The 46,917-nt window shown below is 55.1% G+C and carries 44 protein-coding genes; 12 read left to right on the top strand and 32 right to left on the bottom strand.

The features are described 5' to 3' along the window. Together tgt and queA are read right to left on the bottom strand one after the other, a co-directional pair. Positions 1-673 (bottom strand): tRNA guanosine(34) transglycosylase Tgt (gene tgt, locus ABDW13_RS16545; RefSeq protein ID WP_343553646.1); only part of this gene is annotated, 673 nt, incomplete at its 3' end. Between the two features lie 34 nt (positions 674-707). After that, complete coding sequence (queA, locus tag ABDW13_RS16540) at positions 708-1,778, bottom strand: tRNA preQ1(34) S-adenosylmethionine ribosyltransferase-isomerase QueA (protein ID WP_343553645.1); 1,071 nt, start codon at positions 1,776-1,778, stop codon at positions 708-710. A 105-nt stretch (positions 1,779-1,883) separates the two neighbouring features. Between queA and ABDW13_RS16535 the strand changes: the two genes are divergently transcribed. The 3 genes from ABDW13_RS16535 to ABDW13_RS16525 all read left to right on the top strand — a co-directional run bounded on the left by ABDW13_RS16535 (position 1,884) and on the right by ABDW13_RS16525 (position 4,803). Beyond that, positions 1,884-2,465, top strand: coding sequence for an ACP phosphodiesterase (locus tag ABDW13_RS16535; RefSeq protein ID WP_343553644.1), 582 nt, complete (start codon positions 1,884-1,886; stop codon positions 2,463-2,465). A gap of 86 nt (positions 2,466-2,551) precedes the next feature. Beyond that, positions 2,552-3,790, top strand: a complete 1,239-nt coding sequence (locus ABDW13_RS16530) for a mechanosensitive ion channel family protein (RefSeq protein WP_343553643.1) — start codon at positions 2,552-2,554, stop codon at positions 3,788-3,790. 203 nt (positions 3,791-3,993) lie between these two features. Beyond that, on the top strand, positions 3,994-4,803 hold the full coding sequence (locus ABDW13_RS16525) for an inositol monophosphatase family protein (protein WP_343553642.1): 810 nt from the start codon (positions 3,994-3,996) through the stop codon (positions 4,801-4,803). 362 nt (positions 4,804-5,165) lie between these two features. Here the strand turns inward: ABDW13_RS16525 and proY are convergent, their stop codons facing one another. The 6 genes from proY to phoB all read right to left on the bottom strand — a co-directional run bounded on the left by proY (position 5,166) and on the right by phoB (position 12,544). Next, positions 5,166-6,521, bottom strand: coding sequence for a proline-specific permease ProY (proY, locus tag ABDW13_RS16520; protein ID WP_343553641.1), 1,356 nt, complete (start codon positions 6,519-6,521; stop codon positions 5,166-5,168). A gap of 67 nt (positions 6,522-6,588) precedes the next feature. Next, positions 6,589-7,908 carry a branched-chain amino acid transporter carrier protein BrnQ gene (brnQ, locus tag ABDW13_RS16515; RefSeq protein WP_343553640.1) on the bottom strand — a complete coding sequence of 440 codons (1,320 nt, stop codon included), beginning with the start codon at positions 7,906-7,908 and terminating at the stop codon, positions 6,589-6,591. A gap of 399 nt (positions 7,909-8,307) precedes the next feature. Beyond that, positions 8,308-9,414: a cobalamin-independent methionine synthase II family protein gene (locus ABDW13_RS16510; protein ID WP_343553639.1), complete on the bottom strand. Its 1,107-nt coding sequence runs from the start codon at positions 9,412-9,414 to the stop codon at positions 8,308-8,310. Between the two features lie 167 nt (positions 9,415-9,581). After that, positions 9,582-10,508, bottom strand: a complete 927-nt coding sequence (locus tag ABDW13_RS16505; protein WP_343553638.1) for a PstS family phosphate ABC transporter substrate-binding protein — start codon at positions 10,506-10,508, stop codon at positions 9,582-9,584. Positions 10,509-10,526: 18 nt separating this feature from the next. Further along, positions 10,527-11,840 carry a phosphate regulon sensor histidine kinase PhoR gene (gene phoR / locus ABDW13_RS16500; RefSeq protein WP_343553637.1) on the bottom strand — a complete coding sequence of 438 codons (1,314 nt, stop codon included), beginning with the start codon at positions 11,838-11,840 and terminating at the stop codon, positions 10,527-10,529. A 14-nt stretch (positions 11,841-11,854) separates the two neighbouring features. Then, a complete protein-coding gene (phoB, locus tag ABDW13_RS16495; RefSeq protein ID WP_343553636.1) occupies positions 11,855-12,544 on the bottom strand; it encodes a phosphate response regulator transcription factor PhoB in 690 nt (229 codons plus the stop codon). A gap of 197 nt (positions 12,545-12,741) precedes the next feature. Here phoB and sbcD point away from each other — a divergent pair, with 197 nt between their 5' ends. Then, a complete protein-coding gene (gene sbcD, locus ABDW13_RS16490; protein WP_343553635.1) occupies positions 12,742-13,947 on the top strand; it encodes an exonuclease subunit SbcD in 1,206 nt (401 codons plus the stop codon). After that, the gene (locus tag ABDW13_RS16485; RefSeq protein WP_343553634.1) at positions 13,944-17,621 is read left to right on the top strand and encodes an SbcC/MukB-like Walker B domain-containing protein; all 3,678 of its coding nucleotides are present in this window, start codon (positions 13,944-13,946) and stop codon (positions 17,619-17,621) included. The genes sbcD and ABDW13_RS16485 overlap by 4 nt, the downstream gene beginning before the upstream one ends. Positions 17,622-17,671: 50 nt before the next feature. Here ABDW13_RS16485 and ABDW13_RS16480 read toward each other — a convergent pair whose 3' ends face one another. From ABDW13_RS16480 to ABDW13_RS16470, 3 genes are read right to left on the bottom strand one after another with little or no spacing between them, the layout of a single operon-like run. Continuing rightward, positions 17,672-18,325: a DUF799 domain-containing protein gene (locus ABDW13_RS16480; RefSeq protein WP_343553633.1), complete on the bottom strand. Its 654-nt coding sequence runs from the start codon at positions 18,323-18,325 to the stop codon at positions 17,672-17,674. Next, positions 18,322-18,681: a DUF4810 domain-containing protein gene (locus ABDW13_RS16475; protein ID WP_343553632.1), complete on the bottom strand. Its 360-nt coding sequence runs from the start codon at positions 18,679-18,681 to the stop codon at positions 18,322-18,324. The genes ABDW13_RS16480 and ABDW13_RS16475 overlap by 4 nt, the downstream gene beginning before the upstream one ends. Before the next feature lie 11 nt (positions 18,682-18,692). Beyond that, complete coding sequence (locus ABDW13_RS16470; RefSeq protein ID WP_343553631.1) at positions 18,693-19,370, bottom strand: CsgG/HfaB family protein; 678 nt, start codon at positions 19,368-19,370, stop codon at positions 18,693-18,695. A 154-nt stretch (positions 19,371-19,524) separates the two neighbouring features. Between ABDW13_RS16470 and ABDW13_RS16465 the strand changes: the two genes are divergently transcribed. Then, on the top strand, positions 19,525-19,944 hold the full coding sequence (locus ABDW13_RS16465) for a cell envelope integrity TolA C-terminal domain-containing protein (RefSeq protein ID WP_343553630.1): 420 nt from the start codon (positions 19,525-19,527) through the stop codon (positions 19,942-19,944). Here ABDW13_RS16465 and ABDW13_RS16460 read toward each other — a convergent pair. After that, complete coding sequence (locus ABDW13_RS16460) at positions 19,904-20,953, bottom strand: AraC family transcriptional regulator (RefSeq protein WP_343553629.1); 1,050 nt, start codon at positions 20,951-20,953, stop codon at positions 19,904-19,906. The genes ABDW13_RS16465 and ABDW13_RS16460 overlap by 41 nt on opposite strands. A 163-nt stretch (positions 20,954-21,116) precedes the next feature. Continuing rightward, positions 21,117-22,121 (bottom strand): phosphotransferase, encoded by a 1,005-nt coding sequence (locus tag ABDW13_RS16455; protein WP_343553628.1) that lies wholly within the window; start codon positions 22,119-22,121, stop codon positions 21,117-21,119. A gap of 259 nt (positions 22,122-22,380) precedes the next feature. Here ABDW13_RS16455 and eat point away from each other — a divergent pair, with 259 nt between their 5' ends. Then, entirely contained in the window at positions 22,381-23,745 is a 1,365-nt protein-coding gene (gene eat / locus ABDW13_RS16450; protein ID WP_343553627.1) for an ethanolamine permease, read from the top strand. Positions 23,746-23,899: 154 nt separating this feature from the next. On the opposite strand, the gene mak is transcribed toward eat, so the two are convergent. Continuing rightward, entirely contained in the window at positions 23,900-24,811 is a 912-nt protein-coding gene (gene mak / locus ABDW13_RS16445; RefSeq protein ID WP_343553626.1) for a fructokinase, read from the bottom strand. Between the two features lie 145 nt (positions 24,812-24,956). On the opposite strand from mak, the gene rdgC reads away from it, so the two are divergent. After that, on the top strand, positions 24,957-25,868 hold the full coding sequence (gene rdgC / locus ABDW13_RS16440) for a recombination-associated protein RdgC (protein WP_343553625.1): 912 nt from the start codon (positions 24,957-24,959) through the stop codon (positions 25,866-25,868). Positions 25,869-26,022: 154 nt separating this feature from the next. On the opposite strand, the gene ppnP is transcribed toward rdgC, so the two are convergent. The 7 genes from ppnP to aroL form a co-directional block, all read right to left on the bottom strand. Beyond that, a complete protein-coding gene (ppnP, locus tag ABDW13_RS16435; RefSeq protein WP_343553624.1) occupies positions 26,023-26,307 on the bottom strand; it encodes a pyrimidine/purine nucleoside phosphorylase in 285 nt (94 codons plus the stop codon). A gap of 104 nt (positions 26,308-26,411) precedes the next feature. After that, the gene (locus ABDW13_RS16430) at positions 26,412-27,089 is read right to left on the bottom strand and encodes an AroM family protein (RefSeq protein ID WP_343553623.1); all 678 of its coding nucleotides are present in this window, start codon (positions 27,087-27,089) and stop codon (positions 26,412-26,414) included. A gap of 2 nt (positions 27,090-27,091) precedes the next feature. Continuing rightward, a complete protein-coding gene (locus ABDW13_RS16425) occupies positions 27,092-28,024 on the bottom strand; it encodes a DUF1177 domain-containing protein (protein ID WP_343553622.1) in 933 nt (310 codons plus the stop codon). A gap of 15 nt (positions 28,025-28,039) precedes the next feature. Next, positions 28,040-29,599: an OPT/YSL family transporter gene (locus ABDW13_RS16420; RefSeq protein ID WP_343553621.1), complete on the bottom strand. Its 1,560-nt coding sequence runs from the start codon at positions 29,597-29,599 to the stop codon at positions 28,040-28,042. A 169-nt stretch (positions 29,600-29,768) separates the two neighbouring features. After that, entirely contained in the window at positions 29,769-30,521 is a 753-nt protein-coding gene (locus ABDW13_RS16415) for an IclR family transcriptional regulator (RefSeq protein WP_343553620.1), read from the bottom strand. A 288-nt stretch (positions 30,522-30,809) separates the two neighbouring features. Beyond that, complete coding sequence (locus ABDW13_RS16410; protein WP_343553619.1) at positions 30,810-31,001, bottom strand: YaiA family protein; 192 nt, start codon at positions 30,999-31,001, stop codon at positions 30,810-30,812. A 107-nt stretch (positions 31,002-31,108) separates the two neighbouring features. Beyond that, positions 31,109-31,633: a shikimate kinase AroL gene (gene aroL / locus ABDW13_RS16405; protein ID WP_343553618.1), complete on the bottom strand. Its 525-nt coding sequence runs from the start codon at positions 31,631-31,633 to the stop codon at positions 31,109-31,111. Between the two features lie 284 nt (positions 31,634-31,917). Between aroL and ABDW13_RS16400 the strand changes: the two genes are divergently transcribed. Then, positions 31,918-32,613 carry a DUF2076 domain-containing protein gene (locus ABDW13_RS16400; protein ID WP_343553617.1) on the top strand — a complete coding sequence of 232 codons (696 nt, stop codon included), beginning with the start codon at positions 31,918-31,920 and terminating at the stop codon, positions 32,611-32,613. On the opposite strand, the gene ABDW13_RS16395 is transcribed toward ABDW13_RS16400, so the two are convergent. After that, a complete protein-coding gene (locus ABDW13_RS16395) occupies positions 32,614-33,057 on the bottom strand; it encodes a YaiI/YqxD family protein (protein ID WP_343553616.1) in 444 nt (147 codons plus the stop codon). It abuts the gene before it with no gap. 149 nt (positions 33,058-33,206) lie between these two features. On the opposite strand from ABDW13_RS16395, the gene proC reads away from it, so the two are divergent. Further along, positions 33,207-34,019, top strand: a complete 813-nt coding sequence (gene proC, locus ABDW13_RS16390; RefSeq protein WP_343553615.1) for a pyrroline-5-carboxylate reductase — start codon at positions 33,207-33,209, stop codon at positions 34,017-34,019. Between the two features lie 156 nt (positions 34,020-34,175). Here proC and ABDW13_RS16385 read toward each other — a convergent pair whose 3' ends face one another. From ABDW13_RS16385 to ABDW13_RS16355, 7 genes are all read right to left on the bottom strand, one after another. After that, entirely contained in the window at positions 34,176-35,702 is a 1,527-nt protein-coding gene (locus tag ABDW13_RS16385) for an FAD-dependent oxidoreductase (RefSeq protein WP_343553614.1), read from the bottom strand. 139 nt (positions 35,703-35,841) lie between these two features. Continuing rightward, entirely contained in the window at positions 35,842-36,990 is a 1,149-nt protein-coding gene (locus tag ABDW13_RS16380) for an amidohydrolase family protein (RefSeq protein ID WP_343553613.1), read from the bottom strand. Further along, positions 36,983-37,756, bottom strand: coding sequence for a glucosamine-6-phosphate deaminase (locus tag ABDW13_RS16375; protein ID WP_343553612.1), 774 nt, complete (start codon positions 37,754-37,756; stop codon positions 36,983-36,985). Before ABDW13_RS16375 ends, ABDW13_RS16380 begins: the two co-directional genes overlap by 8 nt. Position 37,757: 1 nt before the next feature. Continuing rightward, entirely contained in the window at positions 37,758-39,281 is a 1,524-nt protein-coding gene (locus tag ABDW13_RS16370; protein ID WP_343553611.1) for a sodium:solute symporter family protein, read from the bottom strand. A 322-nt stretch (positions 39,282-39,603) separates the two neighbouring features. Next, positions 39,604-39,906 carry a PsiF family protein gene (locus ABDW13_RS16365; RefSeq protein WP_343553610.1) on the bottom strand — a complete coding sequence of 101 codons (303 nt, stop codon included), beginning with the start codon at positions 39,904-39,906 and terminating at the stop codon, positions 39,604-39,606. A 103-nt stretch (positions 39,907-40,009) separates the two neighbouring features. Then, on the bottom strand, positions 40,010-40,264 hold the full coding sequence (iraP, locus tag ABDW13_RS16360) for an anti-adapter protein IraP (protein ID WP_343553609.1): 255 nt from the start codon (positions 40,262-40,264) through the stop codon (positions 40,010-40,012). Positions 40,265-40,479: 215 nt separating this feature from the next. Continuing rightward, on the bottom strand, positions 40,480-40,611 hold the full coding sequence (locus ABDW13_RS16355) for a hypothetical protein (protein WP_343553647.1): 132 nt from the start codon (positions 40,609-40,611) through the stop codon (positions 40,480-40,482). Between the two features lie 265 nt (positions 40,612-40,876). On the opposite strand from ABDW13_RS16355, the gene ABDW13_RS16350 reads away from it, so the two are divergent. Then, positions 40,877-43,957, top strand: a complete 3,081-nt coding sequence (locus tag ABDW13_RS16350; RefSeq protein ID WP_343553608.1) for a beta-galactosidase — start codon at positions 40,877-40,879, stop codon at positions 43,955-43,957. Here the strand turns inward: ABDW13_RS16350 and ABDW13_RS16345 are convergent. Then, a complete protein-coding gene (locus ABDW13_RS16345) occupies positions 43,896-45,200 on the bottom strand; it encodes a multidrug efflux MFS transporter (RefSeq protein ID WP_343553607.1) in 1,305 nt (434 codons plus the stop codon). The genes ABDW13_RS16350 and ABDW13_RS16345 overlap by 62 nt on opposite strands. A 392-nt stretch (positions 45,201-45,592) precedes the next feature. On the opposite strand from ABDW13_RS16345, the gene ABDW13_RS16340 reads away from it, so the two are divergent. Then, on the top strand, positions 45,593-45,844 hold the full coding sequence (locus ABDW13_RS16340) for a biofilm development regulator YmgB/AriR family protein (protein WP_343553606.1): 252 nt from the start codon (positions 45,593-45,595) through the stop codon (positions 45,842-45,844). 12 nt (positions 45,845-45,856) lie between these two features. Here ABDW13_RS16340 and ABDW13_RS16335 read toward each other — a convergent pair whose 3' ends face one another. Together ABDW13_RS16335 and ABDW13_RS16330 are read right to left on the bottom strand one after the other, a co-directional pair. Beyond that, on the bottom strand, positions 45,857-46,174 hold the full coding sequence (locus ABDW13_RS16335) for a hypothetical protein (RefSeq protein ID WP_343553605.1): 318 nt from the start codon (positions 46,172-46,174) through the stop codon (positions 45,857-45,859). A gap of 171 nt (positions 46,175-46,345) precedes the next feature. After that, complete coding sequence (locus tag ABDW13_RS16330) at positions 46,346-46,645, bottom strand: I78 family peptidase inhibitor (protein WP_343553604.1); 300 nt, start codon at positions 46,643-46,645, stop codon at positions 46,346-46,348. Between the last annotated feature and the right edge of the window lie 272 nt (positions 46,646-46,917).

Here is a 46,917-nt window from a genome sequence, read left to right as displayed (position 1 = left end):
GCATGTCCTCTTTAGGTTCACCCACCGCCAGGCCGCCCACAGCGTACCCATCAAAGCCAATCTCTACCAGACCTTTAACCGAGACATCTCGTAAATCTTCGTAAACACCGCCCTGAATAATGCCGAACAACGCATTTTTATTGCCAAGCGAATCAAAGCGATCGCGGCTACGTTGCGCCCAGCGCAGCGACATCTCCATCGAACGCTTGGCGTAATCCCAATCGGCTGGGTACGGGGTGCATTCATCGAAAATCATTACTACGTCAGAACCGAGATCGAACTGAATCTCCATCGATTTTTCTGGATCGAGGAAGATGGGATCGCCATTGATCGGGTTACGGAAATGCACGCCCGCTTCGGTGATCTTACGGATATCGCCAAGGCTGAAGACCTGGAAGCCGCCGGAATCGGTGAGGATCGGGCCTTGCCAGTTCATGAAATCATGCAAATCGCCATGCAACTTCATGATCTCCTGGCCTGGGCGCAGCCACAGATGGAAGGTGTTGCCGAGCAGGATCTGTGCGCCGGTTTCTTTTACTTCTTCCGGCGTCATGCCTTTCACCGTGCCGTAGGTGCCAACCGGCATAAACGCCGGGGTTTCCACTACGCCACGATCAAAGACCAGACGGCCACGGCGCGCGCGCCCGTCGGTAGTATCTAATTCAAATTTCACATTAACCTCTAATCAGAGAAACAGTCTGATTCAATTACGCACCGACGGTTTCGTCTGGTGCTTGTGGATTACGGGTGATGTACATCGCATCCCCGTAGCTAAAGAAACGGTACTGCTCAGCCACCGCGCTGTGATAAGCCGCCATGGTGTGTTGATAACCGGCAAACGCCGACACCAACATAATCAGGGTCGATTCCGGCAAGTGGAAGTTGGTGATCAGCGCATCGATCACCTGATAGTGATAGCCGGGATAGATGAAGATTTGCGTGTCATCGAAGAACGGCGCAATCAGCGCATCCTGGCTGGCCTTAGCTGCGCTCTCCAGCGAACGCACCGAAGTGGTGCCGACCGCCACCACTTTGTTGCCGCGTGCTTTACACGCCAGCACCGCATCGACGACCTCTTGCGGCACTTCGGCATATTCGGCATGCATGATGTGATCTTCGATGGTTTCCACGCGTACCGGCTGGAAGGTGCCTGCGCCGACGTGCAGCGTAACAAACGCCATCTCCACGCCTTTTTCTTTCAGCGCCGCCAGTAACGGTTCGTCGAAGTGCAAACCGGCGGTAGGTGCCGCAACCGCACCCGGACGCACGCCGTAGACGGTTTGATACAACTCGCGATCGGCATCTTCGTCAGGACGATCGATATACGGCGGCAGCGGCATATGGCCAACGCTGTTGAGGATATCCAGCACCGCGCGGTCGTCTTCGAAGGCAATTTCAAACAGCGTGTCATGGCGCGCCACCATCGTGGCTTTGACGCTTTCATCATCGCCAAGCAGTAATTCCGCGCCCGGCTTTGGCGCTTTCGAGGCGCGCACATGTGCCAGCACACGTTTGTCGTCCAGCATGCGCTCAACCAGCATCTCGATTTTCCCGCCGCTGGCTTTACGGCCAAAGACACGTGCCGGAATCACGCGGGTGTTGTTGAACACCAGCAAATCGCCCGGATTGAGCTTATCCATGACGTCAGTAAACACGCCGTGGCTCAGCGCCCCGCTTGGGCCATCCAGCGACAGCAAGCGGCAACCGCTACGCTGCGCCTGTGGATAGTGGGCGATTAAGGATTCTGGCAACTCAAAGGTAAAATCGGCTACGCGCATGCATCACTTCTTCAGGACTTAAAATCAGGCGGCATAGTTTAGCGGAAAAGCGGCAAATTCTGAACAACTGGCTGAGTTTCTGTGATTCTGTCTATAATGCGTGCCATGAACTTTCTCGCACACCTCCATTTAGCAGATCTGGCAAACAGCTCGCTGCTGGGCAATCTCATGGCCGACTTCGTGCGCGGCAACGTGCAATCGCAATGGCCCGCGCCGGTGGTGGACGGCATTGCGATGCATCGTCGCATCGACGTATTGACCGATAATCTGCCGGAAGTGCGTGAAGCGCGTCAGCTATTTCGCGCAGAAACGCGCCGCGTAGCGCCGATCACACTGGACGTGATTTGGGATCACTTCCTTGCACTGCATTGGGATCAATTCACGCCAAGCCAATCGCTGGCCGCGTTTACCGCCGAGGCGGAAAACAACATTGTGCCGCAACTGGCTGGCACGCCAGAGGGGTTCATTGAGTTGAATTCGGTGATGTGGCGTGAACGCTGGTTCGAGCATTACGCCGAACCTGCGCGGTTGCAGCGTGTGCTAAGCGGCATGGCGCACCGCCGCCCACGTCTGGCGGCGCTGCGTGATTCTTACCAGGATTTTGTTGATCACTACGATCGGCTTGAACCGCTGTTCTTCCAGTTTTATCCCCGCTTGATGGCCGACGCCCGCGCACAACAGTTGTAACTTCAAGACCTGTCTGTTGGACTGGAAAAGGCTGGCCCCCTACCCTGCGTGACCGAAATACTCGCTCACGCTCAGGGAATTCTTACATGCAACATTACATTGCCAACTGGCTCGCAGAAGCCGGTATTCATTACCCCAACATATTGGCGTTGGGGATCGTTATTACCATTATCTTCGCCATTTCACTGTTCACGCACGGCATCCTGCACCGCGCCATTTTGCCGCTGCTGCGTCGCCGCGCCGAGAAAAGTCAGCGCCAATGGCCGAAAACGCTGATCAACAGCCGCTTGTTCAGCCGCTGCGTGTGGTTGATGCAAGGCGTGTTATTTAAGCTGCAAACTGAAGCTTTCCTGCATGACAGCACGCAACTCTATGCCGCGCTGCTGATTTTTGCGCAATTGTGGATGATGGTGTTTGCCCTGCTATTACTGTTTTCGCTGCTGGATTTGCTGCAACAGCTCAGCACCAACAGCGTGCTGGCACAGCAATTACCGCTGCGCGGGATTATTCAAAGCGTAAAATTGATTGCCGCGATTTTAATGGTGATCATGATCATCTCACTGTTATTGGGCAAATCACCGGGCGTATTGATCACCGGTCTGGGTGCCATGACGGCGGTGCTGATGCTGGTATTTAAAGATCCGATTCTCGGTCTGGTCGCTGGTATTCAGTTAGCTGCCAATAATATGCTCAAGATGAATGACTGGCTGGAAATGCCAAAATATGGCGCGGATGGTTCCGTGATTGATATTTCGCTGACCACGGTAAAAGTGCGCAACTGGGATAACACCATCGTCACGATTCCCGCCTACGCCTTAATTTCTGACTCATTCAAAAACTGGCGCGGCATGTCTGAATCTGGCGGGCGTCGAATTAAACGCAGCGTGCATATAGATACCACCAGCATCAAATTCCTCGATGAGGAATTAATGAATCAATTGAAAAATGCCCACTTGTTAACGCCGTATTTGCACAGCAAGAATGAAGAAGTGGCAGCATGGAATGCGCAACTTGAATGTGATTTAAATTCGCCGCTGAATGGGCGTCGTCTGACCAATGTCGGTACCTTCCGCGTCTGGCTGCAAAGCTGGCTGGAACAACATCCGCGTATCCACAAAGAGATGACCTTGATGGTGCGTCAATTGGCGCCAGGTGAAAACGGCTTGCCGCTCGAAGTGTATGTTTTCACCAGCACCACGGTGTGGAAAGAGTACGAGAATATTCAATCGGATATTTTTGACCATATTTATGCCGTATTACCGACCTTTGGTTTGCGCGTGCATCAATCACCCACCGGAAATGACATGCGCCAAATCGGCAAATAAACCCAGCTTTAATCCGCCTTCTCACCTCGCCGGTCAGCGTAATTAAAATTTTCGCTGACTGGCTTCTTTCTCCTCTTGTCAGTCGCAGCCATCTACGGCTTAATGAAACCTTTCTTAACTTTTGTTAAGTCTGTCACACAGCTAACGTGCCAATTTTGGCGCTTGTAGTTGCTTCGTCAGTCAGAAAATCATAAGAGGGAAAGATGTCATCAGCCACGCTTACCGAATTGGATGCACGCTATCATTTCGCCCGCGATGTAGCGAAAGCCGCCGCCAGCCGCGCGTTATCCTGGTATCAGCAACGTCATCAATTAGTGATTGAACACAAGAAGGATTTGCAGGATGTGGTCAGCGAAGCGGATCGCAACGTTGAGCAACTGGTCAAGCATCTGATTCACGAACGTTTTCCTGATGACGCAGTACTCGGTGAAGAGAGCGGCGGTGAAACTAGCGGCGCGCGGTTTATCTGGGTGATCGATCCGATTGACGGCACCAGCAGCTTCCTTAACGGTTTGCACAATTGGTGCGTTTCGTTAGCCATTGTCTGTGAAGACGAGCCGGTGATTGGCGTGGTCTGCGATCCCAATCATCATGAAATGTTTCATGCCTGCCGTGGTAAAGGCGCGTGGGTCAATGACAAACGCATTCAGGCGCATAGCGCACAACAACTCGATCAGGGCCTGCTGGGTCTCAGCAGCTCTAACAGCCAACCGATTGCACCGCTCACCGCCTTTATTGGCGCGTTATTGACGCAAGGCGGCATGTTTATCCGCAACGGTTCAGGAGCGTTGATGAGCGCGTGGGCAGCAGCAGGACGCTTGATTGGTTACTACGGAGCGCATATGAATCCGTGGGATGGTTTACCTGGCATTGTGTTAATGCGCGAAGCGGGCGGCATCAGCAACGATTATCTTATTAATCACGGTTTGCAGAATGGCAATCCGGTATTACTGGCGAATGCGGTGATATATCCACAATTGAAAGCACTGCTGCCGGATCATCCGTCGCTATAATAATTTCACTGCACGCCGGACTTCAGAATTTATCCGCATTACGTTAAGTCGATTTATTTACGTCGGCTTAACTTTTCCCCTCGCATTAGGTTAGCCAGATAAACGTTATTGAATCGGCGATCTGCGAATATTCTATATTTTTCTCTTCATGCTGATTAGCGCAGGAAAACGCGTATTCTGGCAGCGTCAATCATCCCTTAGATATATGTTTACTTTTCTCCTTTGTAACTTTTTCGGCGACAGGATGCGCCGAATTATTTTTTGGAAAAATATGTAGATTAAAAATTGCGGGTCGCCATCGTAGGGTCGCCATTTATGGTGACCAGGTGCGCAAGAATGCGCACCCAACCATTAGATATGCATTATCCCTTACGCTTTTTCACCAATGGCCACGCCAGCAGCAACAGCGCAATCCACGCGAAGCCGACATACAGCGACACGCGCGTATCCGGGAAGTAACCAATCAAGCCAATAATAAAGGCCAGGAACAGTACGCCGAACCATGCGGTGGCGCTACCGCCCGGCATGGCAAACTGCAATTTACCGGCCTCTTCTTTGCCAATTTTGCGGCGGAAAGCAATCTGCGACAGCAAAATCATGATCCACACCCACACGGTGGCAAAAGTCGCCAATGAGGCAATCACCAGGAACACTTTTTCCGGCATCAGATAGTTGAGATACACCGCAACCAACATCGCCAGCATCATCACTAATACCGTGACCCACGGAATGCCGCGATTAGAGACTTTCTGGAATACCTTCGGTGCGTGGCCTTGCTGCGCCATGCCGTGCAGCATACGTCCGACGCCGAATACATCGCTGTTAATCGCCGACAGTGACGCCGTCAATACCACAAAGTTAAGAATCGATGCGGCGGCGGCAATGCCTAAATGCTGGAAGGTCAGCACAAACGGGCTGCCGGAAGTGCCAACCTGATTCCACGGATAAATCGACATAATCACGAACAGCGTGCCGACATAAAACACCAGAATACGCATCGGTACTGAGTTAATGGCGCGTGGAATCGACTTCTTCGGATCTTCCGCTTCGCCCGCGGTGATGCCGATAATCTCAATGCCGCCGTAAGCAAACATCACCATCTGCAATGACAGCAGCATGCCGACGATGCCGTGGGCAAAGAAACCGCCGTTGGTCCACAGATTGTGGATGCCGGTGGGTTGACCACCGTTGCCGATGCCCCAGAAAATCATGCCGAAACCGGCAACGATCATGATGATAATGGTGGCGACTTTGAAGAAGGAGAACCAAAACTCCACTTCGCCAAACACCTTCACGCTCATCAGGTTAATCGCGCCGATGATCAGCACCACGCTCAGCACCCAGATCCAGTGCGGCACCTCGGGGAACCACACGCCCATGTAAATACCAAAAGCCGTTACGTCGGCAATCGCCACAATCAGGATTTCAAAACAGTAGGTCCAGCCGGTGATGTAACCCGCCAATGGGCCAAGGTAATCCTGCGCATAGCGCGAGAACGAACTGGCCTGCGGGTTGTTTACCGACATCTCACCCAGCGCGCGCATGATGATGTACGCCACCGCACCGCCGATGATGTACGCCAGCAGCACGCTGGGTCCCGCCATTTTGATGGCATCAGCCGAGCCGTAAAACAGCCCAGTACCAATTGCCGATCCCAGCGCCATAAAGCGAATGTGACGCGTGCTCAGTCCACGTTTGAGCTTGTTGGTTTCTTGCATAACTCTCAGTACCTTGAAAATGAAAAACCACGGGCGAGCCCGTGGTCGGAATTAACAGCAATGTCGCTTACTGATGGACGGCGACCTGCTCACGTCCTTTGGCACGATCCACCACCGCAGCAATCACCAGCATCGTCAGCGACGGCGGTAACCAGGAAAGTCCCTGATCGGCCAGCGGCAGATGCTGACTAAACAGCGGCAGCACATCTTTAAAGCTGGTGGTTTTTATCGCATCAACGATACCAAACAGCAGGCTCACCAGCATGGTTGGCGCGATGATACGCGAACTTTTGTTCCAGAACTTCAGCGTGAAGCTCAGCACTACCAGCACGATGCACGGCGGATAAATCGCGGTCAGCACCGGAATCGAGATCTGAATCAAGTGGCTCAGGCCGAGATTCGACACCACCATCGAGAACAGACCCAGAATAAACACCAGCGCTTTATACGACAGTGGCAGGTATTGCGCAAAGAATTCTGCACAGGCACAAGTCAGGCCAACTGCCGTCACCATGCACGCCACGAAGATCAGTGCCGCAAGGAAGAAGCTGCCCATGCCGCCAAAGGTCTGCTGCACATAGGCATGCAGAATTTCAGCGCCGTTGGCGCTTTGTGCCACCAGCGCACCGCTGTCGTTGCCCAGCTTGAACAGCGTCAGGTAAATCAGCGTCAGACCGATACCGGCGATAATCCCGGCCAGCATGGTGTAGCGCGTCAGCAACTTGGCATCTTCTACGCCGCGTGAACGCGCCGCATTAACGATCACGATACCGAACACCAGCGCACCCAAGGTATCCATGGTCAGATAACCGTTGACGAAACCGCTGGAGAAGGCGGCACGCTGATACTCTTCGGTCGCCGGAGAAACGCCGCCAGCAGGCCAAATCAATACCGCGACGCCAAGCACGATCAGCGCCAGAATTTTCAGCGGTGCAAGGAAGTGACCAACGGTATCCAGCAGTTTGCCCGGATAGAGCGAAATGCCGATCACCAGCGCGAAGTACACCAGGCTGTAGATAAACAGCGGCAGCGTGCCATCGCCGGTCAGTGGCGCAATGCCGACGGCAAATGAAACGGTGGCAGTACGTGGCGTGGCAAACAGCGGACCTACGGCCAGATAGCACACGGTCGCCAGCAGCAAACCGGCAGCTTTGCCAATCGGTGAGCTCAGGGCATCAATGCCGCCGCCGACGCGCGCCAGCGCGATCACCGTGATTACCGGCAAACCAACCGCAGTAATCAGGAAGCCAAAAGCAGCAATCCAAACGTGCTCGCCAGATTGAATCCCCACCATCGGTGGGAAGATGATATTTCCTGCGCCAACGAACAGGGCAAACGTCATGAAGCCCAGCGCCAGGATATCCTTGGAGGTTAAACGATGTGTCATAAACTTCTGTACTGCCTGTAGCTGATGTTGCGGTGGAAGTTGAGTTCGTGTTGTCCTCTGGATGCGCTAAAACCGGGGCTTATTCGGCCAGACCAGCGTGTTATGCGGGACGAATCGTTAAAGCGCAGGTGATTTAAACTACTTTTCTTGTGTTCGCAGAGGGATAAATCGACAACGGCGCAAATTAGAACGTTTATAGCGAAGAAAGGCAATACGGGATCGGAAAACCAGAAGGATATAACAAGATAGTGGAATAAAGCAGTGAATCACGATGGAATTGTAGGAAAACACCTCAGATGATTTGCTAAAAGTTTCCGCAACGCGGGAGATCTCTTTGCATAAATTGCCCTTTGCATGCACAAAAGGCGCGATTTACGCGCCTGTTTGCTCTGCTTTACATCATTTCCAGACTGTTCTCGCTATATCGACCACCAGACGAATCTTCTGCCACTGCTGCTCTTCGCTCAGGCTGTTGCCCTCTTCGGTTGAGGCAAAGCCGCATTGCGGGCTGAGGCAGATTTGATCAAGGCTGACGAACTGCGCGGCTTCGCGTAAACGCGCTTCGACCTGCGCCGCATCTTCCAGTTCGCCCGTTTTGGTGGTGATCAAACCCAGCACCACTTGCTGATGACCTGGCTTGATGAAGCGCAGCGGCTCGAAGCCACCGGAACGTTGGTTATCGTATTCGAGGTAAAACGCGTCGATGTTCACACCACCGAACAGCACTTCGGCGACCGGCTCGTAACCGCCTTCGGAAATCCACGTGGAGCGGAAGTTGCCGCGACACACATGCAAGCCAACGGTTAAATCCGCCGGTTTGCCTTCCAGCGCTTTATTCAGTACTTCAGCGTAAATGCGCGCCAGTTCTTGTGGATCTTCGCCACGTTCGCGGATCTGTTGCTGCTGCTCGGTTGAGCACAGATAAGCCCAAACGGTGTCATCCAGTTGCAGGTAACGGCAACCGGCGGCGTAAAACGCGTTGATCGCATCTTTATAGGTTTGTGCTAGATCGGCGAAATACTCTTTCAGATCGGGATAAACCGTGGCATCGATCACCTTACGTCCGCCACGGAAATGCAACACGCTAGGACTTGGAATGGTCATCTTCGCCAGCGCATCGCCCGCCACGCTTTGCAGGAAACGGAAGTGATCGAGCATTGGGTGATTTGGATTGAACGCCACTTTGCCGGTGACTTTCACGCCGTGCGCTTTGGTTTGCACGCCATTGAATTGAATCCCCTGCTCCGCTTCAAACAACTCCACACCGAGCAAATCGCCAAAGAAATCGAAATGCCACCATGCGCGACGGAATTCGCCGTCGGTAACAATTTGCAGGCCGTTGGCACGCTGTTGTTCAACCACATGGCGGATTTCACGGTCTTCCACCTGACGCAGTTGCTCGGCGTTGATTTCGCCTTTGGTAAACTGTTCACGCGCTTTTTTAATGGCGGCGGGGCGCAGAAAACTGCCGACGGTATCGGCACGGAAAGGGGGTTGAGCTGGCATCGTCACTCCTCATCCTGGGTGTAATTACCACAGGGTATAATTTCGCTTGGTTATTTTTAGCCATCTGGATGGCTATATGTCCAAGGAGAGTGCCATGCTGGTGTCTTTTCAGCAATGGAAGAAAATTCAGCTTACATGAAAGAAATTCATGATCGGATGCGCGTGGTTTAATTTGCCTCAATCGCCGCGCGTGCTTGCGCCATCTGAGTTTCAGACAACGGCAAATAACCGGCTTCACTCACTCGGCGCTGACCTTGCGCTGACAGCACCTGCTGTAGAAACGCATCCACCAACGGCGGCAAGGGTTTGTCGGGCGCTTTATTGACGTAGATATAGAGCGGACGCGACCATGGATAGCGACCGCTGCGGATTGATTCGGCATCGGGCATCACGCTGTCGCCTGCCGCCGTCACCACCGGCAGCATTTTCACACCACTAAGATGGAAACCAAAACTGGCGTAACCGATGCTATTCGGCGTCGCCGCCACCGCTTGCACCACGGCAGCGGAACCAGGAAATTCGGCTACATCAGCACGAAAATCGCCTTTACACAGCGCCTGTTGCTTGAAGAAACCCCAGGTTCCCGACGCGGAATTGCGGCCAAAACGCTGAATGCTGCGCGTAGCCCAGTGGCTATCGCTTAAGCCGAGATCGCCCCAGCGTTGCGGCACCTGTTGCGCGCCACACAAACGGGTGATTGAGAACAGAGCATCGAGTTGTTGCGGAGCGATGCGCGGCAGCGGATTGTCTTGATTGACCACCACCACCAGCGCATCCATCGCCACCGGCACCGCCAGCGGCGGATAGCCGTAACGCGCGATAAACAGTTGGCGTTCATCAATTTGCATTGGACGGCTCATCGCGCCCAACTGCGCAGCACCGGCGGCCAGCGCAGTCGGCGCAGTGGAAGAACCCGCCGCCTGCACCTGCACGTTAACGCCCGGCGACTGGCGGCTGAAATCCTCGCCCCACAAGGTCATCAGATAACCCAGGGTATCCGATCCCACGCTGCTTAAATTGCCGGTCAGCATGGTTTGTTGGCTCCATGCAGGTACGGCGAGCAGCAACGAGGTCAACAGCAACAGCGATTTCATCAGCGAGTCCAGTGGCGATCAGTGCGCCACATTCTCACGTATCCCGTTAGCCACAATCAACCGTGGCGGCAGAAGAAAACTGAAACAGGTTTCCTGATGCGGCACGCTGGTGATTTCCAGCCGCGCGTTGTGATGGCTCAACGCATGCTTGACGATCGCCAATCCCAGGCCGCTGCCGCCGGTGGCGCGCGAACGGGCTTTGTCCACGCGATAAAAGCGTTCAGTGAGGCGCGGAATATGCTCCTCGCTGATGCCCGGCCCGTTATCGCACACCTTGAATTCCGCGCCCTGCTTAGTACGCAGCCAGCTGATATCCAGCCGCGTGCCTTCTGGCGTGTGGTTCACCGCGTTGTACACCAGATTGGAAATCGCACTGTGTAGCTGTTCATCATTGCCGAACACTTTGAGGTGCGGATCGGTGTGGAAATGGATCGAATGGCGTCCCTGACTGAGCGTTTCTGCTTCACGCTGCAACAGCAGCAGCATGGTCGGCACATCGACGGTTTCTTTCAGATCGATGGCCGGCGCGGCTTCGATGCGCGACAAGGTGAGCAACTGTTTCACCAGACTGTCCATGCGCCGCGTTTGCTCTTGCATGGTGTGCAACGCCTTGGCCCGCGTGCGCTCATTCATCACCGAATCGTCCATCATTTCCAGATAGCCTTGCAGCACGGTTAACGGCGTGCGCAGCTCATGACTGACGTTGGCGAAGAAGTTGCGACGTGCGCCTTCCAGCTGGTGCATCTGGGTGACATCACGCGCCACCATCAACCATTGCCCTTCGCTGTACGGCATCACGCGGAATTCCATATGATGCTGATTATTGAGGATCTGCGTCAGCGGCTTGTCGAAATCGCGCTGGCGGATATAGCGGGAAAATTCGGGATAGCGCAGCAAATTGAGGATGTTCTGGCCGTTATCTTCCGGCCAGCGTAAACCCAGATGCTGCTGTGCCAAACCGTTACACCAAAAGATGGTGCCCTCTTCGGTGGTCAGCACCACCGCATCGGGCAAAGATTCAGCGCCGCTGCGGAAACGTTTGATCAGATTGCCCAACTCGCGACGACGACGACGGTTGCGCAACTGCATTTGATACAAGCCGTAAAACAGCGGTTCCCAGCTGCCGCGTCCGGCGGGCGGCGTCATCGAGCGATCGACCCACAGCCAGTGCGACAGACGCATCAGGTTTTTGAAGTGCCAAAACATCACGCCGGATACTGCAATCAGCAGCAGCCAGGGTAGATAACCGAACAACAGACCAAGCACCAGCGCAGGCAAACACACCAGCGCCAGCTCGATCAACAATCTCTTCCAGGAGAGTCGTTCCAGCACGGTAAAAACTCCGTTTAGTAGCGGGCAGAGAAACGATACCCTGTTCCGCGCACGGTTTGTACCATACGATCGTGGCCGGTGAGTTCCAGCGCTTTGCGCAAACGACGAATATGCACATCTACGGTGCGATCTTCGACATACACATTGGTGCCCCAAACGTGGTTCAGCAACTGCTCGCGGCTATACACACGTTCTGGATGCGTCATAAAGAAGTGCAGCAATTTATATTCGGTCGGCCCCATTTCCAGCGGCGTGCTTTCCGACATCACGCGGTGCGAGGAAGGATCCAGACTCAAGCCCTGCATTTCAATTACCTCTTCCACCGCCATCGGTGAAATACGGCGCATCACCGCTTTGATACGTGCCATCAACTCTTTTGGTGAGAATGGCTTGGTGATGTAATCATCCGCGCCCACTTCCAGACCGCGTACGCGATCTTCTTCTTCACCACGCGCCGTCAGCATCATCACCGGGATTTCACGCGTCATGGCTTCACGTTTCAAATGTTTAATGAATTGAATACCGCTGCCGCCGGGTAACATCCAGTCCAGCAGAATCAAATCAGGCCAAGGTTCGATCAGCTTACCAATCGCGCTGTCATAATCTTCCGCCTCAATAGGCTGGTAATCATTCTGTTCCAGCACGAAACATAACATTTCACGGATGGGAGCTTCGTCTTCCACAACCAAAATGCGCTTAGCCATTGTAACTCCTGCTAGTGTGACCATCTGTCACTGGGATTTGCGGCGCCATTATGCGTCAGTTTTATGACACTTTTATGAAAACACCGCCCCTAGATAAATAGATAAGAAATTGAAATGTGACAACATAAATCTGCTTTATTTCTTATTGATCTGAAGCGGTTATAATTCGCCCTCGCTTAAGCTTGCACGGAGCATTCATGCGCATTATTCACACTGCGGACTGGCATCTCGGACAGTTCTTTTACAGCAAAAGTCGCGCGCCAGAACATCAAGCGTTTCTTGACTGGCTACTGGACCAGATTGTGCAGCATCAGGTGGATGCGCTGATCATCGCCGGCGATCTGTTTGATACCGGCTCGCCGCCGAGTTACGCACGCGAAATGTTTAACCGTTTTGTGGTGGCGTTGCAGCCCAGCGGCTGCCAATTGGTGGTGCTGGCGGGCAATCACGATTCGGTTGCCACGCTGAATGAATCACGCGAACTGCTGGCGTGCCTGAATACTCAAGTGATCACCAGCGCGACGCCGCACGGTGAACATCAGGTATTAACGTTGAAGCAACGCGATGGCACGCCGGGTGCGCTGCTGTGCGCCATTCCTTATTTGCGCCCGCGCGATATCCTGCGCAGCCAGGCCGGGCAATCGGGGCGCGAAAAGCAAATTTCGCTGCTGGAAGCCATCGAGCAGCATTATCAACAATGCTTCGCCGCAGCGCAGGCACAAAACAGTGCGCTGCCGATCATCGCCACCGGGCATCTCACCACGGTCGGCGTGACCAAAAGTGATTCGGTGCGCGACATCTATATCGGCACGCTGGATGCCTTCCCGGCTCAGGCGTTTCCGCCGGCCGATTACATCGCGCTCGGCCATATTCACCGCGCGCAACGCATCGCCAACAGCGATCATATTCGTTACAGCGGTTCACCAATTCCACTCAGTTTTGATGAGCTGGGACGCGACAAAAGCGTGTTCCTTCTGGAATTCAGTGCGCAATTGGATGAAGTGACGCCATTAATCATTCCGCAGTTTCAGCCGATGCAGATGCTGAAAGGTTCGATGGCCGAAATCGAGCATCAGCTGGCGCAGTTCACCAGCGATGAAAGCGCGCCGTTGACCTGGCTGGATATTGAGATCACCACGCAGGAATATCTCAGTGATTTGCAGCGTCGTATCGAAGCGTTAACCGAGCATTTGCCGGTTGAAGTGCTACTGGTGCGCCGCAGTCGCGAACAGCGCAGCCGCAACCTCGAACGGCTGGATAATGAAACGCTGAGCGAATTGAAAGTTGAAGAGGTGTTTGCCCGCCGCCTGGCGCAAGAAGAACAGCTGGATGCCGAACAAGCGGAACAATTGACACAGCTGTTCCGCACGCAGCTTGCCGCGCTGGAGAATCCATCTGCATGAAAATTTTGACCTTACGCTTTAAAAACCTCAACGCGCTGCGCGGCGAATGGTTTATCGACTTCCGCCGCGAACCTTTTGCCAGCAACGGCCTGTTTGCCATTACCGGCGCAACGGGCGCAGGGAAAACCACCTTACTGGATGCGATTTGTCTGGCGCTGTATCACCAAACGCCGCGCCTTGGCGTGCTGTCGCAAACCCAGAATGAGTTGATCACCCGCGATACCGCCGAATGCTTAGCTGAAGTGGAGTTTGAAGTGAAAGGCGAAGCGTGGCGCGCCTTCTGGAGCCAGAACCGCGCACGTGGACAAGCCGACGGCAAATTGCAGGCACCGCGTGTTGAATTGGCGCGCGTGGCGGATAATCAAATCGTTGCCGATAAAGTCGGCGATAAGCTGAAAGCCATCGAAACCTTGTCTGGACTGGATTTCGCCCGTTTCACCCGCTCGATGATGCTGTCGCAAGGCCAGTTTGCCGCCTTCCTCAACGCCAAGCCCGGCGAACGCGCCGAGCTGCTGGAAGAGCTGACCGGCACCGAAATCTATGGACAAATCTCGGTGCAGATTTACGAGCGCTGGCGCACCGCGCGGAGTGAATTGGATACGCTGCGCGCGCGGGCGGGCGGCATGTCGTTGCTGGATGAAGCGCGCCGTGCCGAGTTAACGCAACAGCTGGTGGAACTCAGCGCGCAGGAGAAAATCCTGAGCGAGCAATTAACCGAGGCGCAGGCACAGCAACACTGGCTGACTCAATCGCAGCAGTTGGCGCAGGAACAACAGCAGGCGCAGCAAACGCTGGAACATGCTCAGCAGGCGTGGCAACAAGCCGAGAGCGATCGTCAACGTTTGGCGCGCGCCGAACCGGCAGAAAAACTGCGCGAGAAGTTACAGCAGCGCGAGCAATTGCAGCAGGATCGGCAAGCGTTGGAGCAGCAGTCGCAGCAGTTAATCAGCCAGCAGCAGCAAGCTCAAGCCGCGTTGCAACAGGGCGAAAGCCACTATCAAGCGGCGCAACAGGCGCGTGAGCAAGCATTGCAGCAACAACAGCAACTGGAAACCTTGCTGACCGAACAGGTGATTCCGCTCGATCAACGCATCAACAGCAGCGCACAGCAATTAGGCGAGCAGCAACGACTGCACACGCAGCAGCAAGCGGCGCTGCAAACTCAGCAAACCGCGCTCAGCAAGCAACAGCAGGTAAGTGAACGTTTACAGCAGCAAGTGGCGCAGCAACAAACCCTGCGCCGTGAAGAAGCCGCCGTTGCCGATTGGGGTGGCGAATTAAGCCGTTGGCAGGCCGACATCGCCCGGCTGGATGAGCGTGAACAAACGTTGACGCAGTTGCAGCAACAGCAGCAGCAACAGCGCAGCCAGCTGGAGCAGCATCAACAGGCGTATGCTCAGCGTGAACAAGCGGCACAACCGTTGCAAAAGGCTGAAGCGCAAGCTGCACAGCAACGCTTACAAGCGGAGCAAGCACTGACTTCGCTCGAAGCCGAAAGCAGCAGCGAGCAGTTGCGCGCCGCCCTGGCGCAACACCAAACTCAACGCGCTGCGCGTCAACAACTCACTTTGTTAGCCGCGCAATGGCGTAACTTGCAGCCGCAGAAATTGCAGCGCCAGCAGAAGCTGGTGCAGTTGCAGCAACAGCATCAGGTTGAAGAATTGGCGCTTCAGGCGCTGCGTGATGAGTACAAGCGTGAACATCAGGCGCTGCTCGACGTGCGTAAAATTTGCGAGCTGGAGCGCACTATCGCCCAGTTGGCTGACGAGCGCGCCAAATTGCAACCCGATCAGCCGTGTCCGCTGTGTGGTTCCTGCCAACATCCGGCGATCACGCAATATCAGCAGCTTGCACCGGGCGCCAACCAGCAACGTTTAACCGAACTGGAAACGCGTGTCGCGCAACTAAAAGAGTCGGGTACCGCCAAAGGCGAACAGCAGAAATTATCGCTGCAACAACAGCAAAGTTTGCAGCAGGAAATCAGCGATTACGATCAGCAGATCGCCACCACCAATTCGCAATGGCAAACGCTGAGCGGTGAGCTGGCACTTACCTGCACGCTGGAGCAGCAAGACGAATTTGCGCAGTGGCAGCAACACCTGGATGCTGAAGAACACGCACAGCAGCAACAACTGCAAGCGCGTGACAATGCAGCCCGTCTGGTACAGCAAACCCGCGATGCGCATTTGCAACAGCAGCAGCAATGGCAGCAACAGCAAACTCAGCAACAACTGGCGCAGCAGCAAATCGCCAGCAGCCAGCACGCGTTGGATCAACTCAGCCAACGCGAAACCAGCGAACGCAACGCTCAGCAGCAGCAGGCGCAGCAGTTGCAACAGCAGTTGGCGCAGCATCAGCTTGATCTACCGGCAGCGGAGGCGCGCGAAAGCTGGCTCAACCACTTGCAGCAGCGCTGGCGCAAATGGCAGGAGAGTGAACGGTTACTCGCCGAGTTGCAGCCGCAATTGGCGAAAGCCGAAAGCGAGCGCAACAGCCTGCAACAGCAGCAGCTGCGTGAACAGCAGCGGCTGGACGAGTTGCAGCAGGCGCTCGGCACCTTGCAACAGCAGCATCAACAGCAGGTGCAGCAGCGTCAGCAACTGTTTGGCGATCGACAGGTGGCGGAAGCGCGTCAGCAGCAACAAGCCGCCTTGCAGCAGTGCGAACAGGCGCTGGCGCAGCAGTTACAACAGTGGCAGCAGGCGCAGAGCGCGCTGCACAGCCTGAACGGCCAATGTGAGCAAATCAATGCGCAGCAAAAGACCTTAAGTGAACGAGTGCAGGCCGCAGAAACCGCCTTGCTGGCCGCATTGCAGCACAGTGATTTTGCCGATGAAGCGGCGTTGCGCGCGGCGTTGCTGGACGAGAATGCAGTGCAGCAATTGCGTCAGCAGTTACACACGCTTGAGCAGCAGCGCCAGCAGCAAATCACCTTGCACGAACAGCTTGCGCAACGTTTAGCGGCGCATCAGCAGCAGCGTCCGGCGGCGTTGAGTGATGAAAGCGCCGCCAACCTGCAACAGCAACTGGAGCAACTGCGCATCGCGTTGCGCGACAATGCACGCCAGCAAGGTGAAGCGCAGCAGCAGTTGCACAGCGATGCCCAGCAGCGACAGCAGCAGCAAGCGTTACTCACGCAGATCGCCGAAGATGATGCAACGTTGACGCAGTTAGGTCGGCTGAACGACCTGATCGGCTCAGCCAAAGGCGATAAATTCCGTCGCTTTGCACAAGGTTTGACGCTCGACCATTTGGTGTGGCTGGCCAATCGCCAGTTGGATCGTTTGCACGGCCGCTACTTACTGCAACGCCGCGTCAGTGACGAGCTAGAACTGGAAGTGGTGGATACCTGGCAGGCAGATGCCACCCGCGATACGCGTACCTTGTCCGGCGGCGAGAGCTTCCTTGTCAGTCTGGCGCTGGCGCTGGCGTTATCGGATTTGGTCAGCCACAAAACGCGTATCGAATCGCTGTTCCTTGATGAAGGCTTTGGCACGCTGGATGCCGAAACGCTGGATACCGCGCTGGATGCGCTGGATGCCTTGAATGCCAGCGGCAAAACCATCGGCGTCATCAGTCATGTGGAAGCGATGAAAGAGCGCATTCCGGTGCAGATCAGAGTGCGCAAGATGAACGGTTTAGGCTACAGCAAACTGGAGTTGCCGGGGGAATGATTCCTTAGCGGCGCGATAAATCGCGCCGCTACCATTCACTGTATTTTAACTTAACGCGTACTCGCCAATTTATAACGCGGGCCGCTCAGTAAACCGCCCTGCTCGTTCTGCGCTAACAGACGCGCGCTGGTGACACCGGCGATGGTGTGCGATTTGTCGCTGACATTGCTGGCAATCTGCTTAATCGCCGCCGACACCAACATGCCAATAATGCCGCCACTATTGTTGTTGCCACCTTCGGCATCGTTTGCCGTAGCAATGCCCTGCCACAACTCTTTGCCGCTGCGCAGATCCACCAACCGTGCGTTAGCCGATACTGTGGTCACGCTCTGGATCACCTGATAGCTGCTGCCGTAATCGGTCACCGAAATGTACAGCGCGCTGTCGGCATGGAAGATATCGTGCAGGCGCTGCGGGCTGACGGCTTGAATTTCATGGCCGTTGGTTAATCCGTTCTGCTGGAAAGTTTCATCCACCACCGCCACCGGGAACACGTAATAACCTGCTTCTGCCAGCGGTTGCGTCACCAGCGAGGTGAAGCTGTTAGCAGCATTAACATCCGGCGAGCGGTTATCCGCAGGCAACACCAGAATGGAAGCCGGCTTACTGGCGCGGAATGCGCTGTAATCGTAAGGTTTTTTGTGCGCACAACCGGTGAGCAGCAGCGCAGTCAACACGCTGCATGCAGCAATCCACTTTTTCATTGGGCAACTCCTTGCTTTTTCTTCATCAGAAAGTCCATGTAGGGCGCAGATTCAGGGAACAGCTGCTTTTCGGTGGCAAACTGGCTAAAGGCTTTATCGCTTGCGCCGGTTTTGGCATACAGCAGCCCCAACTGGGCGTGCAGACCCGGCGCCACTGGCTTGTTCACCGCTTTGGCTTTTTCGATATCGAGATTCAGCGCTTCGATCTGTTTTTGCGGATCGGAATCTTTTTTGTAGTAGCTGTAGATCTGCTGCTGGTAATCGCCCCAGTAATAGATCGGCTCTGGCCCTTTTGGCGCACAACCCGCTAATAGGCTCGCGGCGATCAGCGCCGCACTCAACGGTAATAATTTCATGCGTAATATCCTTATTTCGCTGGGCGCCACGCGCCGCTGTTAATGCCATCGACTAAATGATCGACCGCTTCACGGATCGCCAGATCCATCACTTTGCCGTTCAGCGTTGAGTCGTAGCTGGTGGTGCCGCCGAAACCAATAATTTCACGTGCAGATAACTGGTATTCGCCCGCGCCCTGTGCGCTGTACACCACTTCTGAGGTGGTGACATCCACCACATTCAAATTCACTTTGGCGTAAGCGACCTGGCTCTTGCCGCGACCAAGAATGCCCCACAGCTGCTGATCGCCAACTTCTTTACGACCAAACTCGGTGATATCGCCGGTGATGATATAGGTGGCGCCTTTGATGTTCTGCTGGCTCTTTTTGAAGCCCGCTTCCTGCTCCAGCTCTTTCAAGTTGCTGCGATCCAGCACGTTGAAACGATTGGTCTGCTGCAAATGCGTGACGAGAATGGTTTTCGACTGATTGCCCAGACGATCGACACCATCGGAGAAAATGCCGTTCATGTACGACGAACGGTTATCAAACTGGCCGACCGCAATCGGGCTGCGCACGCCCTGATACGCGGGCTGGCTGGCCGCGCGCACCTGTGGCGCTTCAATGGCGCGCGACGATTCGGTCGCGCAGCCGCTGAGCAGCGCCGCGCTTAACAAGGAGAGTGCCGCAAAAGCATATTTTTTCTGCATTTCGAATCCATGAATCAAAAGGGGATAAAGCCGCGAGGTTGCGGCAAATTCTGGTTCTGCCGACAGTCAGAGTAATGCCATAGCATTGGTTGAGCCGGTCTGTAGACTGTCGGCAATGAGGCATAGGATCTTTAGCGGAAATACAGGCACATTAATGAATTTAATTAATAGAATGGCGGGATTATTCGGCGGGTTAATCATTATATCGGCGCTCAGCGCCTGCCAACATTCGCAGCCAAAGCAACAAGATAGCATCGCCAATCTGTGTCAGCCGCAGAGCGAGCCGGGCAGCGCATCCTGCAAATGGGCTGATGAAATGCAGCATCAGTTGAACCAGCATTTCAACGATGCGAAAAGATATGCGGGTCAGCAATGTTTGGTGCGATTGGAGTGGCAAAACAGCGGGCGTTTCGCGGTAACGCAGACGCAAGGCGATGAAACGCTGTGCCTGCGCGCCTGGCAATTGATTGGACAAAGCAAAGATTTACCGCCGCCGCCCGATCGTGCTCAACCGGCGTGGTTTGGTTTCGCGCCTAGCTCGCCAGCCCATCCTGACGCCACTGGCGCGGGCTGATGCCAAACCAGCGACGGAATGCACGCGAAAAGGCGCTGACTTCGGAATAGCCAAGCAGCAGCGCCATTTCCGAGATCGGCAGTTGCTTCTGTTGCAGATAATAGGTCGCCATCTCGCAGCGCACTTTATCCACCAGCGCGGTGAAGCTAATGCCTTCCTCGCGCAGTCGCCGTTGCAGCGACCAGCTCGATAGCCCCATTTTTTCCGCAATCTCTTCCAGCACCGGCTCGCCCTGCATCAGCGACAAATTGACCTGCGAACGCGCCTGTTCGACCACGCTTTGCAAGCTGGTTGAACTGTTGAGGCGGCGAATCGCATCCTGCATCACCATCAGCAGCATCGGATCCTGTTCCGGCATCGATCGCAGCAGATCGCGTTTGGGGATTAGCAATGAGTTGAACGGTTGATCGAACCACACTGGCGCATCAAACACTTTGCAGTGTTCATGCCACTGCTCCGGACGCGGATGTTCGAAATGCACTTCACGCGGCGCCCAGTTTTTACCGGCCACGTGACGAATGATATTGAGGAACATGCCCAGCGTCAGCTCCGCATCCTGACGCCGCGAGAGGATTGCGCCGTGACGCACCTGATAATCCAGCCGCCAGCATTCACCCTTATCCACCAGCCGTGTCAAGGTGTCGTGCTGATGCCACGGAAAGGCATTCACCACGTTATGCAGCGCCTGTTCCAGCGTGGGCGAACACAGGCCGATGTAACCAATCAAGCCTAATGACTGCGGTTTGAACTGCTTGCCGTAATGCAAACCGAAGTTATCAAAACCCGAATGACGCGCCGCTTCTTCCATCACGCGACAGTAGTTCACCAATCCCAGGCTGAGCGTTGGGCTGGCGAGCAGCTCTGAGTTGATGCCGCTGATGCCAAAGATGCGATCGACATCGCCACCTTTGTCGGTGATAAATGCGCTTAGCCCGGTGGCCGCCGCCGCGAGCACGCCGCGATTGCTGGCGCTGACTGATAAGGCGCTGAAGGCGTCAGTGGGAGTCATGAGTGATTGCATTGGAACCTCACAATTGGGCGCGAGTGAAACAGTGTGAAGATTCCAGCAATTTTCGTACCAGGCGAGTAATCCGCGGGTTTTTACGTGCGGTCGCCATGATTGGCGACCGCTATTGCGCCGCATCAGCGCAGCACTGATCACTGCTGGTGCATCAAACGCCAACCGGCAGCTGATTGGTTTCCAGATAGCGACGACACAAGCGCACCGAATGATCGGCCCAACGCGGGCCAAGACTCAGCGCCATTTCGGTTTCCGCATGCGATCCCATCCACGCCGTCATTTGAATGCGACGCTGGATCAATAACGTTGGCACCAGCGCCATCTCTTCGTCGCTGATGTGCGCCACTTTTTCGTAACCGAGGATCCAGTTATCCACCCATTCAGCGGCGCGCGGATGATGCTCAACAAAACTGATCGCGGCGGCGAGATCGTGCAGGTACCAGCCCATTCCGCAGTCATCGAAATCGATCACTCGCGTTTCGCCTTTGTGCAGCAGCAAGTTGGTCAAACGCAGATCGGCGTGGATCAACCCATAACGATTGGCATCTTTGCCGAAGCCTTGCAGCTCCTGACCGACGCGCGCCACCGCTTCCGCCACGATGCCGTGATCGGCAGGATTGAGGTTCGGCGCATCCTGCCAGCGTCCCCAGTGGCTGCGATCGCTGACCATGGTGTGATGATCCCAGATAATGCGTTGGAAACCCGCTGGCTTCTGCCAACTGCGGCTGTGTTGATGCAGGCGCGCGGTGATGTGGCCCAGCTGCTGAAACGCTTTGGGATCGACATCGGTGGTCGGCATGTCGCCTTCGATCCAGTGGAACAGCACCGCATAGCGCTCGCCGCCATCGGTCATTGGCAAGGTCAGCACCGTTTCACCGGCGCTGGCGGGGATGGCTTGCGGCACCATAATGCCAATATCGCGCAGCGCATCCAGCCACATCAGCTCGCTTTCGATGTCAGCTTTGCTGTGATAGTTGGGACGATGTAGACGCAGCGCATAACGTGTGCCCGCCGCCTGCAATAAGAAAGTGGCATTTTCAGAGCGGCATAACAGTTTTAAGTCGCCACGCAGCGCAGCGGGATAGTAGGCCAATGCCTGATGCGCCAGCTGGGTGATTGCGGCGTCGGTTAAGGTATCGGATTGTTCGGCACTCATTCATCGGTCTCCAGCATCAATCAAGTGTTATCAGCATGGGATGAGCTCGCCTTGTCTGCTTGACCGCAGACAACCCTAAGTTGACCGCAGCGTGCATCTGGCACTTTTCTTGCCTGAGAGTTGACCGTGGAGGACAAAACTCACTGCGCGCGCGTCAAGTTTTCCCGCGCCGGGCAGCGGCATTATCACTTCACTGTAGCGCAAAGATAAAAAAGCGCGGTGAAGCTGCCGCACCAACAATGACGACGGGGAGAAGACGATGACCAATAAGCTCAAACCCACACTGGGCACCCTGCATTTGTGGGGCATTGCGGTTGGATTAGTGATTTCTGGCGAATATTTTGGCTGGAGTTATGGCTGGGGCGTGGCGGGCACGCTGGGATTTTTGATTACCACCGCGATGATCGCCGCCATGTACACCTGTTTTATTTTCAGCTTTACCGAACTGACCACCGCCATCCCGCATGCCGGTGGTCCGTTTGCTTATAGCCGCCGCGCGTTCGGTGAAACCGGCGGCTTGATTGCAGGCCTGGCGACGCTGATTGAGTTTGTCTTCGCTCCTCCAGCGATTGCCATGGCAATTGGCGCGTACCTCAATGTGCAATATCCCGATCTCAATCCGAAAACCGCCGCGGTTGGCGCTTATCTGGTGTTTATGACGCTGAATATCCTCGGCGTGAAACTGGCGGCGATGTTCGAATTGGTGGTCACGGTGCTGGCGGTATTGGAGCTGCTGGTGTTTATGGGCGTGGTATCGCCAGGCTTCAGCATTGCCAACTTCGCCGCCAACGGTTGGGCCGGTAGCGATCACTTCGGCATGCCGGCGCTGTCTGGCATCTTCGCCGCGATCCCGTTCGCCATCTGGTTCTTCCTCGCCATTGAAGGCGCGGCGATGGCCGCCGAAGAGGCCAAAGATCCGAAACGCACCATCCCGAAAGCCTATATCACCGGCATCATGACCTTAGTGGTACTGGCAATCGGCGTGATGTTGCTGGCCGGTGGCGCTGGCGATTGGCGCAAGTTGTCGGACATCAACGATCCGCTGCCGCAGGCAATGAAGATGATCGTGGGTGAGAACTCCAACTGGATGCATATGCTGGTGTGGATTGGCCTGTTTGGTCTGATCGCCAGTTTCCACGGCATTATCCTCGGCTATTCGCGCCAGTTCTTCGCCCTCGCCCGCGCCGGCTATTTGCCGCAAAGTCTGGCAAAACTGTCTCGCTTCCAAACGCCACATCGCGCGATTATTGCTGGTGGCGTGATTGGTATCGCGGCGATTTACAGCGACGGCATTATAAATCTGCAAGGCATGACGTTGACGGCGGCGATGATCACCATGGCGGTGTTCGGCGCGATTGTGATGTATCTGATGAGCATGCTGAGCCTGTTCAAACTGCGTCGCAGCGCGCCAGAAATGGAACGCAGCTTCCGCGCGCCGGGCTATCCGATTGTACCGGGCATTGCGCTGGTGCTGTCTTTGGTGTGCCTGGTGGCGATGCTGTGGTTCAACCCGGTAATTGGCGGGTTGTTCGTGGCGATTATGGCGGTGGGTTACGTTTACTTCCTGGCAACCAAATCCCAGCGTGATAACGCACCGCAGGATTCGATGTTAGTGGGTGAATGATTCGGTTAGTGCCCGCTGTCCCCCATCCCGGCCTTCCCCCACAAGTGGGGGGAAGGAGACGCTGCCACATGTGAATGCTGATGTTAATTGTGGCTGCGATCTGCTCCCTCTCCCGCCTGCGGGAGAGGGTTGGGGTGAGGGACAACGCGCACAATCAATCCTTTAACGGCCACAACCACGCCGCGCCGCGTACGCCGCTGGAATCACCGTGTACCGCCTTCAGCACCGGCGTTTCACACTCGCGACCAAACACCCACTGCTTCATCAATGCGGGCACGGTTTGATACAGGCGATCGTTATTGCTCATCCCGCCGCCGAGCACGATCACATCGGGATCGAGCAGATTCACCACCTGCGCCAGCGACTTCGCCAGACGCATTTCATAGCGATTCATCGCCAGCTCCGCTACCGGATCTTGCTGCTCAATCAGCTTAATGATCTCCGCGCCTTTTAACGCTTTGCCGCTCAGACGCTGATAATCAATGGCGAATCCGGTGCCCGATACAAAGGTCTCGATACAACCTTGTAAACCGCAATAACACGGCACTTCAGCGCGATGACGCAGCTCATCTTCATCCATCCACGGCAGCGGATTGTGGCCCCACTCACCGGCGTTGCCGTTGCCACCGATACGCGACTCGCCGCCAATCGCCACACCCGCGCCCGAACCAGTGCCGATAATCACCGCAAACACCACCGGTTTGCCCGCGCCCGCGCCATCCACCGCTTCGGAAACCGCCAAACAATTCGCGTCGTTGGCGATACGCACTTCACGATTCAGCGCCTGCGCCAAATCTTTATCCAGCGGCTGACCGTTGAGCCAGGTTGAGTTGGCATTCTTTACCCGCTGTGTGTAAGGCGAAATAGTGCCAGGAATGCCGATGCCCACCGTGCCCTTTTGGCCGGTTTTCTCTTCCGCCAGCAGCACTAAATCGACAATCGCCTGAACCGTGGCAGCATAGTCATCACGCGGCGTGTTGATGCGGTGACGAAACAGCTCTTCCCCTTGGTCGGACAGGGCAATCACTTCAATTTTGGTGCCGCCTAAATCAATTCCAATGCGCACGATTTATTCCTCATTATTCGTTGTGGTGACAAATACAGTAGAAGGCTGAATCGGGAAAGGCAATGAAACCAATCCGATGTTTCGCTATCATGCGCGCTGACTTTGAGACTTGTGCGCCCGATCGCACCCACGGTAAGGAATCCCGATGTTGTGGTTTAAAAATATGATGGTTTATCGTCTGAATCGTGACATTCCACTGTCCGCAGACGAACTGGAAAAACAGCTCGACGCCTTCACCTTTTCCCCGTGTGGCAGCCAGGATATGGCAAAAACCGGCTGGGTTTCACCGATGGGCAATCGCGGTGAAGCGCTGACGCATGAAATCAACGGTCAAATTGTGATTTGTGCGCGCACTGAGCAAAAAATTCTGCCATCGCCAGTGGTGAAACAGGCGCTGGAAGCGAAGATCGACAAGCTGGAAGCCGAACAGAGCCGTAAGCTGAAGAAGACCGAGAAAGATTCGCTGAAAGATGAAGTGCTACACAGCTTGCTGCCGCGCGCCTTTAGTCGTTTCAGCCAAACTTTCATGTGGATCGATACCGTCAACAATCTGATCATCGTAGATTGTGCCAGCGCCAAGAAAGCCGAAGATACGCTGGCGCTGCTGCGTAAAAGCATCGGTTCGCTGCCGGTGGTGCCACTGACGCTGGAGAATCCCATCGAACTGACCTTGACCGAATGGGTGCGTTCCGGTGAATTGCCTGCTGGTTTTGCCTTGATGGAAGAAGCCGAGCTGAAAGCGATGCTGGAAGATGGCGGCGTGATTCGCTGTAAGAAGCAGGATCTGATCTCTGACGAAATCGCCACTCATATCGAAGCCGGCAAAGTGGTGACCAAACTGGCGCTGGATTGGCAGGAACGTATTCAGTTGGTGATCGCTGACGATGCTTCAGTCAAACGCCTGAAGTTCAGCGACACGCTGCGTGAGCAGAATGACGATATCGATCGCGATGATTTCGCCCAGCGTTTCGATGCCGATTTCATTCTGATGACCAGCGAACTGGCCGCGCTGATCAGCAATCTGGTGGAAGCGTTAGGCGGCGAAGCCAAGCGTTAACGGGTGATTGAGGTCACCATAAATGGCGACCCTACGACCAACCGGCTGGGATATCGTAGGGTGCGCATTAATGCGCACCTGTTGTTCGTCCATAAAAAAACCGGCCCCCAAAATTGGAATGGCCGGTTTCAGACGTTATTTCGCGAACGTGTGCTTATAGGTAGCGGCACAGATAAGAAGAGGGTTCTGCCACTTGCAGGTGGAATTCGCTCTGGCCTGGTACGTTAAACGAGGAACCGGCTTCGTACCATTTCCATTCGGTTTCGCCCGGCAGCAGCACTTTCAATGCGCCGCTGACAACCGTCATCTCTTCTGGCTGATTGGTGCCAAAGGTGTATTCACCTTCCGCCATCACGCCTACGCTGGCACGGCCAATGGTGACGCTGTCGAAACCAATGGACTTCACTTTTCCGTCGAAATACTCACTCGTATTGAGCATATTACTTCCTCACAGCACATTATCGTGACTGGCAGATTACTAAGGAACTCGCTGATCTGTCACGCGAATTAGCGCCGCACATCGCAAGTTGTGATCCATCCGCATTAGACGATCAATTCTGCCGCAAGCTTCGCCACCAGCACGTTCGACAGCAGTACCGGAATGCCCAGCATTTTCTGCAAGAAATCACGGTGTTTCTGGTGATAACCAATGCAATCCAGCACCACCACATCCGCGCCTTGCTCCTGCAAGGATAATCCGGCTTCGACCAGATCGGCATGCTCGGCCAGATACGGGCTGGCGACCGCAAAGCACGGCGGCGTGCTGAGATGACGCCATTTGCTGGCCTGCTCGGCAATCTGCTCTTCCACCGGCACCACGATGCCGATTTTATGGTCCTGCACAATCGCCTTCACCAGTGGAGGAATGATGCGATCAGGCTCCAGCAGCAAGGCGGATTGCGATTTCAGCGCGCCAAATTCGCCGGTGCACAGCAGCAGAATGGTGTCGTAACCCTGCTGCTCCAGCTCGATGATTTTACGTTGCAGTCCCTGCTCCACTTTTGGCCCCGACAAGCGCACTTGCTCGCCAGTGGTCATACGCGATACCAGCACCTTATCACCCGCCGCGGGCGCATAATGCTGCTCAACCTCGGCCAGCGTCAGGCCGTCGAGTAAACCCGCGTGCGCAACTTGCTCAGCGGGAAGATGTTCTTCCAGCAGCGGCAAGATGTCGCTGCGCGGAGATTGACCAATCGTAAGAGTAACCAGGGACGTGTTCATCGTTAGGCTTTCCGGTTGCGCAAGTGGCTGAGACTACCATACAAAGATAGCAGCAGAGCGTACTCTTGCTGGTCATAGAACTGACAAGTTTCGCGCCCGAACTCTTTTGCCACTTCCACCGCAAACTTCACCGCTAATGCAATATCCACTTCATGGCTGGCGCCGGTGCCGCAACCTGGCACCACCGATTCGGCGCAAATCGCCACGCCAACCACCGGCACATCAGTGGCCGTTGATGGTTGCAGGATGCTGTTGAGGTGATAAACACCGTTGCCGTATGGCGTGATGTCTTGCGTGGTGATCGGGAACGTCACCGCTGGCTGGCCGCTGGTCATCTCCATAATGCGCAGCAAATCTTCAGAAACACGCAGGATGTAGCCCTCTTTCACCGTTGGCGACAGCGCGTAGCCTTTGTGATTGAGAATGCGGTTACCTTTGGTGGTATCGATCGACAGAATCGCATCGACGCCAGCAATCACTTCGTTGTCATTCATAGTGATGTCGTCACATGGCGAATCCATGAAATCCACCGGCTCATGCGGACGCGTTGGTGCATCTGGGCAGATATGGGTGGTGATGATCACGTCACCGGCCAGCACGTCGCCTTTGGTCTGCATCTGCGCCAGCTTCAGTGCGCTGCTGACTGCGGCGACCGCGCCATCGGCGTCAGACACCATGCCAATACGCGTTGGACGCGCGCCGATACCGCCAAGGCGACCAATAATGCCCAGCGTCGGCGCGTTGCCACCTTTGCTCTTGCCCTGCGAACCTGGAATATCGATACGCACGAAATCGGTACGCCCTTTCGGCCCGGTGACACGTTTGGTGCTGGCGGTCACGCCGGGATAAGCGGCGAATAGATCCACCACTTGTTGACCGTCGATATAGGCGCTATCGAGTAACTCAAACACCTGCAATGTCTGCTGTAAGCTCATAATGAATTCCCTGGATTATTTCTTGGTGCTACTGGCGAAAAGTGAATGGAAGAAGCTGTACAGCGCGTCGCCCGCAATAAACCCTGCGGCCATCACCTCCATCGGTGAACGTCCACGCTCGCCCCATACGCGCAAGATGATGATGCGCAGTGCGATACCGACCATCACCGCCCAACCGGCAGCGGCGTTGTTAATCAGCAAACCGGTCGCCAACAGCACGCCAAGCTGGCGTTTTGGCCCACCGATAAATTGGATAATCGCGCCCGGAATCGCCCACATCAGCAGGTTCCCGGCGATTCCCGGTTCAGCACCGGCTTGAATGGTTTTGGCATACACACGAGCCACTGGCGGCAACAAGTTCTCCGCAAAGAACAGGTTGTGCGCGTACCACACCACCGGAATACAGATAACAAAAGCAATCATCGCGGCGATCAGCTGGATGCGGCGTCCCCACAACTCTTGCTGCAAATCAGCGCCGTTGCCACGCAGGATGAAGCCAGCTTTCAGGTCGTAACCCATGTCGGCAAACGCCGGGCCGGTCGCCGCGGTAAAGCCACACAACAGGCACAGCGCCAACGGCGGGAAACCGAGCAGAATACCGAGAATCAGGGTGATCAGCGCCACGGCAAACGCCGGGAACCAGCCGGAATGCATCGCGGCAATCCCGACGATCAGTTCATGAACAAAGGCAGCAAACGCGGCGTAAATGATGAACAGCACCAGCATCGGCAAGCCCATCTGGCTCCACAAGCCGCCCGCCAGTGCCAGTAACGTCGAAATAACGATGTAACCCACGGTGCCGAAGCCCAACGAGCGCTTCACATCGCTGTCGGGACGACTGACGTTGATTTGATCTTTGCGACGGCTGATGATCACCTGAGCCACCTGAATCAACGCCACTAAACCGGCACCGACCATCACTCCGTGCGGAATATAAAGTGCATTGATATCAATACCAGCAACCGGTTGCGCGTAAGCACGCAACAAGAAGCCAATACCGAGCATGCTCAGCGCCCAGATATTACCGATGAACGCCGTACCAAAGGCCGACATCGGAATCTTCAGCATCGAACCGGCGATACCACCGACAATACCGACCACCAGCAACCACGCTTGACGGCCGCCTTTGTCACCAGCCTTGATCGCTTCAGCGGCGGCAACGCCCGGTGGCCACGCATTGCTGGCCGGGAATACACGCGTATCGAACAAGCGATAGAGTAAGTAAGCATCGAGCAGCATGGCGGCGCTCACGCCCACAAACAGCGGCAGCACCAATTGTGGCTCGCCCAGCGCCCACGGCACCGCAATCGGCATCAACAAACTGTTGGCAGCACCGAAGGTGGCGGAGGAGATGGCGGTTTGCGCGAGGTTCTGCACTTCGATTGAGCGATAGCGGCGGAACCATTGCAGTGGAATACGCGCCAGAAGCATGGCAAATAGCGCGCCGATAATAGAGGTATTGGGTGTAACCCCAATAGTGGTAATAAGCTGAACCCCAATAATGGCACCGGCTACTGAGAGCAGCACCAACATTAAGGCCACGCCAACACTTTTTATTGGATTATTTTGACGCATAAGATCCCCGTATTTTCACCCTGTAGAAAACGCATAGACATTTAATGCCCGACACGCGGGACACCAATGCTTTTTATAAATCGTTCCCTGATTATTGAAATAAGCAGGTCCGTAGACCTGCTATTTCCCCGGTGTGGCGCGAATAAACGCCTTTAAATCGAAAATAAGGTTATGCGCCGTATTTTTCGGCCATCAATGCGGCCGTTGCACGCAGTTCGCTGAGCAGTGCTTCCGGGTAGCCGGGCGCCGCTTCTTGCGATAAAAACGAGAGACACAACGCGGCGCTTTCACCACGATGCTTGTTGGTCACCGCGACCGCGATGGAACTGATGCCCGGCAGCGTCTCATTGCGCGCCAGTGCCCAGCCCTGCTGTCGAATCACCGCTAATTCATCACATAATGCATCGACGCTCAGCGGCGAGTTCGCCGAAGCCGCCTGCCAATTGCTGGCAAAACGCTCGCGAACTTGATCATCGCTGAGCTGCGCTAACAACACGCGTCCGGTTGAGGTGCCGGGAAGTGAAACGCGCGTACCCGGCGGCGTCACCAATTGGGTGAAGAAGCGCCCGTGATACATGCGCATCACCAGCACATCATCACCATCAATCACCGAGATATAGCCCATGCAACCGCTGCTAGCCGCCAAACGCGCCATTGGCGCCGACGCGCTATCAACTAAAGGTGTCGATAGATAATGACCGGCCACAGAAAGCAGCACGCGTCCAATTTGGAAGCAGCGGCTTTCCGCGTCACGCTCAAGCAATCCTTCACTTTCCATGGTCGCCAGCAGGCGAGAAACCGTACTTTTCGGCAAGCCCAATGCATCCACCACCTCGGTAAACGTTAAGCCAGGATGGCCTTGCGTCACGCCTAAGCGCTGGAACAGCTTCAATACAGCGGCGGCATTTTCGAGTGTGGTCATGGTGTTGGTTTCACTATGTGGAACTGAGTTCCTATATCAATAACCCGAAAGTAAAACGCTAAGCTTTTGCGGTCAAGTGCAAATTTTGAGCCGGACAAAACTGGTGTGTTTTAAGGCAGCATAAAATTCGGTACTAAGCGGGAAATGAATGACGTTATCAGGCGCGGGATTTATTCAGCAGGAAGGTATGCAGATTTATACCGATGAAAGCGTGATTTTACTGAGGGTAAAAATAATGTTTAGCAACGGGAGGTAATTAATTGGGCGCTAGCATCCTTGCCAGCCGAATTAGTCTTTTTTGATATCTTCGTAGCGCTCTTTCGCGTCCTGCGCTTCAGCTTGCGTTTTATGTTCGCTAATTAACGAATCAGGTTTGGGATGGTCAGCGCGTAATTCATACCAGGTGACGGTATTGCCTGCAGGGCCTTTCTCAACGGTAACAATTCGCGCTTCACGCGGATACGGTGGTTTAGTTGGCATCGTTTTCCCTCTTATCGCAATTGTCCACAGGCAGCAGTGATCCTCTGCCTACCGTTAAGTATAGACAACTGAGGATCGCTGCAAAAAACAGGGACGAATCTGAGGCGTTAACTGGCGCGGGCGAGTGACAGCGATTGCAGAATTTGCTCGACCACGCGATCGGGCGATTGCATGGCGTTGACTTCATGATGCGCGGTTTGACGATACAGATGCGCACGCTCGCGCAGAATATCGCCCATCTCTTCGGCAATCGGGCGGCCCGTTAAGGTTGGGCGCTGCGCCGCTTCGGGTTGATGTTCCAAACGCTCGGCCAACACCGTTGACGGCGCATTCAACCAAATCACCTGCCCGTGCTCGCGCATAAAGCGACGATTCACTTCCGCCAATACCATGCCGCCGCCGGTGGCAATCACGGTGTTGGGCGCGGTGACGGCACGCAGCGATTCGGTTTCGCGGGCGCGGAAGCTATCCCAACCTTCAGACGCGACAATGTCCGCCACGCTGCGTTGGGTGGTGAGCTGTAAGTAGTGATCGGTATCGTTAAAGGCATAGCCCAGCGCTTGCGACAGCGCCTGGCCAACAGTGGTTTTACCGCAACCGCGTGCGCCGATCAGATAGATGGGTAATGACATCCAGGCTCATCCTCCGCCGTAATGTGCCGCACGGGCAACGTCATCAGGTCAATAATGCGTCGCATAATACCTGGATTTTATTTTATCAGCCACCTGCGAGGCACGATTTACGCGTATTTCAGCATGGTCTCAGGCTACTTGTTTGATTATGCAACGAAAAACAATGCGTGAATCGTGCATCCGCCTAAATGTAAGAGCGGGCAACATTTCCTTACCAGGTCATTGATTTACTTTCCTGACCCGCGCCCTCATATATGAGGCATACCTTAAACGGAGGGTTCCCCATGCAAAGCGAAGAACAACAACTGATTGAAAACCTGTTCAGCCGATTGAAACAGGCTGAGACGCAAAGTGGCCCGCGCGATGCGGGCGCAGAACAGTTGATCAAACAGCATTTACAGAATCAGCCCGGCGCGCCTTATTACATGTCGCAGGCGATTTTGATTCAGGAAGCGGCACTGAAAAAACTCAATGCGCAGGTAACGGATTTAGAGAATCGTCTGGCGCAGGCGCAGCAACAAGCGCCGCAACAGAGCAGCGGCGGTTTTCTGTCGAGCCTGTTTGGTGGCGGTTCGCGCCCGGCGTCGTCACAGCAACAGCAGCAGCCGTGGGGCAGCGCGCCGCCGCAACCGCAGCAGCAATATGCACCGCCGCCTCAGCAGCAATACGCGGCACCACCGCGCGGCACCGGTTTCCTCGGCGGCGCGTTGCAAACTGCGGTCGGTGTGGCGGGTGGCGTGGTGATGGCAGATATGCTGACCAGCATGTTCCATCATTCGCAGCCGGAAGAGATCGTGAATATCATCAACGAACCGGCACTGCCGCAGGTGGACAACAGCCTCGACACCTTCAACGGCAACGACAGCAACAATGCGTTTCTGGACAACAATTCGGGCTGGGATAACAACCTGGCGGATAACAACGATTTCGGCGACTTTGGCAGTGGCGGCGACTTCGATGATGATGACAGCTTCGTCTGATTAGCGCTGACGTAGCCACTTATCCAGTTCGTTAGCAAACAGTTGGCGGTCACGTTGGCTTAAGGTCGACGGGCCGCCGCTCTGAATCCCGCTGGCGCGCAGGGTTTCCATAAAATCACGCATGGTTAAGCGCTGACGAATGGTATCTGGCGTGTAACGTTCTCCGCGCGGATTCAACGCCGCCGCCCCTTTCTCCAGCACTTCTGCCGCCAGGGGAATATCACCGGTAATCACCAATTCGCCGGGCTGCACGCGCTTCACAATCTCGTTGTCGGCCACATCAAAGCCCGCAGCAACCTGCAAGGTTTTCAGCCACGGCGACGGCGGCACGCGCAACGGTTGATTCGCCACGAACGTGACGGTGACTTTGGTGCGTTCGGCAGCGCGATACAGCACTTCTTTGATGACATTGGGACAGGCGTCGGCATCAACCCAAATCGACATGATGAATCCTTTTTTCACAGGCAATGCCGCTGATCTTGCCGGTCTGGCGCGGAATGGCAACTTTTTTTGCGTATCGCCCGCCTTGTTATTAATCGCTGCTGACGTAAGCTTACCCCCACAGAAAAATGGACCACGTAGAGGATTAAGCGATGCTGGAGAAAAAAATCGGGTTTGTCGGTTGCGGCAATATGGCTAAAGCCATCATCAGCGGATTGGTTAACAGCGGGCAGATCGCCCCGGCCAATATCTGGGTGTTCGACCGCAAACCGGCCACTAATCAGGCGATGGCGCAGCAATATGGTGTGACGGCGGCGGACAGTGTTGAAAGCCTCGCGCGTGAAGTCGATATCCTGTTTGGCGCGGTGAAACCGAATGTGATTCTCAAAGTGCTGAAAGATTTGGCCGGACAGCTGAAGAAAGATGTGTTGGTGGTGTCGATTGCCGCCGGTGTGACGCTGGACTCGCTGGCTGCGGTGTTGGGCCACGACCGTAAAATCATCCGCGTAATGCCAAACACGCCGTCGCTGGTGAATGAAGGCATGACGTCAATCACGCCAAACGTGCTGGTTGAAGCGCATGAAGTTGATGAAGTGGTAGGTATTTTCGAAAGCTTTGGTAAAGCGGCGGTGGTGAATGAGTATCTGATTCACGCGGTGGTCGGCGTGAGCGGTTCAGCACCGGCGTATGTGTTTATGTTTATTGAAGCAATGGCCGATGCAGCGGTACTTGGCGGCATGCCACGTGCGCAGGCCTATCAATTCGCCGCTCAAGCGGTGAAAGGTTCAGCGCAGATGGTGTTGGAAACCGGCAAGCATCCCGGCGAACTGAAAGATATGGTGTGCTCGCCAGGCGGCACCACCATTGAAGCGGTGAAAGTGCTGGAAGAGCAAGGCTTCCGCGCGGCAGTGATTAACGCCATGCAGCAGTGTATGGCGAAGTCCGAGGCACTGAGTAAGCAGTAGATCTGTGCGGTTTGCCCCTCACCCTAACCCTCTCCCGCGCGCGGGAGAGGGAATGATTAGGTGAAGCACCATTCCGCCTAAGCGCTCGATCAGCACCTTCTCCCGCTTGCGGGAGAAGGTTGGGATGAGGGACAGCGCGCACAAACTAACCCGCACCTACCCTTGATACGCCTCATACAACGCCATCCCCTGCGCCAACGTCATTGGCTGCTGCATCTCCTCTATCAGCGCTGCCGTCAGCGTGTACCATCCCGCCGAACACACCGCCGCAATCATCCCTTCGCGCAGATAAAACGCCATAAACTGCTTATCCTGCAACGATCCCAGCAAGCGGTAATCATCCCACTGCTCCGCATGGCCTAAATACTCATAGCGCGTGCCGTAATGCGCGGTCCAAAAGAACGGCACACGATCATACAACTGCGTTTTGCCCAGCATATTCAATGCCGCGATGCGCCCTTGCTGGTGCGCCACACGATAGTGCTCAATGCGCTGCGGCCCCCGCACCGAAGGATAAGTCGCGATATCACCGGCCACCCAAATGTTATCAGCGACACGCAACTGGCTATCGGTGAGCAAACTGCCATCCTCTTCCAACGGTAGATCATGAATAAACGAGGTGGCTGGCGCGACGCCAGTGGCAAACAGCACCAAACTGGCCTCAATCTGCTTGCCACTTTTTAGCCGCACCGCATTGACCTTACCCTCGCCTTCCAGCGCCACCGGTTCGCCTTCAACAAATTTCACGCCGTTGCTGCGATGCAGATCGTAAAAGTACTGGCCGATCTCTTCGCCAAACTGTTTGGCAAACGGCAACGGATGACGCGCAATCACCGTGACATCGACATCACGATTACGCAACGAACCGGCCATTTCCATGCCGATAAAGCTGTTGCCGATGATCACCAGGCGTTCGCTTTCATCGACTTCTTTTAGCAACGCATCGGCTTGATCAAGCGAGCGCAGCATATGCACTCCGCCTAACTCTTTGCCGGGGATATTCAACGGTTGCGGCACGCCGCCGCTGGCAATCAGCAGTTGGTCGAATTTCAGCGCTTTGCCACCTTTCAGCAGCAACGTCTGTTCGTGCGCTTTAAGTTGCTCAACCTCGCCTTGTAAGCGTTCCACCGTTGCCAGCAACTCAGGCTTGAGCAGCTTCGGCACGTCATCGATCGCCATTTTTCCCGACGGCACAAACTTACTTAGCGCGGTGCGATCGTAAGGCGCTGCTGATTCGCGTTCGATCAACACAATGTGACCGCTAAAGCCGCTGTCACGCAGCGTCCAGATCGCTGCACTGCCCGCTGCGCCCGCACCTAAAATCACGCAGACCGGCGTTTTGCCTTGCGCGGATGGCGCGCTGGCCGGCGACATCGCCTGCGGATTGATCAGCACTTTGCCCTGTTCGATACGCACCGGATAACGCTTTAAATTTGCCAGCGCCAACGGCTCGCACATCTTCCCGTCTTGCAGTTGAAACACCGCCTTGTGCCACGGACACACCAGTTTGTCGCCGCACACCGCGCCCTGCTCTAACGGCGCACCCGCATGCGGACATTTGGCCTGTAGCGCCTGCACGCGCTCGCCATCACGAATCAGCACCATATCGGTCTCGCCGACGGTGACTTTGGTGGGTTTGCGCTGCGCCAGCGCCTTGAGTTCCACGACAGTTTGATAGCTCACGATTGGCCTCCATTCTTGTGGTTGTGAGGTAAACAGCAATTCCCTACAAACAGTAAGCCTGGCAAATCGTGATGGAATGTCGGCAACAACAAAGCGTAGCGGTAGATAACTAACTGTTTAAACAGAGAAGATAATCTGCTTAGGCCACCCGCTTGCCCAGCTTCACACAGCCACGCAGCGCAACACTGCCGTCAGGCTGCACTTTCAGCAGCAGCACATCGGCGGGCGCGCCACAGGCTAATCCTTGCTGTTGTGGCAAGCCAATCTGACGTGCGGGCCGCAGCGATGCCATCTCAATCGCTTGTGACAACGTGGCTAGTTGCTGACGCAGCAGGAAGTTGACACCTTCCAGCAATCCGCGCGCCGAACCGGCCAACAATTGCGGCGCATCGGCCATACTCAGCCGTCCGCTGGCGCTGAGCTGTACGCGACCGCCGATTGCGGTGTCATAAATGCCCGGCGGCTGCCCGGCAAACGCGGTGACGTCGCTGACCAGCAGCGCCTGCTCACCTTTGGCGCGCAGGAACACTTTCAACACTTCCGGCGGCAAATGGTCGCCATCGGCAATCAGCGTCGCCGCCAACGCATCTTCCGCCAGTTGCTGCCAGATGTAATTAGGATGGCGCGGCAGTTGCAGATGCGCACCATTGCCCAAATGGGTCGAGAGCGTCGCACCGGCTTCCACCGCGGTATGAATCTGCTGCGCTGTTGCTGAGGTATGACCAATCGCCACGCGCACCTGCTGCGCCACACAATGTTTGATCAATTCGTTGCTGTGCTCCCACTCCGGCGACAAGGTCAGCAAACGAATATGCTGCTGCGCCGCCTGCTGCCAGCCGTCAAATAAAGCAATGTCCGGCGCGCAGATCGCCTCACGCGGATGCGCGCCGCGCGGCCCGTCTTCCGGCGATAAAAACGGTCCTTCGAGGTGGAAACCCGGCACCGCATTCGCCACATCCGGATGATGTTCACACGCGCTGGCCAAGCGCTGCATTGCTTGCGCGATCAACGTGGGTTGTGCAGTGATCACCGTTGGCAGATAACTGGTGACACCTTGCTGCCACAGCGCACGCGTGGCGCGTAACACGTCTTCTTCGCTAAACGGAAAATGGTTGAAATCCACGCCCTGAAAGCCGTTGATTTGCAGATCCACTAAACCTGGCGCGAGGATGGTGTCGTCATCCAGAGTGTCCAGTGGACGAATATCCATGATCAGGCCGTCCTGCATCTGCAACTCAATCGGTTGCAGCGTGCGGTAATCGCGGCCACGCAGCAGGGAATCAGTCAAGTTCCACCTCCGGGCACGCATCGCTGTCGGTGTATAACGTGCAGCTTGGATGCTGGCGCAAACAGGTCGCCGGACAGGCGGTGGAGATATCATCGTGCAGCGTGGCGTGAACAGCCGCCCGTTTCGTCGCGCCCGGCACCATGCAGAACAGCCGCGTACCGCGCAGCAATGCGGGAAGGGTTAACGTCACTGCATGCGTGGGCACCGCGTCGAAGGTCGCAAAGCAGCCATCGTTGACCTGCTGCTGACGACACGCGTCATCCAGTTCCACCACTTTAACGCTCAAGGGATCGTTGAAATCTGCGACTGGCGGATCGTTAAACGCCAGATGTCCGTTTTCACCAATGCCGAGACACACCACATCAATCGGCGCGGCGTTGAGCTTTTGGCTGTATTCCTCACAGATCGCCGCCGGATCGCCGTCAGATGGAATCAAATGCACTTCGCCCGGCTGTACTAAATCAAACAAATGCTGGCGCAGAAACTGACTGAAACGCTGCGGCGCGTGGTTGGCTAAACCGATATATTCATCCATATGAAAAGCGTGAATGCGCGACCAATCGATATCGGGCGCAGCTGCCAACGCGGCTAGGAATTCGTTTTGCGACGGTGCAGCCGCAAACACCATCCGTACCACCGCTTGTTGGCTGAGCAATTGACGCAAATGAGTGGCGGCATCCTGTGCCGCGGCCTCACCAAGCGCCTGGCGACTGGCATAACGTTGCACCTGCAAACGGTCACGCGATCCTTGTTGTAATAGCGTCATGTTATCCCTCCTGAGAAGCATTGTTTTTCTGCGCCCAACTGGCTTGCGCGGGCGCATCGTGATCCTGATTAAGTGCATTGAGCAATTGATCGACTTCCGGGCGCACCGGCGCGCGGCGTAGCCAACCCATCAACACAAACAGCACCAGCGATGACATCACCGGCGCGGCGACCTGCGTAGCGGTGCTGACATCGGTGAGCAAGAATTTCACACAGAAGAAGGTGGCGACGCCGACCGCCCAACTCACCAGCGCGGCGGCGCTGCCGCTGCGACGGAAAGCGGGCAGCAGGCCCAACAACATCGGAATCGAGATGGGGCCGACTAAGCCACCGAACCAGATGATCAGCAGCGACAGCACGCCGCCAAAACGACTGGCGTTCATGGCAATGATCAACGTGGTGATGATGAACAGAAACGCCGTCAGTCGTGCCACTAGCAGCGAACTTTTGCCGCGCTGAAAACGTTTGGGCAGCATGCCTGGCAGGATATCGCGCGTCACCACGGCAGTGATGGCATTAGCGTCCGATGACGTCATCGATAGCGTGTGCGTAAACATCGCCACCAGCACCAGTCCGACCAAACCATTCGGCAGCAGTTCCATCGCCATCATTGAGTAGGAGCGCGACGGATCGCTGAGATTGGGAAACAGCAGCGGCGCCGCCCACATTGGCCAGAACAGAATCAGCGGCCAGATCAGGTACAACGCGGCAGACAGCAGCGCCGCTTTGCGTGCATCACGGCCCGCAGGCGCGGCGATGAAACGTTGCGCCAGATTCCAGGTGCCACCGTTATAGCTCAAGGTATAGATAACGAAATAGGCGAGGATAAAGCCGAGCGAATACGGCTGTTGAATGATCTGCGTATGCGTTTCGGGCAAGCGCTGCCAGATCGTGAACAGTTCGCCAAAACCGCCCAGATGCATTGCCACCGCCGCCACCATTACAATCGCCGCGACAAACTGCACCACGAACTGACCGAAGTCGTTGCAGGCATCGGCCCACAAACCGCCCATTACGGTGTAAAACAGGCTGAGTGCGCCCGATAGGCAAATGCCAACCAGCGGATCAAGCCCGGTAAACACGTTGATGATCACCGCAATCGCCGCCCATTTTGCGCCTACGTCAAAGGTTTTCAGCAGCACGCCGCTCCACGCCAGTACCATTTGCGTCGGCAAGTTGTAGCGTGTGGCGAGGTATTCCATCGGTGATTCGATATTCATGTAGATGCGCAAGCGCGCCCAACGCGGCGCGAACAAACGCGAACCAATCAGCACCGCGATGGCAATCGGGAACGCCCACCAAAAATAGATGGTGATGCCCATGTTGTACGCCACCGCCGCGTAGGCGACGAACACCGCCGCACTGTAGCCCGACATGTGATGCGACACGCCAGAAAGCCACCACGGCATTTTGCCGCCTGCGGCAAAGAAATCGCGCGTGCTGCCCACCTTGCGCATCGCCCACAGGGTTATAGCCACAATCATCAGCGCATAAAGCGCCATCACAGCATAATCAAGCACATTCATAGCAGACTCCACAGGTAAAGGCTGTCCAACGAACGGTCCGGCTTCGCGGGGAAATTGGCGATTATTTAATTAGTCATCATTTAGGACTAATGCATCCTGCCAGTGTTTTTAGCCGCGGAATGTGATGGATATCCTGGTATGCGTTTTTATTCTGACGTGATAAGTAAAATTGAATACCTGCATATTTAAATTTCATGCGGGTTTATATTGGTCACCATAAATGGCGGCCCTACAAAAAACTGTGAGTTAATATCCGCATAAAAAAAGGGTTCATGATAAACATGAACCCTTATTACATGTTAAACGTCAGCGGTTAATTCAATTAACTTTTCTTCAGACAGGAACTCATAAAGGTTTTACGTGCATCGCCAGCGAGTTTTTTATCCGCTGCATCGGCGTTGCAGGTTTTCATCTTCATTTGCTGCGGCGTCATGCTGCCCATTTTGCTGTCTTTTTTCAGACAGTCACTCATGAAGCTTTTACGCGCATCACCTTTCAGATTTTGTGTACCGGCGCTCTGGTTACACATGGTCATTTTTTCCTGCTGAGCGGTTTTCTCTGCTGCACTGGCTCCGCCTGCAATCAGCAGGCCTGCGGCCATTATTGCCAAAAGACACGATTTCATTACCGGATTCTCCTTAGCATTATTGCTTACTAAGCATGGCACGGAATAAGCAAATGCGAGAACTCCATAACGACATTTTCCTGTAAAAACAGGACCAAGCTGACTAAACGCGCGGGTGGTCGAGCAGTCTTTCAACGTAATTACGCAATAATGTGGTATCAGGCGTTTCCGCAGCCGGTGCCACCGGCGGCATCGCCAATTTAATACCCGCAGCGATTTCATGGAATTGTTCCGGATTCAGTTTGCGCAGCATCGCGGTTAACACGATTTCTAACGCCTCAACCTGAACCACTAATTCTTTAGACTCTTCTTCTTTTTCTGCCAGCTTTAGAAGGAGTTCCGCAATCAGGTTTTTCATGCGACAAGCTCAATAGAGAGAAGAAAAACAGACGTTAGCATTGAGCAGAATAAAACAACAAGGATTTTTAAGTGTTAAATGGAAAAATTAGCAATAACCGCAGCGCATTAAAAGCGATGCAAATTCAATATGTAACGGCGAAACGTTTCACTGATGACAAATAGTGTTTGTTGAAACGTTTCGCTTATTAGAAATTAATTTAAATTGGCACTAAATTAGCGTGGTTCCGAGAATCCACGACCCGGTCCGCCGCCGTGTCCGCCACCCCAGCCGCCACCGCCGCCTGGAGGTGGGAAGATGCAACCGCTCAATGCGCTAACCAATGCCACGACCGCGGCGAGTTTCATAATACGAACCATAATAACCTCAGAAGGGTGAAATCGGGCTGAGTGTATGAGGCCGCATCGGGCGCGACAATACAGAATTCTCCGCATCGCGCCGCTATTCATCTCCGCTCACCACGCTTAACAATTCGCGGGTACTGCCATGGCAAAAACATCACAGTTCCGGTCAATTACCAGGCGGACTCACCTCGCAAAATCATCGCTAATCCCTTTACTGTTGCGCTAAATTCACGCAATGTGAGCGCATTACAATTATTGAGATCTGATCATGACCTTATCCGCTGTTTCCCTCAGTGAAATTCTGGCACGCCGTGATTGGGAAAATCCGGTGATCACCAGCCTGAATCGATTGGATGCGCATCCTCCGTTTGCCAGTTGGCGCGATGAGATCAGCGCGCGTGATGATCGCCCTTCGCCTTCGCGCATCTCACTCAATGGTCAATGGACTTTCAGCTATTTCACTCAGCCGGAAGCGGTACCGCAAAGCTGGCTACTACAGGATCTGCCTGGCGCACATGCACTACCGGTGCCCGCCAACTGGCAATTGCATGGTTACGATGCGCCGATTTACACCAACGTGCAGTATCCGATTCCAGTCACGCCACCTTTGGTACCCAAAGAAAACCCCACCGGATGTTATTCGCTCACATTCAGAGTGAATGAAAATTGGCTAAATCAGGGCCAGACACGCATCATCTTTGATGGCGTCAATTCTGCCTTCTTCTTATGGTGCAACGGACAATGGATCGGTTACTCGCAAGATAGCCGTTTACCGGCCGAATTCGATCTCAGCGCAGCGTTGCAGCCAGGACAAAACCGCCTGGCGGTGATGGTGCTGCGCTGGAGCGATGGCAGCTATTTGGAAGATCAGGATATGTGGCGCATGAGCGGCATTTTCCGCGATGTGACCTTGCTGCATAAGCCACTTACGCAACTCGCCGATTTGCAGATTGAAACCGCGCTCAGCCCGGAATACATCCGTGGTGATTTGCGCGTCAGCGTTAAGATTCAGGCCGAAGCACATCAACTGGCACAATGCCGCTTACGCGTCAGTTTATGGCTCGGCGATAAGTTGATTGGCGAGCAACAACAAGCACCCGGTAGCGCGATTATTGATGAACGCGGTCATTATCCTGAACGCGGTTTAATTATTGTGCCGGTGCAGCAGCCGTTATTATGGAGCGCCGAAACGCCGCATCTGTATCGTGCGGTAGTTTCACTGCTCGATGAACACGGCACGCTGATTGAAGCCGAAGCCTACGACGTCGGTTTCCGCCGCGTTAGCATTGAGAACGGCCAACTGTGCGTCAACAGCAAGCCGCTGCTGATTCGCGGCGCTAACCGCCATGAACATCACCCGGAAAACGGCCAGGTGGTGGATGAAGCCAGCATGCGCCGCGACATTGAGTTGATGAAGCGCCACAACTTTAACGCGGTACGTTGCGCACACTATCCCAATCATCCGTTGTGGTATCGGTTGTGCGATGAATACGGCTTGTATGTGGTCGATGAAGCCAATATCGAAACCCACGGCATGCAGCCGATGAACCGATTATCCAGCGATCCGCGCTGGTTCGCCGCTTACAGCGAGCGCGTTACGCGCATGGTGCAGCGCGACCGTAATCACGCCTGCATTATCCTCTGGTCGCTGGGCAACGAATCCGGCCACGGCAGCACCCATGATGCGCTTTATCAATGGGTGAAAAGCAGCGATGCCACGCGCCCAGTGCAGTACGAAGGTGGCGGCGCGGATACGGCGGCAACTGACATCGTTTGCCCGATGTACGCGCGCGTCGATCAGGATCAGCCCTTCCCGGCAGTACCAAAATGGTCGCTGAAAAAGTGGATTGGCTTGCCGGGCGAAACGCGTCCGCTGATTCTGTGTGAATACGCGCATGCGATGGGCAACAGCTTTGGCGGCTTCGCCAAATACTGGCAAGCTTTCCGTCAATTCCCGCGCCTGCAAGGCGGTTTCGTCTGGGATTGGGTTGATCAAAGCCTGACGCGCTATGACGACAATGGTACGGCCTGGCAAGCCTACGGCGGCGATTTTGGCGATACGCCTAACGATCGTCAGTTCTGCATGAACGGCCTGGTATTTGCCGATCGTTCACCGCATCCGGCGCTGTTTGAAGCGCAGCGTGCGCAGCAATTCTTCCAGTTCCAGCCGGATGCGAACCATCCGTTTAGCTTTACCGTCACCAGTGAATACCTGTTCCGCCGCAGCGATAACGAAGTGCTGCGCTGGTCGGTTGAACAAGCTGGCGCAACCATCGCCGAAGGTGAAATGCCGCTGGATCTCGCTGCGCAAGGCAGCCAACACATTTCATTGCCGGTGACCGAAAACCTGCTAGCGCATGCCTGGCTCAATCTGGCGGTATATCAAATTGCGGCCACGCCGTGGTCAGAAGCCAATGCGCGTGTCGCGTGGGATCAATGGCCGCTGCCCGCCGCAATCGCCACGCGCCTGCCGGAAATCAGCGCCAGCGCGCCAGAATTGATCGCCAATCACAATCTGGTCGCCGTGGTGCTGCCGCAGCAACGCTGGCACTTCTCCCGTCGCAGCGGCGAGTTGGTGCAATGGTTTGTCGATGATGAAGAAACGCTGCTGTCGCCGCTGCAAGAGTGCTTTGTGCGTGCGCCGATTGATAACGATATCGGCACCAGCGAAGCCGCCAACGTCGATCCTAACGCGTGGGTTGAGCGCTGGAAACGCGCCGGTTATAACGAGTTGGAAGCGGTGTTGGTGGATATGCAGGCCGACAGCCTGAAACACAGCGTACTGATTGAAACCTGGCATGAATGGCGCGCTAACGGTCAACTGGCGTTTACCAGCCACAAACGTTACCAGATCAGCGCCAGCGGTGAGTTGTCAGTTAGCGTTGATGTGCAACAAGCGCCCGGCTTGCCGCCGCCAGCGCGCATTGGGCTGCGCTGCCAGTTGAAAAATACCCCTGAACAAGTGAGCTGGTTGGGATTGGGGCCGCACGAAAATTACCCGGATCGCCAACTGGCAGCGCAGTTCTCACGCTGGCAACTGCCGCTGGCGGCGCTCAGCACCGCCTATGTGTTTCCCGGGGAAAATGGTCTGCGTTATGGCACGCGTCAGTTACGCAGCGGCGATTGGCTGATTGGTGGCGATTTCGCCTTTTCACTCAGCCGCTACAGCCTTGAGCAATTGCGCGAAACCTCGCATCGCCACTTGTTGCAGCCGGAGGAAGGCTGCTGGCTGCACCTCGACGGCTTCCATATGGGCGTCGGCGGCGATGATTCGTGGAGTCCGAGCGTTAGCCCGGAGTTTTTGCTTTCTCAGCAGCGCTGGCACTACGCGCTGACGCTGCTTCAGTAGTTTGCTCGGCCATTTCACGCTGGCTCACCGGCGGAGTCAGCGTGGTTTTTGGCCGACGGTAGAAGCGGCGCAGCAAAAATACGTTAATCAGCACCACCATCGCGGTGGCGAAGAATACCCAACGATAGCCGGTCGCCGCCGAAACCGCCGCGCCCAATAATGGCCCCGCCACATTGCCCAAATACATGAACGATTGGTTGTAACCAAAGATGCGTCCGGTGACGTTATCGCGTGAATGGCGCACCAGCAGCGTTTGCACCGCCGGCATCATCGCGCCATCGGCAAAACCCAGCAGGAAGCGCAGCACACCCAACTGCGTAGCGCTGGTGACGAACGACATCGCTACCAGCAGCACCAGAGACATAATCATGGTGGCGATCAGGATACGTTGCGTCCCAATGCGATCGCCCAATTTCCCCAAACGCGGCGCGGCAATCAACGCGGATACGCCCGGCAGCGCGGCAATCACGCCGCTGAGGAACGCGATGTTCTGCGCATTCGGCGCCAGTTCGCGTACAAATAGCGTCAGAATCGGATTCACCGAGCCGTTGCACATCTGAATCACCATGGTGGTGATAAACAGCACCACCATCAAACGCGGGTTATCGAGACTGCGAAATACCTCGCGCCCGCTCATCTTGTCCTGCTTACTCACCGGCGTATAACCGGTCTCTTTAATCAGGAACAAGGTGACCAGGAAACTCACCATCAGTAACGCGGCGGTGACGATAAACACCATGCGCAATCCGAGCCAGTCGGCTAGCAATCCGCCAATCATTGGGCCGAGAATCACACCGCCAATTTGTCCGGTTGACACACAGCTGAGCGCCCAGCCGCTGCGTTCACGCGGCACCTGCGCGGCAACCAGCGCCATTGCGTTGGGGATGTAGCCGGAGGTTAATCCCATCAGCGCGCGCAGCAACAGCAACTGCCACGCTTGGGTAACAAACGCCTGCAACAGAATCACCGCGCCCATGCCGAATGAAGCGCGCAGCAGCATCAATTTGCGCCCTTTGCGGTCGGCAAGGCTGCCCCATAACGGCGCGACGGCGGCGGATACGATGAAGGTGACGCTAAAGGTGAGACCTGACCAAACGCTTAATGCGTTGCCGCCACGGATACCGAGTTCTTCAACATATAACGGCAGGAAGGGGATGATCTGACTAATGGCGAGGCCGGTAAAAAAGCAGCCAAACCAGACAGATATCAGATTAACTTTCCAGGACTCGATGGAGCGTAACATGGGCGTGTGCATCGGAAGAATGAAACAAGGGTTTAGTCTAACAACCTCGTAACATTGCTGGACGGCAAAACATGGCATGGCACCAAAAACGCAGTTTTACGCTGCCGAGCGTGATTCTGCTCACAGCAAATCATGCAAGAACCCACTTTTCTAGTGTCTTTATGTGCTGAAACATTGATTGCCGCAAGATAAGCGCATCGCGACGCGGGGCAAACGTGAAAAAATATGTCTACTCGTTACTGACAAGTTTCCACGGCGCATCTATGTTTAAAAAACCACCAGTCATGGCTGGCGACGCGCTGTCCGTTCTGGACAGTCTGCATGCTTAACCTTTATTTCTCCCTGCTGCCACTATCCGGCGGCGTGCATTGTTGTCTCTGCGGAGGTCAGCTATGAGAACCCAGCCAAACAGCGCCAGTCGGGCGATTACCGACTACTTCAACAGCCCCGCCTGGCATGCACCGCATGAGAGCGATTTACTGGCGGCAATCATGCGCGAGCTGATGGACGACGGACAGCCCGCCACCAGCAAAGCGATCATTGCGCGGGTGATTAATAAACTGGAGTTTGTTGGCGATGAGCAGCAGTTGCAAAGTTATCGCAATCTGCTGGCGCAATTACTGGAGTCCGGGCCGCAAAAGTAGCGGCCCTGGCGCTTATTTTACCGCTCGCAGATGGTCGGCTTCGCTGACAAAGGCTTTGCCGCTTTGACGTTGATACAGGCAGAGTTCGCGTCCGACCTGATTCTTCATGTGCTTTTGCGGATAGCGCCCTTCCAGCAGCAGCGCATCAAATCCTACGCTGTCGTCATACTGAATCGGCTTACCCACCACTTTGACGCTCTTCAGGCCGCTGGCCTTCAGGCAATTTTGCTGCATGTTTTTATCGTTTTGCTGCCACGCCGCTTCGCTGGACGCTTGAGCCAATGGGCTGAGCAACAACGCTAATAGCAGTAATTTGTTGGACTTTCTCATCATCACTCCTCAATCGGTCTTGCTGGCCGAAAGATAAAAAAATTCCCGCCGAAGCGGGAAGAAACAAGACGAGCATTGCATATTCGAGAGTGACGAGGAAATCTCCGTAGTGCGTGATTATCCTCGCCCGGCGCTGTGACAGCGCGATGACAATGCTGTGTCTGTTTCGTGTTATCCGCAGTAAACGCGCGAAATTTTACCGCTTTGATCTGCCGCGAAATTAATCCGACGCAGATTGAAATCCATGGTCACCGCAGAGTTCCACGGAATGGCGCGCACCGGCACCGCAAAGCGTTTGCTATCGAGCGTGGACAACGGCTGGCCAACGTAGTTTTGGTATTGCGACGCGCCGCACTGATCGGTTTCCGAATCGTGGCTGGTCGCCGCAGTGGCGTCGGGTTTGCTGGCGGACTGGCAAGCGGTGAGGGCAAAAAATGCCGTTACCAGTAGCGCTTTTCCATAATGGGTCACGAGTTTCTCCTCCTGGATTAATAGACAACCGGTTTCTGAGAGTAGCAAAGCGTGACCGTGAAGCGAAAATTTAAATAGCAGATTGGTCGCGAAATTTGACTTAAAATCGCGATCTCACTCGCATAAATGCAGCGTGATTGAGGGTGGTCACCATAAAGGTACGACCGGGCACATAGGTAACAGATCAGACCGGGCACATAGGTAACACATTTGTGCTCAGTCTATTCGGATAATACGTCTTTCTTCCCGGTCATAATATGCCAGTATCAGCC

The organism is Pantoea sp. (assembly GCF_039594315.1).
Taxonomy (GTDB): Bacteria; Pseudomonadota; Gammaproteobacteria; order Enterobacterales; family Enterobacteriaceae; genus Pantoea.
Note: the sequence above shows the minus strand (reverse complement) of the source record. Positions and strands in the feature narration are given on the sequence as shown.

Excerpts from the sequence above, each read along its gene's own strand:
- ABDW13_RS16465 (WP_343553630.1), top strand. The coding sequence starts at position 19,525 with ATGAATTTAATTAATAGAATGGCGGGATTATTCGGCGGGTTAATCATT.
- ABDW13_RS16370 (WP_343553611.1), bottom strand. The coding sequence starts at position 39,281 with ATGAATGTGCTTGATTATGCTGTGATGGCGCTTTATGCGCTGATGATT.
- phoB (WP_343553636.1), bottom strand. The coding sequence starts at position 12,544 with ATGGCTAAGCGCATTTTGGTTGTGGAAGACGAAGCTCCCATCCGTGAA.
- ABDW13_RS16420 (WP_343553621.1), bottom strand. The coding sequence starts at position 29,599 with ATGCGTCAAAATAATCCAATAAAAAGTGTTGGCGTGGCCTTAATGTTG.
- ABDW13_RS16530 (WP_343553643.1), top strand. The coding sequence starts at position 2,552 with ATGCAACATTACATTGCCAACTGGCTCGCAGAAGCCGGTATTCATTAC.
- ABDW13_RS16425 (WP_343553622.1), bottom strand. The coding sequence starts at position 28,024 with ATGAGCTTACAGCAGACATTGCAGGTGTTTGAGTTACTCGATAGCGCC.
- rdgC (WP_343553625.1), top strand. The coding sequence starts at position 24,957 with ATGTTGTGGTTTAAAAATATGATGGTTTATCGTCTGAATCGTGACATT.
- sbcD (WP_343553635.1), top strand. The coding sequence starts at position 12,742 with ATGCGCATTATTCACACTGCGGACTGGCATCTCGGACAGTTCTTTTAC.
- ABDW13_RS16375 (WP_343553612.1), bottom strand. The coding sequence starts at position 37,756 with ATGACGCTATTACAACAAGGATCGCGTGACCGTTTGCAGGTGCAACGT.
- ABDW13_RS16415 (WP_343553620.1), bottom strand. The coding sequence starts at position 30,521 with ATGACCACACTCGAAAATGCCGCCGCTGTATTGAAGCTGTTCCAGCGC.
- ABDW13_RS16460 (WP_343553629.1), bottom strand. The coding sequence starts at position 20,953 with ATGACTCCCACTGACGCCTTCAGCGCCTTATCAGTCAGCGCCAGCAAT.
- ABDW13_RS16535 (WP_343553644.1), top strand. The coding sequence starts at position 1,884 with ATGAACTTTCTCGCACACCTCCATTTAGCAGATCTGGCAAACAGCTCG.
- ABDW13_RS16340 (WP_343553606.1), top strand. The coding sequence starts at position 45,593 with ATGAGAACCCAGCCAAACAGCGCCAGTCGGGCGATTACCGACTACTTC.
- ABDW13_RS16350 (WP_343553608.1), top strand. The coding sequence starts at position 40,877 with ATGACCTTATCCGCTGTTTCCCTCAGTGAAATTCTGGCACGCCGTGAT.
- ABDW13_RS16480 (WP_343553633.1), bottom strand. The coding sequence starts at position 18,325 with ATGAAAAAGTGGATTGCTGCATGCAGCGTGTTGACTGCGCTGCTGCTC.
- ABDW13_RS16505 (WP_343553638.1), bottom strand. The coding sequence starts at position 10,508 with ATGAAATCGCTGTTGCTGTTGACCTCGTTGCTGCTCGCCGTACCTGCA.
- eat (WP_343553627.1), top strand. The coding sequence starts at position 22,381 with ATGACCAATAAGCTCAAACCCACACTGGGCACCCTGCATTTGTGGGGC.
- ABDW13_RS16525 (WP_343553642.1), top strand. The coding sequence starts at position 3,994 with ATGTCATCAGCCACGCTTACCGAATTGGATGCACGCTATCATTTCGCC.
- iraP (WP_343553609.1), bottom strand. The coding sequence starts at position 40,264 with ATGAAAAACCTGATTGCGGAACTCCTTCTAAAGCTGGCAGAAAAAGAA.
- queA (WP_343553645.1), bottom strand. The coding sequence starts at position 1,778 with ATGCGCGTAGCCGATTTTACCTTTGAGTTGCCAGAATCCTTAATCGCC.
- ABDW13_RS16410 (WP_343553619.1), bottom strand. The coding sequence starts at position 31,001 with ATGCCAACTAAACCACCGTATCCGCGTGAAGCGCGAATTGTTACCGTT.
- ABDW13_RS16510 (WP_343553639.1), bottom strand. The coding sequence starts at position 9,414 with ATGCCAGCTCAACCCCCTTTCCGTGCCGATACCGTCGGCAGTTTTCTG.
- ABDW13_RS16345 (WP_343553607.1), bottom strand. The coding sequence starts at position 45,200 with ATGTTACGCTCCATCGAGTCCTGGAAAGTTAATCTGATATCTGTCTGG.
- aroL (WP_343553618.1), bottom strand. The coding sequence starts at position 31,633 with ATGTCATTACCCATCTATCTGATCGGCGCACGCGGTTGCGGTAAAACC.
- ABDW13_RS16355 (WP_343553647.1), bottom strand. The coding sequence starts at position 40,611 with ATGAAACTCGCCGCGGTCGTGGCATTGGTTAGCGCATTGAGCGGTTGC.
- ABDW13_RS16430 (WP_343553623.1), bottom strand. The coding sequence starts at position 27,089 with ATGAACACGTCCCTGGTTACTCTTACGATTGGTCAATCTCCGCGCAGC.
- ppnP (WP_343553624.1), bottom strand. The coding sequence starts at position 26,307 with ATGCTCAATACGAGTGAGTATTTCGACGGAAAAGTGAAGTCCATTGGT.
- ABDW13_RS16455 (WP_343553628.1), bottom strand. The coding sequence starts at position 22,121 with ATGAGTGCCGAACAATCCGATACCTTAACCGACGCCGCAATCACCCAG.
- ABDW13_RS16485 (WP_343553634.1), top strand. The coding sequence starts at position 13,944 with ATGAAAATTTTGACCTTACGCTTTAAAAACCTCAACGCGCTGCGCGGC.
- ABDW13_RS16475 (WP_343553632.1), bottom strand. The coding sequence starts at position 18,681 with ATGAAATTATTACCGTTGAGTGCGGCGCTGATCGCCGCGAGCCTATTA.
- ABDW13_RS16395 (WP_343553616.1), bottom strand. The coding sequence starts at position 33,057 with ATGTCGATTTGGGTTGATGCCGACGCCTGTCCCAATGTCATCAAAGAA.
- ABDW13_RS16470 (WP_343553631.1), bottom strand. The coding sequence starts at position 19,370 with ATGCAGAAAAAATATGCTTTTGCGGCACTCTCCTTGTTAAGCGCGGCG.
- proC (WP_343553615.1), top strand. The coding sequence starts at position 33,207 with ATGCTGGAGAAAAAAATCGGGTTTGTCGGTTGCGGCAATATGGCTAAA.
- ABDW13_RS16400 (WP_343553617.1), top strand. The coding sequence starts at position 31,918 with ATGCAAAGCGAAGAACAACAACTGATTGAAAACCTGTTCAGCCGATTG.
- ABDW13_RS16365 (WP_343553610.1), bottom strand. The coding sequence starts at position 39,906 with ATGAAATCGTGTCTTTTGGCAATAATGGCCGCAGGCCTGCTGATTGCA.
- proY (WP_343553641.1), bottom strand. The coding sequence starts at position 6,521 with ATGCAAGAAACCAACAAGCTCAAACGTGGACTGAGCACGCGTCACATT.
- ABDW13_RS16335 (WP_343553605.1), bottom strand. The coding sequence starts at position 46,174 with ATGAGAAAGTCCAACAAATTACTGCTATTAGCGTTGTTGCTCAGCCCA.
- brnQ (WP_343553640.1), bottom strand. The coding sequence starts at position 7,908 with ATGACACATCGTTTAACCTCCAAGGATATCCTGGCGCTGGGCTTCATG.